This window comes from Novosphingobium hassiacum (assembly GCF_014196055.1).
GTDB classification, from domain to species: Bacteria; Pseudomonadota; Alphaproteobacteria; order Sphingomonadales; family Sphingomonadaceae; genus Novosphingobium; species Novosphingobium hassiacum.
Genome location: NZ_JACICY010000001.1, coordinates 683,216 through 737,757, shown reverse-complemented (window position 1 = coordinate 737,757; position 54,542 = coordinate 683,216). Strand labels below are relative to the sequence as shown.

Sequence of the window (54,542 nt, the reverse complement as noted above, 5' to 3'; positions counted from 1 at the left end):
CGCACGTTGGGTTTCGCCGATTTTCGCGGCAACAGGCAGTATATCTCCACGGGAAACTTCAGTGAAAATGCCAAGGCCTTCATCTTTCTGATGGACTACGCGCACCGCCGCCGGATCAAGCTTTGGGGCGCAGTGCGGGTCGTAGCCGCTGATCCGGCCTTGAGCGCGATGCTGTTGTCCGATGACTACCGCGCTCGCGCCGAGCAGGTTATGCTGTTTGACCTGATTGCCTGGGATGCCAACTGCCCCCAGCACATTCCCCAGATGATAGAAGCTGAAGACGTGCGCGCCGCGCTGGCCGAGCGTGACGCGCGCATTGCTGCACTAGAAGCGGAACTGGCCAACTACCGCCGTTGACGCTTTTCCAGCATTCCTCTGGGCGCAACAATCCATTCCCTTTTCTGACTATTCTCTCGCGTCGTGAACGAGCCCAGCCATGCTCGCCAGGCGGGCGATCCTTTCCGCCGGAGAGACGGGGATGATCATGCGAAGCGCGTCGACCAAATTCTGCATCGTGCTGGCGGTGAGTGCGGCGGCCCTGATTGCTAGCCAAGCATCGGTAAAGGCTATCGCTGGTGCCACGACTAACGGTTCCGCTGGTATGGCGGCAGAGCCCAATGCCGAGCCCCGTTACACGGACAACGGCGAGTTGATCCTTCCTGCCGACTATCGCGATTGGATATTCCTGACCTCCGGCGTCAACATGAACTACAGCGACGAGCTGCTGAACATGGGACATGAGATGGTCGATAACGTGTTCGTCAACCCTGCGTCCTGGAAGATGTTCAAGGCGGCCGGGCGGTGGCCTGATGGAACGATCTTCGTCAAGGAAGGCCGCGTAGGATCGAGCAAGGGTTCGATCAACAAGTCGGGCATTTTCCAAACTGAGCGCCGCTTCGATCTCGAAATCCACGTCCGGGACAGCAAGCGTTTCAAGGGTGGCTGGGGCTTCTTCGTCAATGTGGCCGACCGACCGGCGCGTGTGCTGCCGGCAAGCGCCAGCTGCTACACCTGCCATGAAAAGAATGGCGCGCTCGATACGACTTTCACGCAATTCTATCCGACGGCAAAGCCGATCGCCGAGAAGGCGGGCACCTTCGATCCCAGCAAATAGCTGGCCGCATCGAGCAAAGGAAGGGGCGTTCCATAAAATGGAATAATCCATTCACCAAGATCTGCATTCTGCTCATTCCTGGATGAGATCATAAGGCGATTGCGGGACGGCCTGACGCCATTGGCCCGCCAGAAATAGGAGAATTCCCATGTCACGCATTCCTACCCCAGCCTCGATCGAAGCCTCGCCAGAGGCGTCGCGTCCACTGCTCGAAGCCGTCAACAAGCAACTCGGTGTGGTGCCCAATCTGTTTCGCATCGTGGGCACGAGCCCTGCAGCCCTCGAAGGCTATCTGGGGTTGAACGGCGCGCTGGGCCGCGGCACATTGCCAGCCGCAACGCGCGAGCGGATCGCCCTGGCGGTCGCCCAGATCAACGGCTGTGGCTACTGCCTCGCCGCGCATAGCTACTTGGGCAAGAATCTCGCGAAGCTGGACGGCGTCGAAATCACCGCCAACCGCAAGGGAACATCGACCGATGCAAAAGCCGCAGTCGCCGTGCGCTTCGCCGCGAACATCGCCACAGCCCGAGGTGCCGTCAGCGCGGCGGAAGTCGATGCGGTTCGTGACGCGGGATATAGCGATGCCGAGATCGTCGAAATCATCGCCCATGTCGCGCTCAACACGCTGACGAACTACGTCAACGAAGTGTTGGGTACGGAAATCGACTTCCCGGTTGTGGAAGCACTCGCCGCCTAAACGCGGTTTGCGTGAAGAAGCCGCCGTCGGCACAATCGACAGCGGCTTTTTTACGTTGGTTCATTCCGAAACGACGGAGAATTTTCCGATGACGCGTCCACCCATTCCGCCATTCACTGATGAGACTGCAGTGCAGAAGGTTCGCCTTGCCGAAGACGGCTGGAACAGTCGCGATCCTGCCAAGGTGGCGCTTGCTTATACTGCCGACTGTACCTGGCGGAACCGCGCCGAGTTTGTCAGCGGCCGGGCAGAGATCGAAGCTCTGCTGACGCGAAAGTGGGCCAGAGAGCTAGACTACAGGCTGATCAAGGAAGTCTGGACGCATAGCGGAAATCGCATCGCCGTGCGTTTCGCTTATGAATATCACGACGACAGCGGACAGTGGTTTCGGGCTTATGGCAACGAGAACTGGGAGTTCGGTGCCGACGGCCTGATGCAGCGACGGATCGCCAGCATCAACGAGCATCCCATCGCCGCTGCCGATCGCAAGTTCCATTGGCCATTAGGCCGTCGGCCAGACGAGCACCCTGGGCTTAGCCATTTCAGGTTCTGATACGTGTGCTTGAGCCGCCATCGAAGCATCAGCTCAGGCATGCGGCTTGCCCGTGCGTATGTAAATGCTGACGAGCGGCATCTTTGCATTCCGTGATCCTAGAAGCGTGTTGTCAGATCGGTGATCCAAGCTGGTAATATCGTGATCGCCGCGCTCTCGATCTGTTTGTCGACGCTGGTCAGCACCAGCAATCCCGCTGCGGCCATGGAAAGGCCAAGCGCCAGGCGGCCATAGCGCCCGCCGGTCATCAACCCACCGCGTAGCCGCTGCAGCGCGGTGCGCGAGAGCATCCCTATGCCAAGCAGCGGCGCAGCAGCGCCAAGTCCGAACAGCAGCATCACACCGGCAACCGCACCGAGGCTTTCGCCGCGGCTGGCGAGCAGCGACGCCGCCCCCAGCGTCGGCCCGACACATGGGCTCCACACCGCGCCCAGAAGCGCACCAAGTGCGAACTGCCCGGCCAGACCATGCCGCTGCGCATGGGCACTGTTGCGCGATCCCCAGGCAACGATCGGCGCCAATACGACCTCGAGCATGACCTGCAGGCCCGGCGTCAGCAGAAAGACGCCCAGCACCAAAAGGATGACACCCAGGGCAGGCCTCAAGCTATCCTGATCCAGCCCGAGACTGAAGCCGATCGTTGCCAGAAACAGGCCCGTGCCTGCGAAAGCGATCGCTACGCCGAGGGCAAGGGCGGCCGGTCCCAGACGATGCCGCCCCGCCGCGCCTGCAAACACGATTGGCAGGATCGGGAGAACGCAGGGCGACAAAATCGTCAGGAGCCCCGCCAGAAAGGCGAGGGCAGCATCAAGCGAACTCACCGGCGGTGCAAGGCCGAAGTGGCGAGCGCGCGTATTTGCGTGGGTTCAGTCACGCCCGTGCTGCGGCCGGTCTCGGTCTTGCCAGAAAAGGCGATCAGGGTGCTCTGCTGGCGAATGCCGAGCATCTGCTTCTCGGCGCGTTGCGCGTCATAATCGAGCTTGAGGATGACGAGCTGCGCAAACGCTTTGTCCTTGGAAATGGCGCTGATCGTCGGGGCCTGACGCCGACACGTCGGGCACCAGTCTGCATGAGCGTCGACAAGGATCGGCTTGCCGGCTGCCTGCGCCTTTTGGAAGGCTGCAATGGTAAACGGCAGGATCTCGCCAGCGAACGCTGGGGCTGCGGCGACGAGGAGGGCGGGCACAGCCGCCAGGCTCAGGAAGGGGCGGAATAAGGACACAGGAATGAGGCTCCAGAATAAATGGATTCAGTGATTTTAGGATCACGCGCCGGGTTGGTTACGACCCGTTCCCGGCGCATAAGGGTCAGAACCGGCGGTTCTAGGCCTTCCAGTTTGCGGGAAATATGCGCTTGAGCGCCTCAACCTTGGGGCGATCGTTGATGACGATGTAGGGGTAGGTCGGATTTCGGGCCATGAAATCCTGATGATGGGCTTCGGCAGGATAGAAGGTGCGGCTGGCCTCGATGCGTGTCACGATCGGCTTCGAATAGACATGAGCGTAGGAAAGCTGGGCGATATAGGCGCGCGCAACCTTGTCCTGGGCTGCCGACATCGGAAACAGCGCGCTGCGATATTGCGTGCCACGGTCCGGGCCTTGACGGTTCAGCAGAGTCGGGTCTGCCACGACCGAGAAATAGATCCGCAGCAGGTCCGCATAGTTCACCTGCGCGGGGTCGAACACGACCTTTACGGATTCGGCGTGACCGGTGGTTCCGCTCGAAACCTCCTCATAGTCGGCCGTGCCGACCTTCCCGCCAGTGTAGCCCGAAGTCGCGCTCACTACGCCTTTGACATGCGAGAAGACGCCCTCGACGCCCCAGAAACACCCGCCTGCAAATATCGCCGTTTCCCGGTGCCCGGAGACAGGTGCCAGAACCGCGGGCGCGGGAGCCTTGATGGCCTGCTCGGCAGCGTCCACAGGGCTGTTGAAACTGACAGCGGCAACCACTGCAACAAGACCGGAAGCTAAAACACAGATGCGGTTCATGGGATAGGACTCCTTGGCCAGTCACCATCCTCATTCGTCGGCAAGTCGGACATGGTTACATCATGATCGGGTAATCCTGTAACCAACGGTCGCACGCGGCCGAAAGGATCGATATGATCCAGCAAAACCCTGCCTCCCGGAACCGCCGCTCCTTCCTGTCGCTTTGTGCCATGGGCGTCGTCGCCTGGCGCCTCGCTGCGATGGACCGACCCGCAGCCAGCGCAGCCACCCCAGTGCGCTTCACGCTGAGCGACGCCGAATGGCGCAAGCGGCTGTCTCCGCAGGCCTACGCGGTGTTGCGCCGGGCTGGCACCGAAGTGCCATGGTCCAGTCCGCTCAATAGCGAACATCGGCGCGGCCGCTTCCTGTGCGGCGGCTGCGCATTGCCGCTTTATGCCTCCGCAACCAAGTTCGACAGCGGCACGGGCTGGCCGAGCTTCTACGACCATCTGCCGCGCGCCATCACTACACTCGGCGATAGCTCTTTGGGATTTCAACGAACCGAAGTGCGCTGCGCGCGTTGCGACAGCCACCTCGGCCATGTCTTCAATGACGGACCGCGGCCCACTGGGCTGCGCTACTGCATGAACGGCGTGGCGATGCGCTTCAAGAGCGCCTGACAGGTCAAGATCCGCCTGTGTTCAAATCCGGCGAGCGGCGATCACAGGGCCTGCCCGCCCGACCTGAAGGATAAGGACGGACTCCAGCCCCGCGCGCGCTTTTGGCACGGTATAATGGGCAGCGCGCCCGTTCCATGCCCCCAGCGCCGTCAGTTCGCGCACGATATTCTTGTGCACGATGGTGCGGCCGCCATTTTCGCCTGCCTTGATCGGCACTGCAATTGCACGCGGATCATAGCGAACGAGCTACAGTGTGGCGGGCTTATCGCGCTTGCCCGCAGCGATATCGATTGTGGTGCCCGAGACGCGGATGGCGGGATCCGGATTGACGATGCGCAGCCGACCAATCGCCTGATCGACTTCTCCGCGCCGGCTGCCAAGCAGAGCCACCCGCCCGTTCACGATCATTTGAGGGGTGGCGACGTTGTTGCGTCCGCCAGCGCTCGCGTAATCCCTCTGGCGCTGTGTGAACGCTGGCTGCGCGAAGCTGTCTTTCCAGCCGAGGTAGTCCCAGTACGTTACCGCGAAATTGAGAGCGATGACGTCGCGACGCCCGGCCAGATCGTTCAGCACCATGTCTGCCGGAGGGCAGGACGAGCAGCCCTGACTTTGGAAAAGCTCGACTACGACGGGGTTTGGTTCGGCTGTAGGCGCTGCATATGCAGTTGCACTTGCCAGCAACACCAGCGGCAACAATTTGCGCATCGTCATTTCTCCGGCTGATTGATGGCAAGGATTAGACCCTGATCGATCCATTCGGCAAGCATGGCCCCGGCCTGGGCAATGCCGGCCTCGCTGCCCAGCTGTTCGATCAGGCTCATGCACAAAGCGGTGAAAGAACTTCCCGAACCGACCATTTCCAGCGCGACCTGTTCGATCGCCTCGATCGTGCGGAAACAGGGCGTGAAATCCTTGCGCCACACCAGCATCGTTCCGGGCGTCGGCAGCAAGGTGGCATCGGGCGGCGTAAGCTCGGCCTCCAGGGCCGACCAGATTGCCCCGGCATTGGTACGCGCAAGTCCGGTCTGGATCGATGGTATCAAAACAAGGACTGCCTGATCCCAGTCGACAGCAGTCAGAGCGTCGGCAGCGACCGGTACGCAATCCGCACATTCGAAGGCGCGGCTGAGAGCCCAGTCGAGCCATGCCAGTTCGGCAACTTCGGGATCGTCGGGGTAGAGGCTGGCAAGCGTCTGGTCGAACCCTTTGCCATAGACGCCCAGCGTCCAGCCCGATGGCGGCGTCTGCTCGATGTGGGTCCGCGCAGCGTTGATGAAGGCATCGTCCCCGATCCACAGCAGCGTTTTCTCGAACGTGTCCTTCAGGCACTCGACCAGCTGCACGCGGTAGGCGTTGTGATAGATGTCGAGGCCTGCACGTGCATCGCCATCGACCCAGACCTCCATCGCAACCGGCACATCGGTCAGCCAGTTGCGAAAGCTCCGTTGCAGGGTGGCGAGAGTCATGCGGCCTGCCTTTCGCCTTCGCAGGCGATCTCGCGGGCAATATCGAGTTCGTCCAGCAAGTCGGCCAGCGGCGGAATGTCATCGTCACGCTCGATCATCGTTGCAACCGACGGTATCCGGTGACGAGAGGCTGCGTAAAGCGCCCAAACCGGCGGTGGCACGGGTTTGTCATGCGTATCGATCAGGCGGTCGCGTCCCTGGCTGTGCCCGGCAAGATGAATCTGCCGCACCCTGTCGGCGGGGATACCATCGAGGTAGGCAATCGGATCGAAGCCGTGATTGACGGCGCTCACGAAGATATTGTTGACGTCGAGCAGCAAGGCGCAGCCAGTACGGTCGCAAAGTACGTCCAGAAACTGCCACTCCGTCATCGTCTCATCCAGGAACTGCAGGTAAGTGGACGGATTTTCGATCAACATCTGCCGCTGCAGAACATCCTGAGCCTGACTGATGTTGGCACAGACCAGATCGAGTGCTTCGTCGGTATAGGGCAGCGGCAGCAGATCATGCGAATTGAAGCCATCGATGCGGGTCCAGCACAAATGGTCGGACACGAAGAGAGGGTCGACATGATCGACCAAAGCCTTCAGCCGGGCCAGATAATCCAGATCCAACCCGTCCGATGATCCGACCGACATGGACACCCCGTGGAGCGCGACCGGCATCCTCTCGCGCATCTGGTCAAGGATATAGCGCGGGCGTCCGCCATCGATCATGAAGTTTTCGGAGATCACCTCGACGAAATCGACGGGCACATGTTCCGTGAGAAACTGCTGATAGTGAGGAGGCCGCAGGCCAAGGCCAAAGCCGTCGAAGGAAGCGCCGGGCTCGCGAGTCATCTTGCATGCTCCGAAGGGGTGAGGCCCGGCGTCAAGGATGCCGGGCCTCGGTGGCCACTCTCTCGGGAGGGTTGAGAGGCGAGAAAGTGGCCTAGGGAAAGAGAGTTACTGGGGTTCAGTCAGGCTGCCGCCGGCCTTGGCGCAGGCCTTGCTCGACATTTCCTTGAAGCCCTGGCCCTTGCAGCCGTTCTGGCCCTTGCAATCGTTCTTGGCCGTCTTGCAGTCCGACGTGCCCTTGCAGCTGTTCACGCCATAGCAGTGGACCGCCTTGGCACCGCCTGCGGCAAAGGCCGGGGCAGTGGCTCCGATGCCAGCTAGAGCAAGCAGAGCCGCGGTCGTGGCGATGCTGACGCCTGACTTCATGGTGATCATGGAATAGCCTTTCGAAGAATTAGATCTTTGCCGTGATGGCAAGAAGCACTTCGAAGGAATTTGCCGGTTGGTTACACGCGCATCACCAGCGCATGAAGCGTGGACCAACCAAGGCTCCCACCATTCCGGCCAGACCGATGCCCAAACTATACCAGCTCAAGACGAAGGTGGCCGAAGCTTCCGGGCAATGAAAGCCATAAAGCGTGGCAGAACAAGCGCCTGCAGCAAGTCCTGCCGTCGTGCCGGTCAGGCGCAATTGCGTCGGGGCGAATTGCCGAAATGCCCAGAGCAAACCTGCAAAAATCGGAAGTGAGTAAAGCAATACGCGCGGAACGCATTGCTTCCAGCTTTCCCCCAGCCACAGCGCGTGCCAGTCCTGTGATGGCGTAAGGGCCAGTTCGGCCACCGACACTGCGGCGAGCAGTCCTACGGGAATGATGAGGAGCCGCAGCCACTCGGATCGACTGGATTCGGGGCGGGACAAATGCCGGGCCGCCATGATGGCACACAGGCCAAGCGACAAGCTGTAGCTAAATTTCATCCAGAACGGAAAACCACGCATGGCCGTCTCAAGGTCGGGCCGGAAGCCGATCGTCAGGGCGATCCCGGCCAGAGCCGCGATGCCACCGGTCACGATGCCGATGGTCATTCGGCGCGCAACCAGGAATCTGGACACGGGGGGCACATCAGCTGCAAGAGCGCGGATCAGATCTTCGGTCTGCATCAGCTCGCTCCTCTCAACCGCGCCGCAAGCGCCTTCAACCCGCGATGCACCGAAACCTTCACGTCAGCCTCGCTAACGCCTTGCGATTGCGCGGCCTCCGCGATGCTGAGGCCTTCGACCTTGGTATCGCGGATTGCCTTTGCCTGTTTGGCCGAAATGCCGCCCAGCAGCCGGTCAATGTCGATCCGCGCGGCACAAGCCTCTTCGAACCCTTCCGAAATCAGGATGTCCTCGAGCCCGTCGATGGAAACCATTTGTCGGGCGCGGCGAAAGTGGTCGATCAATTTGTAGCGCGCCACCCCATAGGCCCACGCGACAAGCGGCAGATCGCGACGATATGTCGCGCGCCGGCTGTGAATGGCCATCAATGTTTCCTGCACAAGATCCTCGACATCATCGCTGGCACCGCGAAGGCGGCGTCCGAAAAAGGATCGCAGTATGGGAACGAGCGCACGGAGCAATGCGGCATGGGCATCGGCGTCGCCATCAAGGCCGCCAATCATCCATGACCTGAGCTGATCTTCACTCGCCCGCATATGCACTCCCGCAATGCCATTCGGGCCGCACGGGCGAATGGTTACAGCATATGCCAATCGCGGAAAAACTCTCCTGCACTGCGCCAGTGTAACGAATCGCCAGACTGCCGCGAAGAGGCATTCGTGACCCGGCCCGCTAGGCCTCCCAGGGTCACCGTGCGACGGGATCGTCCTGACGGTTCCGTCGCATGTGAGGCCTGCAGAATTTCTACGGAGACGAACAATGACATCCACCCCGGCTATTCTGGCTGCATCTCTCGCACTTGCCCTTGCGGCTGGCACTGCCCACGCAGCGCCCAAGGCCCCGATGGAGAAATGCTATGGCGTTTCTCAAGCTGGCAAGAACGACTGCAAGGCTGGCGCTGGCACAAGCTGCGCAGGCACGTCCAAGGTCGCTTATCAGGGCGATGCCTGGAAACTGGTCAAGGCAGGCACCTGCACGAAGATCAAGACTCCCAAGGGCTTCGGCTCGCTCACGCCCAAGGCCTGAGCTTACCCCATCCCCAAGGAGAAGAGCGATGACCCCTCTTGCGCGCCGTTATGGTGAAGTATCAGACTGGTTGATCCACCGCACCCCGGAAAGCCTGCTGCTGCTGATTGCGCGCGTGAGTATCGCTGCCATCTTCTTCCTTTCGGGTCGCACAAAGGTGGAAGGGGTGCTCACCATCACGCCTTCCACCTTTGAATTGTTCGACACAGAATATCAGCTGCCGCTCGTCCCATCGGATATCGCCGCATACGCAGCGACGTATAGCGAGCACTTGTTCCCGATCCTGCTTGTGCTCGGCCTGCTGACCCGCCCGGCGGCAGCGGCGTTGCTGGGGATGACTGCGGTGATCGAGATATTCGTCTATCCCGATGCATGGCCCACACACCTGACTTGGGCGGCGCTGTTGCTGTTTCTCATCGTCCGGGGCAGCGGAAAGTGGGCGCTCGATCGCATGCTGCGTCTCGATTGAGCCCTGTGCGGGCGAAGGTCTCGCAAAAAATTTCGGCTGGAACAGGAATAAACCGACGCTGCTTGCGGTCACCTCTTGCGATCACACCAGATGGATGGAGCAGCAAGTATGGACACCAAGGCCAGCGACCGGATCGATCGGCGCGGAATGCTGCAATGCATGGGCTGGGCTGGCACGGGCGCTCTCTACGTGATGGGCGGAGGCATTGCCTCATCGATCAGTCTGGACGCCGCGCTAGCGGCTCAGCGTCCCGATCCGGCCGCCGGACGCGTGACCCCGTTCAGCTTTCTCCAGATCAGCGACAGCCATGTCGGGTTCGACAAGCCAGCCAATCCGAACGCCCGCGGGACGTTTCAGGAAGCTGTCGCAAAGATCAAACTGCTGCCGCAAAAGCCTGCCTTCATCCTCCACACGGGTGACATCACGCACCTCTCGAAGGATGCCGAATTTGCGGATGCAGATGCCATCGTCAGCGAGGCCGGCATCCCCGCGTTTCACGTTCCAGGCGAACACGACATGCTCGATGAAGGTGGCGGCAAGGCCTTTCTCTCGCGCTATGGAAAAACCACGCTGGGAACGGGCTGGTACAGCTTCGATCACGATGGCGTTCATTTCATTGCCCTGGTCAACGTAGCCAATCTCCAGCCCGGCGGCATGGGCCATTTGGGCGAGGAACAGTTGATCTGGCTTGCCAGGGATCTGGCGGGACGATCGGCCAGCACACCGATCGTCGTTTTCGCCCATATTCCGCTGTGGACGGTTTACGCCGATTGGGGCTGGGGGACGGATGACAGCCTTCAGGCCTTGTCGCTGATGCGCCGCTTCGGCTCGGTGACAGTGCTCAACGGCCATATCCACCAGATCATCCAAAAGGTGGAAGGCAACATCAGCTTTCACAGCGCCCGCTCCACCGCCTATCCCCAGCCCGCACCGGGCGCGGCGCGATCGCCCGGCCCGCTCAAGGTCGCTGCAGAAACACTGCACAGCGTGCTCGGCATCCGGACGGCGACGGTCGTACCCGGCGCTGAGCCCATCGCCCTCATCGATGCCGCGCTCGGGTGATCGCACCCACATCAGGTCAAGAGGTACACCCACATGCCCCCTTTGAAACATCGCCACCAGCGCGCCACATGGCTTGCCATTACGATTGCCGTAAGTTCCGTCGTCGCATCCTCTCACCCGGCTCATGCTGCCGGACGAGGCCCAGCGGCAGCCGAAGCGCAGGTCGTTCAGATCAGGAACTTTGCGTTCGTCCCAGCCATCGTGACGGTCAGGCCCGGAACGACGGTCACGTGGACCAATGCCGATGAGGACCCGCACAGCGTGGTGGCCAATGCCAAGGCGTTCCGGTCCAGCGCGCTAGATACCGGCGACAGCTATTCGTTCACCTTCACCAAGGTCGGCGACTACGGGTATTTCTGCTCCCTTCATCCGCACATGACCGGCAGGATCATCGTCAAGGCGCGATGACCAGAGCGGAGCGGCCAAGGGCGAGCGCGAGCGCATGACGCGAAGCTTCCTGCGCCCCCATCTCGCCTTCAGCCGCGTCTGGCGCTCACAGGCACCGAAAAATGTCGGCACATCGGCCGTTCCGCACCATCAGGCCGAGCGTTTTCGGGAGGTCATGCTTCCGCACATGGATGCAGCCTATAACTTCGCCCGCTATCTTGCGCGCGACCCCAGTGGAGCCGAGGACATCGTGCAGGATGCCTTCCTGCGCGCGTTCCGTTCGTTCGACAGCTATCGCGGTGAATCGGCCAAGGCATGGCTTTTCGCAATCGTGCGCAACTGCTTCTACAACTGGATCAGCGCCAACCGGGACCGCGTTTCGACTTCCTCACAAGCCAGCGATGAAGCGCAGGCCATCGACGAGGATACCCCCGAAGTGATCCTGATGCGGCGCAATGCAGTGGATTCCGTTCGCGCCATGATCGAAAATCTGCCCGAACCATTTCGCGAAACAATAGTTCTGCGAGAACTTGAGGAGCTTTCGTACAAGGAAATAGCTAGCCTGACCGCCGTGCCGATCGGGACCGTCATGTCGCGTCTCGCCCGTGCGCGCCAGATGCTGGCCACCTTGCTCATTTCCGAAGACGCCCAAGGCAGGATGATCCGGCCATGAACACCTGTTCCGACCAATCGTTGCTGCTCCACGGCCTGATCGACGGGGAACTGGATGCTGCCAACAATCTTGCGGTTGAAGCCCACGTGAAAACCTGTGCTGCGTGCGCAGACGAATTGCAGCGTCTTGAAACGGTCCGCGCCAGCCTGTCCGCGGATGGCGTTTCCCACACCATGCCAGCGGCGGTGCGCAACCGGGTGGACGCCGCATTGCAAGCCGCAACCGCCCCTGTACGAGACAACGCCCGCCTGCGTCGATCATCGCACAGGCCTTGGCGATCACCGATCGCGAGCGGTGCTCTTGTGGCTCTGGCTGCAAGCCTTGTGCTGTTCGTGGCCACGCCGCAACTTACGACTGCGAGCTTACAGGACCAGCTTGTTGCCAATCATGTGCGCTCGCTCCTGGCAAACCACGTGACCGATATCGCAACCTCCAATCGCCACGTGGTGAAGCCGTGGTTCAACGGCCGCATAGAGTTCGCGCCGCCGGTGCCGGAGCTTGCAGCCCAAGCCTTTCCGCTCGTCGGTGGCCGTCTGGACTATGTCGATGGGCAGGTCGTGCCCGCAATCGTCTATCATCGCCGCCTGCACACGATCAATTTGTTCGTACGGCCTGCGCGCGGCATCCTGTCCTCTGCCGGGTTTGTCACGCGCCGCGAGGGTTTCAGCCTGGTGCGATGGGCGCAGGACGGTCTGGAATTCTGGGCCGTATCCGACATCGAACCTGACGAATTGCGGCAGTTCCAGCGCCTGTTCGCGCAGGACTCGTCGCCTTCGACCATACCCTGAGTGCCAATCAGGCCGGCAAGGCTTGGGCGATCGCTCCGGGATGCACTGCCAAGGCTGCCGGACAATCGATCATCCGATCGATTTCGTCGAGTTCCCGGGCGTGACGCCGTCCCCAATCGCACAACGCCAGCAGTACTGGCCCCAAACTGAGGCCAAGCGGCGTCGCATTGTATTCGACACGGGGCGGCACCTGGCGGAAAATCTCGCGATGGACGATGCCGTGCTCCTCCATCTCCCGCAATTGCTGGATCAGTACCTTCTGGCTGATCGCCGGCATGCGGCGATGGAGTTCCGACAAGCGCAGCGCGCCATCGAACAGATGATAAAGGATGATGGGCTTCCATCGCCCAGCGATGACCTTGAGCGCGCGTTCTGCTGGAAGCAGTGGCAAACGCTTCGTGAGATGGACCATGGTTACCTCCTGGTGTGTATGGCACGAAAGAGTGTGTAGTTTCCAAAGGGGCTATTCGGCCAAACACAGGTCTCGTTACACAGCCAAGCGAGATCCTTCATGAAAGCCATCGAATTGCGCCGTTTCGGCGACCCCGACGTCCTCGAATACGGCGATGTGGCGGACCCGGTACCCGGGCCCGGCGAAGTGCTCGTCAGGGTTCACGCGGCAGGAATCAATTTCTCCGACGTCCTGATGCGGCAGGATCGTTACGCCATGACCCCGCCGCTGCCATCCGTCCTTGGGTCGGAAGTCGCCGGAACGATCGCCGGGCTGGGAGCCGATGTCGATGGGCTCACGATCGGAACCCGTGTCGCCGCACCACTGTTCGCTGCGAATATATCGTTCGGTGGCTACGCCGAATATGTCGTGGTTCCGGCAGACTACATCGTTCCCTTGCCCGACGGACTGTCGTTTGAGGATGCGACGGCGCTCATGGTGCAAGGGCTGACGGCGGCCTATCTGCTCAGACAGGCGCCACCTCAAGGCAAGACAGTGCTTGTCACCGGTGCCGCAGGCGGTGTCGGCTCGATCCTTGTTCAACTCGCAAGGCAGGCGGGCGCGCGCTGCATTGTCGCGGCGGCGAGCACCGAGGCAAAGCTGGAGTTCGCACGCTCGCTCGGCGCGGATGTGGGCGTTGACTATACCGACCCAAACTGGACCGCAGCGCTTGGTGGCGCGGGGCCGGATATCATCTATGAATCGGTGGGCGGTGCGATCACGATGGATGGCCTCTCCGCGCTGGCGCCACTCGGACAGATGGTCATCTACGGAGCGCTCAACATTCAACAGTTTGCGCTGGGCGTTCCCGATCTTCTCGGCCTCATTTTTAAGAACCAGTCAATCACCGGCTTCGCGCTGGTCCCGTTGCTGACGCCCCCCAGCCTGAGGGCAGAATTGACCGTACTGTTCGAAGCCGCCGCGCGGGGAGACCTCAAGGTGACGATCGGCGGCGTCTATCCGCTGGCGGAAGCAGCGGAGGCGCATCGTGCGCTTGAAGGCCGGAGCACCATGGGCAAACTTATCTTGGTGCCGTGACGCGGTTTAGGCCGGGGCACCGGGTGCTCCGGCCTATGCTTCAAAGCAAAGTGATAATGCAGACCGACAAACGGTCATCACGCCGATTGTCCGGTAGACTTGCGTTCTCGGTATTGAGCGACCTTGTCGCGGTTGCCGCACAGGGACATCGTACACCAACGGCGGCGGTTGTTCTTGCCGACGTCATAGAACTGCATGACGCAAGCCGGGTTGTCGCAGTGGCGCAACCTGCGGTGGTCGAATTCGGCGAGGAAGCGGGCAAAGTCCCACGCGACCGCAGTGGCAACCGGCGGCCCGACAAGTTCGAGCCGTTCGTCGACGCCGAGGTTGGTAACGTGCAGGTGGACGCCTGAGCGGTCTATCAGACGATTGATGGTCACGATTAGGGTATCAGGCAGCGGCTTTGATGCCGCAAGGCAATCAAAGGCTTGAGCAAGCTGCTGCCGCAGCGCGTTTAGTGCCTTGGGTTGATCGATGGTCGCGCTCTCGCCAGGCGCGATGTTGGCTTGTCGCGCCCAGTGTTCAATGGCCTGTGCCGTTCCGATGAGGTCTTGGGCGACGCCGTTGATGACGGGCCTGGTGTTGAGGAAATCAATCCACAGGTGGCCGCCCAGGAAAGGCATACCTTCCCGAAACTCGCCAACGAACGGAGTCTGCGTCGTGGGTACCATGTGTCTCGCCCGGCCTCGCTGCAGATAAATAATGTAACCGTTAAAATGGCAGTTGACAGGTGATCTGTAAAGCGACACCGTTAATGCGACATTTTAACGGTTACACGGAGATTCGCAAATGACACATTCCTTCCGTTCCACAGCTGGCGGCTTGCTTGCCACATCCGCTGCAGGCCTGCTTGCGGCCACGCCTTTGCCCGCTGCCGCAGCCCCGGCGCATTCTACCGCCCACACCAGCATCGAGACGCTATATCGAACCGCAACAGTAGAGGGCCGGAAGGTGTTCTATCGCGAAGCAGGTGATCCGGCCGCGCCGACGATCGTGCTGCTGCATGGCTTCCCGACTTCATCGCATATGTACCGCGACCTTATCCCGGCGCTGGCCGACAAGTTTCACGTCATCGCGCCGGATTACATCGGCTTCGGCCAGTCGGACGCGCCGTCGCACACAGCGTTCACCTATAGCTTTGACAATCTGACCGGCCATGTGGACGGCCTGCTCGACCAATTGCACCTGACATCCTACATCCTCTACATGCAGGACTACGGCGGGCCGATCGGCTTCCGCCTGTTCGCAGCCCATCCGGATCGGGTGAAGGGCTTCGTGATCCAGAATACCAATGCCTATCTCGAAGGCGTGGGCGATCTGCCCAAGCAGATATTCCTGCCGCTCTGGAACAAGCGTGACGCAGCCACAGAGACGGCTGCGCGCAGCTTTCTGAAAGCAGAAACCACGCAGTTCCAGTATACGGTCGGCGCGAAAAACCCAGAAGCTATCAGTCCCGATAACTGGGTGCATGATCAGGCCTTGCTCGACCGCCCTGGCACCGACGCCTATCAGCTCGACCTGCTCGAAAACTACAAGACCAACGTCGCTCTCTACGACAGCTGGCATGCCGCGTTCCGCAAGTATCAGCCAAAGACGCTGATTGTCTGGGGCAAGGCGGACCCGTTCTTTATTCCGGCAGGGGCGGAAGCCTTCAAGACCGATCTGCCGAACGCAAATCTGGTCTGGCTCGACGCCGGGCACTTCGTTCTCGACGAGAACACGCCGCGCGTGGCCCAAGAGATCAAGGCAACCTTCGCTGCCAAATAGCACCGCCTGTCGGCGTTGATCCAGCATCGCCCCGCATTGGCGGGCGATAGGCCGCTGGCGGTTTCACCCCCAACCCCTCGTAACCGTCAGCGGCCAAATCCGTAATTGTTGAACAAGCCATCCGCCTTGTGTCTCAAGGTGGATGGCTATTGTGACTTGCTGTCACGGAAAGCATCCTCCCATGCACGACAATCCCGATTTAGCGGCGCGCACGCCGCGCACTGTCATCGTTACCGGTGCCAGCCGTGGCATTGGCCGTGCCACCGCATTGCGCCTTGCGTGGGAGTTCGATCATGTCACGGTCGCGGCGCGCAACGAGCTTGCTCTGGAGCAAAGCGCGTCGGACATACGCGCCGCCGGGGCGGCCGCCTTGCCGGTCGCGGCTGATCTGCGCACGAAAGGCGCGTCTGCTGAACTGGTTTCGCGCACGCTGGAAGCCACGGGACGGATTGACGCTGTCGTCAACATAGCCGGAGCCGTGCCCCAAGCTGGCCTGATGTCCATGACCGACGAGCAATGGGATGACGGGCTCGCGCTAAAGCTTCATGGCGCGCGTCGCCTCGCGCTCGCCGCTTGGCCGCATCTCGTCGCATCGCGCGGAGCGCTGTTGTTCATGTCCGGGGCAACGGCGCTGATGCCCAAGGCGTCGCTTGCTGGTGTGTCCACGATCAACGCCGCCATCCTCGCCTTGGCCAAGGCTTTTGCGGAACAGGGGCTGACCGATGGCGTGCAAGTCAATTCCATACAGCCAGGTTCCGTGATGACGGACCGCCGATTGACCATCATCGAGCGTTTCGCGCAGGAACGCGGGCTCCAGCTTGCCGAAGCGATGGACGTCTATGCGCAGGAATCCGGTATCGCGAGCTATGGCCGGCCGGAGGACATCGCAGAACTGGTTGCCTTCTTGCTCTCCCCGGGTGCGCGCTGGATGACCGGCAGCACGCTGCGCATGGATGGCGGCGAAACCCGGTCGATCTGAACCGAAACCACATTGATTTTAAGCATTTTTCCAGGAGCTTCTTGTGGGACATTCACCGTCGTCGATGATTTCCCGGCGCTATGTCGTCGGTGGCCTTGCCGCTGGAGCGATGCTTTCACCTGCAATGAGCCGTGCCGCCGCGAATGCGCAAGGTCCGGTTGAGGCGATTGCATTCGATGGCTTTCCCATCTTCGATCCGCGGTCGGTGGGAGCCATGGTGAAGTCGCTGGTGCCGGACCGGGGCGAAGCATTGGCACAGGCGTGGAGCACCAAGCTGTTTGGCTACACCTGGCTTTACACCTCGGCTGATCGTTATGCTCCGTTCGATGCCGTCGCCGACGAGGCGCTGCGCTTTTCGGCCGATGCGCTTGCCCTGACACTCAGCGCCGCAGTCCGCGAAAGGCTGGTGGGTGCTTATGCGCAGCTCGACGTCTGGCCGGATGTCAAACCTGCGCTGGAAAAGCTGAACGCGGCTGGAGTCCGTCTCGCGTTCCTGTCGAACCTCGGCGAGGATGCGCTGCGCGCCAATATGGCCCGGAACGGCATCGCCCCCGCTTTCGCTCATGTCCTGAGCACCGATCGGGTGCGGAAGTTCAAGCCTGCCCCGGCAGCCTATGCGATGGCGATGAAGGCCTTTGATCTGCCCAAGGAGCGGATCGGGTTTGCAGCCTTTGGGGGTTGGGATGCGGCAGGTGCTGCATGGTTCGGTTATCGGACAGCTTGGGTCAACCGTCTCGGTGTCCCGCGCGAGCCAATCCAACCCGGCCCCTCGATCGTCGCGCCCGGCATGGCAGCCGTTCTTGCATTGGCCGGCCTTACCTAAGCGGGCCGCCGCGATGTAACCAGATCCCGTTATTGACCGAATATCCTATCATGCGGCGCCGGTTGTTCCTGATCCTGGTTTTCTTGTTGGGTATTGCGGCCCCGACAAGCGCCGCACCCGGCAGCAACTGCATGATGCCAGGCCATTGTTGCACCGATCACTCGGTCGGTTGTTTGCTGCCTGCCCAGACCTGCCACGGAAGTTGCGGGACGGCATTGCCAGCTTCCACGGCCTTGCCCGTCGTCACAACGACGGTGGAGGTCTATCCGCCGACGACAGATCGCGCCTTGGCCACAGTGGTGATCGCTCCCGAAACGCCGACGCCGTGAAGCTGCCGCCGCGCCCAGACTTTCTATTCTTTGGAGAATTTCCCATGAAGCTTTTTGCAAAAATCATTGCTGTCAGCCTGTCCCTTTCCGCCGGAACCGCCTTTGCGGCAACCCCTGCGGCCTTCACGGCAGCCTGCTGCGCCCTGGGCGCATGCTGCGGGCTTCCCTGCTGCGGATGAGGCAATAATGACAAGGGAGGTGTCGGCATTTGCCGGCACCTTTCCCTGGTCGGCCGTACACCGTCCAAGATAGCCCGTTTGACAATGAGTGGACGCTCCGCCGAGCTATGCCGACGATCTCGTAGAGTTGCTGACAGCCTGCTCAATAAAGCGGGAATGGCGGGTTTCGAGGTGGCTCCATTTCCGCAACGAATCTACGAGGTCGGACCACCATTGCGCCATCATGACCCGCTCCTTCCGACCTGGGGGTAGGTACCCAAGCCCAGCTCCTTCTCGACGCCGCCGAAGCGATACTTCATCCCGTCAGAGCTTGCTCCCGAATGGCTGGACCAAAACAAACAAGCCCTGCATGTCGCACAGCTTGTATACCTTTTGGCGGGGCTTAGCGCTACGAATTGCTATATCTGTCAAAGGCATAATCGAGGCCTTCCCGTGACGTGGCCCCAGGTTGGGGCCACGAGCATTTTCCGGCCCGATATCTTCGCAGAGTGGCCCCCAACGTTGAGAGCTGTCCTGAAATTTCACACGATCCAATGGGCTGGACAAGGCCAAAAATACCGCAGATTTCAGCGGCCCTGAGACCGGGAGTTGGAGCGGGTAGCGGGAATCGAACCCGCCTAGCTAGCTTGGAAGGCTAGTGCATTACCACTATGCTATACCCGCGCTGACAAAGGACTGACGTGCTTCACGGGCCGTTTCGACCTGATCTGCAACGCCGCTCGATTGGTGCGCTGGCCGATTGCCATAACAATGGCGGGCTCGTCAATGTCGCGCTGGCAAATTGTGGCGAGCAATGTGTGCGCTGGGTCGTCGATCGGTGGGGTGGACAATGCTTCACAGACCGGGACGGTTGCGCGATGCATCATCCTGAGTGACGTGATTCGACACCGAGGGCTTGCGCGCGCTTGACATTCGCTTTCAAAGATATATCTTTGATATAGCAAAACTGATCATGAGAGCGAGTCCATTTCATGCCCGCAAGCCATGCCACCGTCGCCACGCCCAATGCTAGCCGCTACCTTCAGCAACTGTGCAAACACTGGGGGCACAAATTCGACGTGACCTTCGATCCCACTCAGGGGCGCATCGCGCTGCCGTTTGGCCCGGTTGAGCTAAAGGCGTCCGACAGCGAACTTGAAGTCATCTGCAACCTTGAGGGCGAGGGCGACATGGCACGGATGCAGCAGGTGGTCGCCGATCATGTCAACCGCTTCGCCCATCGCGAGGGTGAACTGACGTTCAAATGGGAGCCGCTGACGTAACTGCCTGAGGTCCCACTTGTCGCCCTTTCGATATTGTTATACTGCATAGCAAATTCGAAAGGATGCCCGACCTGTGAAAACGACGCCTGTTCACGCTAGCCTGCCTCATGCTGCCCTCGATCGGTTCCTGCGGCCCCAGTCGGTTGCGGTGGTCGGCGCGTCGGACAAGCCAGGTGCGTTGGGCGCGACGTTGCTGACCAACCTCGATCGCAACGGCTATTCGGGCGCGGTCTATCCGGTGAACCCGAAGCGCGACGAGATCATGGGCAAGCGCTGCTACTCTTCCGTCGATGCGCTACCCGAGGGCGTGGATGTGGCCGTGCTGGCGATCCCGCGAGCGGGCGTGCTCGATGCGGTCAAGGGGCTGGCTGCCCGCAAGTGCGGCGGCGTGGTGATTTTCGCGGCCGGATTTGCTGAAGGCGGCGAGGAGGGGCTTGCCGAGCAGCAGGAAATCGCGCGGATAGCCAATGAGGCGGGCATGGTCGTCGAAGGGCCGAACTGCCTGGGGCTGGTCAACTACGTCGACCGCATCCCACTGACCTTTGTCGAGACAAACGCGGTACCTCCGGGGAATCGGCGCGCGATCGGCATCGTCTCGCAATCAGGTGCGATGGCGGCGGTGCTCGGCACGATGCTGCTGGCGCGCGACTGCGGCGTTTCCTACTCGGTGTCGACCGGCAACGAAGCTGCGAGCGGGGTCGAGGACTATGTCGACTGGATGATCGACCAGCCCGATACACATGTGATCGCGATGCTCGTCGAGCAGTTCCGCAAGCCGCAGGCGTTCCTGAGCGCGGCGCGCCGGGCGAGGGCTGCGGGCAAGCCGATCGTCTTGCTGCATCCCGGCAAATCGAGCGCAGCGCGCGAATCGGCGGCCACGCATACCGGAGCGATGGCGGGCGATTACAAGCTGATGCGTGCGATGGTTGCGCGGGCGGGCGTGATCTTTGCCGAAACGCTGGAAGAGCTGGGCGATATTGCCGAGATCGCCGTGCGCTGTGCGGCGTTGCCTTCGGGCGCGACTGCCGTCTTGGGTGAATCGGGCGCGTTCAAGGCGCTGACGCTGGACTTGGCCGAGGAACTGGGTCTGCCCCTGGCCGATCTGCATGATGACGATTCGCCCATGCTGCGCGCCGCGCTACCTGCGTTCGTGCCGGTCTCGAATCCGCTCGACATTACCGCGCAGGGGCTCTCGGAACCGGCGATCTATACGCGCTGTGTCGAGGCGCTGCTTGCCGATGATCGCGTCGGTACGGTCGTCGCGGGGATTATCCAGGCCGAGGCGATCACTTGCACGATCAAGATCCCGCCGATCCTTGCGGCTGTCGAGGGCAAGGCTCTGACCAAGCCGGTGATCTTTGCTGGGCTCGATGAAGGTGCGCAGGTGCCGCCTGAGCGAGTGGCGGCGCTGCGGGCTGCGGGCATACCGTGGTTTCCATCGACGGAGCGCGCGTTGCGGGCGGTGACGCGCCTGACGCAGTGGTCGGCACTGGATCTGTCGGGCAACGATCTGGCTGCTACGCCTCTGACCGGGCTGGATCAGGTGTCCGGGGTCATTCCCGAATACAAATCGAAGGAATTGCTCGGACCAATCGGGCTGTCGTTCCCCAAGGGCGCGTTCGCCGCAAGCGCAGATGCGGCCGTCGCTGGGGCAGACAGTGTCGGCTATCCGGTGGCGATGAAGGCTCAAGCCGCCGCTCTGGGCCACAAGAGCGACGCGGGCGGGGTCATCCTGAACCTTGCCGACGGCGCGGCCGTGCGCGAGGCATGGGAGCGCATTCATGCCAATGTTGCGGCCTATTCGGCGGCGATTACGCTGGATGGCGTGCTGATCGAGGCGATGGGCAAGCGCGGCATGGAAATGATCGTCGGCGCGAAGAACGATCCCGAATGGGGTCCAGTGGTGCTGGCGGGCTTTGGCGGCGTCACTGCCGAGATCCTGCAGGACGTTCGCCTGCTGACGTCGGACCTGACGCAGGATGCGGTCGAAGCGGAACTGATGAAGCTGAAAAGCGCGGCCTTGTTGTCGGGCTATCGCGGGTCGCCCGCACTGGACGTACCGGCGCTGGCCGCGCTGATCGTCAAGCTGGGTCAGGTCCTGCGCGCCGAACCGTCGATCCGCGAGATCGACCTCAACCCGGTGATCCTGCATCCGCTGGGTGAGGGCGTTGTGGCGCTGGACGCGCTGATGCTGGTGGATTGAGGCGAGGTTGGCTGGATCCCTGCCTACGCGGGGATGACGAGGTTGGGGGCGGTCCGTTGGGGCCGCCCTTTTTCGTTCAGTGCCCCGAAAAGTCCATCAGCGCGTCTACCCTCAGGCCGGCGTGGCGCAGGCGGGTGGCGCCCTCGAGATCGGGGAGGTCGATTACGAACAGGGCGTGGGTTACTTGTGCGCCCGCCATGCGCAGGAGTTCCGCGGCAGCGAGCGCGGTGCCTCCGGTGGCGATCAGATCGTCGATGATGACGACGCGCTGGCCGTCTGGGATCGCGGTCGGGTCGATCTCGAGGCGGTCGGTGCCGTATTCGAGGGCGTAGTCGACGCCGATCGTGGGAACGGGCAGCTTGCCCGGCTTGCGGATGGGGACGAAGCCGAGGCCCATGCGGGCTGCGACGGCGGCACCGAAGATGAAGCCGCGCGCCTCCATGCCGGCCAGCGCTTGCGCTCCGGCGCTATTGGCCATTTCGGCTAGGTGATCGATTGTCGCCGAAAGCCCGGGGCCGTGCGCGATCAGGGTGGTGATGTCGCGGAACATGATGCCGGGGGCGGGGAAGTCCGGCACGGTGCGGACGAGGGCTTTGATCTGGTCGGGGGTCATCGGGCGTGATCATATCGCGGTGTTGGCGCGATGCCCACCCCCGACCCCTCCCGCAAGCGGGAGGGGGGAAGAAATTGACGACGATGGCTCCCCCCCTCCCGCTTGCGGGAGGGGTCGGGGGTGGGCTTGCGATGCGTCAACGAAAAAGGCCACCGTTTCCGGTGGCCTTTTGTCTTTGCGCGATGGCGAAGAACTCAGTGCTTGTCAGCCCAGACGTTCTTCTTGGCAAGGTAGGCAAGAACCGTGGCCATCAGCAGGAAGCCGAGGACGGCCCAGCCGGTCTGCTTGCGCTTGTCCAGCTTGGGTTCTGCGGTCCAGACGAGGAACGCCGAAACGTCCTTCGACATCTGATCGACCGAAGCCTTCGTACCGTCCGAATAGGTCACCTGACCATCGGTGGTGATTGGTGCCGGCATCGCGAGGTTGAGGTTCGCGAAGTACGGGTTGTAGTGCAGGCCGTCAGGCGTCTTGGAGTCCGGGAACTTCTTGAGAAGTTCGGCGGGCTGTTCCTGATAGCCGGTCAGCAGCGAGTAGACATAGGCACCGCCGTCGTGACGCGCCTTGGTCATCAGCGACAGGTCTGGCGGGACACCCTGGCCTGCGTAGTAGACGGTCGGGATACGATCGGAGGCGATGTTGTCACGCTCGCCACGATCGCCCGTTACCGGGTTGAACGTGGTTGCCTTCGTCGCCCACTGCTTGGCGATCGCCTTCACTTCGGCGTCGGAATAGCCGATTGCCTTGAGGTCGCGAAACGCGATCTGCTTGAGCGAATGGCAGGTCGCGCAGACTTCCTTGTAGACCTGGAAGCCACGCTGGAGCTGCTGCTTGTCGAAACGGCCGAATGCGCCGTTGCTGGCAAGATCCAGCTCCTTGGGGTGGAGGTGGAATTCATGCTCGGCCGTAACCGGAGCAGGTTCCGTGATCGCGGTGTAGGCGCCGTTGCCGAACGACCAGAGCAGCGCGACCGCGAAGAAGAGGCCGACCAGGGGGCCAAAAAGACGGACCATAGGGTTCTCTTTCTCTAACGCTTCGGCTGGCTCAGGCAGCAGCGGGGTTGGCGTTGAGCACGGCGCTCTCATCCTTGCCCAGCACCGCTTCGGTGATCGAGAACGGAAGTGGTTCCGGTTTTTCGATCGAGGAAACGAGCGGGAGAATGACGAGGAAGTGCAGGAAGTAGTACATCGACGCGAGCTGCGAGATCATCACGAAGGGTTCAGCTGCCGGGGCGCCGCCGCAGTAGCCGAGCACGAGGATGTCGATCACGAGCAGGTAGAAGAACTTGCGGAACAGCGGACGGTAGTGGCCCGAGCGCACCGGCGAGGTGTCCAGCCAGGGCAGGAAGAACCACACCAGGATTGCCGAGAACATCGCAAGGACGCCCATCAGCTTGGCCGGGATGAAGAAGAAGTCCGAGGTGAACGCGCGCAGGATCGCGTAGAACGGCCAGAAGTACCATTCAGGAACGATGTGAGCAGGCGTCGAAAGCGGGTTTGCCGGGATGTAGTTATCCGGGTGACCCAGCGCGTTCGGGCCGAAGAACAGCACGGCGCAATAGATCAGCAGGAACACGCCCAATCCGAAACCGTCCTTGGCCGTGTAGTACGGGTGGAACGGAACGGTATCGCTTTTGGTCTTCACTTCGACGCCGGTCGGGTTGGACGAGCCGGGGATGTGCAGCGCCCAGATGTGCAGGATGATGACACCGGCAATCACGAAGGGCAGCAGGAAGTGGAGCGAGAAGAAGCGGTTCAGCGCGGCATTATCGGGAGCGAAACCGCCGAGCAGCCATTCCTGGATGGGAACGCCGATGAGCGGGATTGCGCCGAACAGGCCGGTGATGACCTTGGCACCCCAGAACGACATCTGGCCCCAGGGCAGCACGTAGCCCATGAACGCCGTTGCCATCATCAGCAGGAAGATCACGACGCCGAGCAGCCAGATCATCTCGCGCGGGGCCTTGTACGACGAGTAGAAGAAGCCGCGGAAGATGTGCAGGTAGACGACGACGAAGAACGCCGAGGCGCCGTTGGCGTGCGCATAACGCAGCATCCAGCCCCAGTTGACGTCGCGCATGATGTGCTCGACCGAGTCGAACGCAACGCCGGCGTTTGCGGCGTAATGCATCGCGAGGACGACGCCTGTCACGATCTGGAGCACCAGGCAGAACCCGGCAAGGACGCCGAAATTCCACATGTAGTTGAGGTTGCGTGGGACCGGGTATCCGGCGCCGACCGCGTTATAGACAAAGCGCGGGAGCGGCAGCTTTTCGTCCAGCCACTGCGTCAGGCCATTGCCCGGCTTGTATTCGTTCGCCCAGGGAAAGCTCATGGGTTCTGTCCTCAGCCGATCTTCACGACAGTGTCGGAAGAAAATTCATAGGTTGGCACTTCGAGGTTCTTCGGTGCCGGGCCTTTGCGGATGCGCGCTGCGGTGTCGTAGGACGAACCGTGGCACGGGCAGAAGTAGCCGCCGAACTCGCCCTTCACTTCACCTTCGCCAGCGCCCAGCGGCACGCAGCCGAGGTGGGTGCAGACGCCCATGGTGATGAGCCAGTTGGTCTTGCCTTCCTTGGTGCGCTCTTCCAGCGTCTGCGGATCGCGCAAGGAGGATACGTCGACCTTTTCGGCCGCCGAAATCTCTGCCGGGGTCAGGTTGCGGATGAACACCGGCTGCTTGCGGAACACGGCCTTGATCGCCTGGCCCGGCGTGATTGCCGAGATGTCGATTTCGGTCGAGCTTTCCGCCAGCACGTCTGCCGAGGGTGCCATCTGACTCACCAGCGGAAGAATGACGGCAGCACCGCCAACTCCTGCAAAACTCACCGCCGCGATATTGATGAAATCGCGTCGGCGCACGCCCTCTCCGGTTGTTACCGAAGTGTCGATGCTCGCCTCATCAGCCATTGAAATTCCCTGCCTGCTGCCGCCACGCGCGCGGATCGCGCGCGGTCCAACTTGCCTCTTTCATACGGCCCGGACAAAGCCCTTGGGAAAAGCCGGGTCGTACGGGAGCCGCACATGCGCGAATGCGCAGCGCCAGCCCCCACTTGGCGCGCCTGATAGACGCAAAGCCCCGGCTTTGCCAACAGGCATTTTGGTCTATGAAAACCACCGGAATCCCGTCGCTTTGCGCAGGGGAAGTACCGTATGGTGCAAACAACGGGATTCGCTAGAATCCGGCGCCGTCGGGCCAATTGGGCCCGGCGATTCCCATGACTTTGAACAGCGCGCCCATCTGGCCCTCGCCGGTCAGGCGATCGCGCGCGGTGTGGATCGCAGCGGCGTGCGATGGGGCAAAAGCGGCGAGCGCGTCGGCGCGGGCCTCGATCCCCAGCGCGCGGAGCCAGCGGCCCTGCTCGACCGTGCCGAGCCAGCGCACCCCGCGCGATTGCGCGATCGGGGCGAGTACCGAGAAATCGACGTGCGCGGTGAGGTCTGCTTCGCCGGGGCTGGCGAAGACATCGACCTTGGCGTGATCGCGTACTGCCTGAAGCGAGGAGCCGAAGCGAGGCTCGGCATGGCCGTAGTCGATGAACAGCGCCGCGCCGCCTTGTGACGCAAGCCGCCCGGCGACTTCATAGAGGATCGCAGCCGAAGCCGGCGAGGTTTCGAGGATCATGCCCTCGCCTGCATCTCGCAGCGCGGGCGGGACGGCAGAGTCAAGCGGTTGTGTCCCGGCCACGGGCACCAGACGGTCCTGTTCGACCCCGACCATCCGCTCACGCCAGCCCTCTGTCGTACGGACAAGCTGACGGACGGGAAGGGCATCGAGGAATTCGTTGGCAACGATCAGCACAGGGCCGTCGGTCGGTAGCGTCGATAAGTCGTCATGCCACTGCGCAGTTGGGTGCAGTTCGAGTTGCAACGATTTGAGGGCCACGCTGGTCTCGACGAAGTGCACGCGCGGGGCGAGGCCGTAGCGCTTGGCTGCGCCCAGTGCGTCACGGGCAAGCGTGCCACGACCGGGGCCGAGTTCGACGTAATGGACAGGCTCGGTCCGTCCGGCGCGAATCCACATGTCGGCGAGCCACAGCCCGATCAGTTCGCCGAACATCTGGCTGATCTCGGGCGCGGTGATGAAATCGCCCGCGACGCCGAACGGATCGCGGCTGGCGTAATAGCGCGCGTTCGATTCGGCCATGTAGTGCGCGATGCTGATCGGACCGGTGTTGGTTATCAACCGCCTGAAGGTTTCGAGCAGCGGTGTCGTCACGCAGGCACGGCTCCTGCTGCTGCAGCGCCAAGCGGCTTGCGGATCAGCGCGCGGAGCAGGAAGAACAGGCCGACCGCCATCATCGGGATGGTCAGCCACTGACCCATCGAGAATCCGGTGCGCATCGCGAAGTCCATCAGTTGCGCGTCGGGCTCACGATAGAATTCGACCGTGAAGCGGGCGAGCGCATAGCCGAGCGTGAACGTGCCGACGAGCAGGCCGGGACGCCAGCGCGCCTTGGTCTGCCAGAACAGCACCAGCAGCACGATCATCAGGATAAGGCCTTCCAGCAGGGCCTCGTAAAGCTGGCTGGGGTGGCGCGCGATCGGGCCGCCGCCAGGAAACACCATCGCCCACGGCACGCCGGGGCCAGCTTCGCGGCCCCACAGTTCACCGTTCATGAAGTTGGCAAGGCGGCCGAACAGCAGGCCGAAGGGTACGCAGACCGAGATGTAGTCGCACACCCGCACGAAGTTCAGCTTGGCGCGCCATGAGACCCAGGCAATGGCCATGACCGTGCCCATGAGGCCGCCGTGGAAGCTCATTCCGCCTTCCCACAGCTTGAGCAGGTTGAGCGGGTTGGCGAAAAGTTCGGGCGCGTAGAAGATCGCGTAACCAAGGCGTCCACCAAGGATGATGCCGAGCGTTGCATAGAAGAACAGGTCGTCGGCATGGCGCTGCGCCATCGGTGAGCCGGGCTGGCGGACCATCTTCGACAGGTGCCAGTAGCCCAGGATGATCCCGCCGAGATAGGCGAGCGAATACCACTTGAGCGCAAAGAAGCCGAGGTCGAGCGCAATCGGGCCGATGCCCAGATTCTCCCAGCGAATCGGTGCCGCAGCCGCGCCCTGGACCGCCGTTGCGGCAGCGGACGTTACGGCAAGCACGGTCGCTGGTGACACTAGTGACAGCAAGTGGCGAACTCCCTACAAACTTCTGGATGGACCCGTTTCCGTGGCTCGAACGCGCCCCTTGAAGGCTTGCGTATTGGCACGGCGAGGGCCGCAGGCAAACCCGAAAAGGCGCACAGACGATGCGCTGCAGGGTCGGGAGTTTGAAAGGACGACATGAAGACCGAGCTGGACCTTGCGCTGGACCGCACGTTCGACGCCCTCACCGCCGAGGGGGGGATGTTTCATACGGTGCCGATCGAGCGGTTCGGCCGCCAATTGCCGATGATTGCCGCCGCGCCGCCGCATCTGCCTGCCTATTTCGCGTACTTCTGCGCGACGCAGGGCGACAAGCCGTTCATCGTTGATGGCGACATCCGCCTGAGCTTTGCCGATGTCTACAAGGCCGCGCGCCATGTCGCAGGTGGGCTGGTCGAAGGGCACGGCCTGCAAAAGGGTGAGCGCGTGGGGCTGGCTGCGCGCAATTCGGCGAACTGGATAATTGCCTATATGGGCGTGCTGATGGCGGGCGGCTGCGTCACGCTGCTCAACGGCTGGTGGCAGGGCGAGGAACTGGCGCATGGCGTCGATCTGGTCGGCTGCCGCTATGTGATCGCCGACAGCGGCCGCGCCGCGCGGTTCGACGGCCATGCCCATGGTGCCACGATCCTCCCGATCGCGCATGATTGCGGATACGAGCAGGGACTTGCCGCGCTGCTGGCCAAGGGCGGGGGGATGGAAACTGTCCTGCCGGAGATGACCGGCGACGATCTGGCGACGGTGCTGTTCACCTCGGGATCGACCGGCACCGCGAAGGGGGCCTATTCCGATCAGCGCGGCGTCGTGCAGGGGGCCATGAACTACGTCGCTCAGACCGTCGGCATGCTGGCGATCCTGACGGCCAGGGGCGAAGGGCCAGCCGAAGGTGTCCAGCCGACGACGCTCGTAAACCTGCCGTTGTTCCATGTGACCGGCGAGATTCCGGTGCTGCTTCAATCATTCGCGCTGGGGCGCAAGCTGGTGCTGATGGCCAAGTGGGACCCGGTCGAGGCGATGCGGCTGATCGAGGCCGAGAAGGTGACGTACTTCGTCGGCGTCCCGCTGATGAGCTTCGAAATCGCCACGCATCCCGATCGCGACAAGTACGACCTTTCGACCTGCGTTTCGTTTGCGGCAGGTGGCGCGCCGCGTCCGATCGAGCATGTCGACCGTATCCGCAAGGCGCTGCCCCACGCCTATCCGCTGCTGGGCTATGGCCTGACCGAGACCAACGCGGTGGGCTGCGGCAACGTCAACGAGAACTACATGGCCAAGCCCGGAAGCACGGGCACGGCATCGCGCCCGCTGGTCGATCTGGCGATCCTCGACGACGATGGCAAGGCCTTGCCGCAGGGGGAGGTGGGCGAAGTCTCGATCCGGTCGATCGCCAACTTCATCGGCTACTGGAACAACGAGAAGGCAACGCGCGAGGCGATCATGCCGGACGGCTACTTCCGCACCGGCGACCTGGGTTACCTCGATCCGGAGGGTTACCTGTTCATCGTGGACCGCAAGAAGGACATCATCATCCGCGGTGGCGAAAACATCAGCTGCATCGAGGTGGAAAGCGCGATCTATGCGCATCCCTGCGTTGCGGAGGCGAGCGTCTTCGGACTGCCAGACGAACGCTTTGGCGAGGTTCCGGCAGCGGTTTACCTCGCCAAGGAGGGCTGTTCGGCTACCGAAGCCGAACTGTATGAATTCCTCAAGCAGCACATCGCGCCGTTCAAGATCCCGGTGCGGTTTTGGGAAGTCCACGAACCGCTGCCCCGTCTCGGCACCGAGAAGGTCGACAAGCGGACCTTGCGCGAAGTTTACACGCGCGAGTGGCTTGCCACGCAGCCTGCCTGATCGAGTTGTTATTGGACCGTAAGGCTGGAGAGTCTAAGGGGAAGCCATGACGCTTCCCCGGATTGCCAATCAGCGTGCCATCGTCGACCGTCGCGCGCTTGCCGACGCGGTCGCGGCTGCCTTTGCCGAACAGGGCGACAAGTCGCGCCCGGCGGTGGTCGAACTGTTGCGTGCAGCGCTTGAGAACGGCCGGGCCGAACTGGCGCGGCGGCTTGAGGCCAAGCCTTCTGCGGGCACCGATTGCGCGCAGGGACAGGCATTCCTGATCGATCAGCTGGTGCGGGTGATCTACGACCATATTGTCGGCCGGGTCTACCGCGCGAGCAACCGTTCGACTGGTGAGCGCATCGCGGTTCTGGCGGTCGGCGGGTACGGGCGCGGCGAGATGGCGCCGCATTCCGACGTCGATATCGCCTTCGTCACGCCGACCAAGCCGACGTCGTGGTGCGAGCAGGTCATCGAGGCGATGCTCTACTACTTGTGGGATCTGGGGCTGAAGGTAGGGCAATCCAGCCGTTCGCTCGACGAGGTCGTGCGCATGGCGAAAAGCGACCTGACGATCCGCACTGCCTTGCTTGAAGGGCGCTATGTCTGGGGCGACCGTGCGTTATACGACGAAGCTTCGGGGCGGTTCTGGGCAGAAGTCGTCAACGGCACCGAGAAGCAGTTCGTTGCCGAGAAGCTGGAAGAGCGCAACTTGCGTCACAAGCGACTGGGTGACAGCCGCTATGTGGTCGAGCCTAACGTCAAGGAGGGCAAGGGCGGCCTGCGCGATCTGCACACGCTGTACTGGATCGGCAAGTACATCCACAAGGTACGCGACGCATCGGAACTCGTCGATGTCGGGTTGCTGACCGCAGAGGAATACCGCGCGTTTCGCCGCGCCGAGAACTTCTTCTGGTCGGTGCGCTGCCATCTGCATGCGATCACCAACCGGGCTGAGGACCGCCTGACCTTCGACCTCCAGCGCGAGGTGGCGACGCGGATGAACTTTGCCGACCGCCCGGGCAAGAGCGCGGTCGAGCGGTTCATGCAGTACTTCTTCCTGCAGGCAAAGCAGGTCGGATCGCTCACCGGGGTGTTCCTGGCGCAGTTGGACGGGCAGTTCGCCGAGCAGAAGCGCGGCTTCTTCGCATCGCTGCGCAACCGCAGCCGGAGCCGTCGGCGCAAGAAGGTGGGCCCTTTCGTGATCGACGGGGGCAAGCTGGGGGTGCCATCGGACGAGACCTTCCGCGAAGACCCCGTGCGGCTGGTCGAACTGTTTGCCTCCGCTGCTGCCGAGCAGGTCGAGATCCACCCCGAGACGATGCGCCTTGCGCGGCGCGATGCGGTGCTGATCGATGCGGGCGTGCGCAAGGACCCGCGCGCCAATGCGCTGTTCCTCGAGGTACTGACCAGCCGCAACGATCCTGAATCGGTGCTGCGCTGGATGAACGAGGCGGGCGTGTTCGGGCGTTTCGTGCCCGATTTTGGCCGGGTCATCGCCCAGATGCAGTTCGACATGTACCACCACTATACGGTGGACGAACACACCATCCGCGCCATCGGCTTGCTCGCGCTGATCGAGAAGGGCGAGGCCAAGCTGGATCACCCGCTGGCAAGCGAGGTCGTGTCCAAGATCGCCTCGCGGCGCGTGCTCTATGTCGCGACGCTGCTTCATGACATCGCCAAGGGGCGCAAGGGGGACCATTCGGTGCTCGGCGCCGAAGTGGCGATGAAGCTGTGTCCACGGCTGGGACTGTCGGCGGCGGAGACTGAACTGGTCGCATGGCTGGTGCGCTGGCACCTGTTGATGAGCGCGACGTCGTTCAAGCGCGACCTCGCCGACTACAAGACGATCGCCGATTTCGTGAACACCGTGCAGAGCCAGGAACGCCTGCGCCTGCTGCTGGTCCTGACCATCGTTGATATTCGCGCGGTGGGGCCGGGCGTGTGGAATTCGTGGAAGCGCCAGTTGCTGGGCGACCTGTTCACGGCGGCCGAGGAAATGCTACGCTTGGGCCACAAGCAGTTCGGCCGAGCAGAGCGGATTGCCGCGAAAAAGCAGGCGGTGGGCGTGATCCTAAAGGAACGCGACTCGCTGATCGGCACGGTCGGGCGGCAATTGAGCGATGCCTACTGGATCGCCGAGCCCGAGGATATCATCGCGCTGAACCTGCAACAGATGGACGGCGCGCTGGGCGAGCCGCTGTCGGTTGAGGCCACCTGGTACCCGGCGCGCGGCGCTACGCTGGTGACGGTGCTGGCGGCCGACCATCCGGGCCTGTTCTATCGCATAGCTGGCGGCATCCATCTGGCTGGCGGCAACATCATCGACGCGCGCATCCACACCGCGCGCAACGGCACGGCGGTCGACAACTTCCTGGTACAGGACCCGCTCGGACGGCCGCTCAACGAGGCGAGCCAGATCGCGCGGTTGAAGAATGCGATTGCCGACGCGCTGGCGAACCGGGTCAAGCTGCTGCCGCAACTGGCAGCGCGTCCGCTGGCCCGTCCGCGTGCCGATGCGTTCGACGTGCGCCCGATCGTGATCTTCGACAATAAGGCCTCGAACCGCTTCACCGTCATCGAGGTGGGTTCGCGTGACCGGCCTGCGCTGCTTAGCGGGCTGGCGCGTGCGCTGTTCGAGGCGCGGCTGGTGGTCCATTCGGCGCACATCGCGACCTATGGCGAGCGTGCTGTCGACACGTTCTACGTGACCGACGTGTTGGGCGAGAAAATCACCAGCGAATCGCGGATGAGAACGGTCGAGAACAGGCTGCTCGAGGCGGCGGCGGATCGCAAGGTCAAGGCGGCGGCCTGATCCAGAGGCATCTCGCAATCGGGCGTGGGCGTGCCTATCTTGCGCGGTGATGAGCGAAGCAGAATATCTTGGCGGCAGGTTGCTGCTGGCCATGCCCGGAATGGGCGATCCCCGGTTCGACCATGCGATTGTCGCGATGTGCGTGCATGACGAACATGGCGCGCTAGGCATCGGCGTGGGCAAAGTGCGCGACGGCGTGACCTTGCACGGCTTGCTCGAGGACATCGGGATCGACCCGGGTGTCGCGCCTGACGTGCCGGTGCTCGACGGTGGTCCGGTGGAAACCGCGCGCGGCTTCGTGCTGCATTCGCCCGACTGGGGCGGCGAGGGCAGCGTGACCGTCAACCCGCTATGTGAGTTGTCCGCCTCGCTCGATGTGCTGCGCGCGATTGCCGAAGGGCGGGGGCCGTCGAAATTCCTCGTCGCGCTGGGCTATGCCGGATGGGGCGCCGGGCAGATCGAGGGCGAGATGCGCGGGCACGGCTGGTACGCGGCCAAGGGGCATCCCGAAGTGCTGTTCGATACCCCGACCGGGCGGCGCTGGACGGCGGCGTGGAAGCGCGAGGGTATCGACCCCTCGCACCTCGTTGGCCAGACCGGTAGCGCTTAAGCCTCGGCTGCCTCGCTGTTGAGCTGGATGTAGTTTTCCAGCCCCATGCGCGCGATCATGTCGAACTGCTTTTCGATCACGTCGACGTGTTCTTCCTCGCTTTCGAGGATCTTGGCGAACAGATCGCGGCTGACGAAGTCGCGTACAGTCTCGCAATAGGCGATGGCGTCGCGGAGCAGGGGCAGCGCTTCCATTTCCAGCGCAAGATCGGCCTTGAGGATTTCCTCGACCGATTCGCCGACGCGCAGGCGACCAAGCGCCTGGAAGTTGGGCAGGCCATCGAGGAACAGGATGCGATCGGCCAGAAGATCGGCGTGCTTCATCTCATCGATCGATTCGTGGCGTTCGTACTCCGCCAGCTTCTTGACGCCCCAGTTGGCCAGCATCCGGTAGTGCAGCCAGTACTGGTTGATCGCGGTCAGCTCGTTGAGCAGCGCCTTGTTGAGGAACTCGATGACTTTGGCGTCGCCCTTCATGGCGCAGATCCTTGTATAGTGATTTCTCAGGAATCTACGCGGGCGCGGCAAGCAGGCCAAGCGCGAACGACTCGCACGGTGCAGCTTCAGGCAAAGGCGGTGGCGCGTTCCTCGGCGATAACTTCGTCGGCATCGTCGAGGCACTGGCGGCACTGCGGCTTGAAGCCCATGCGACCGTAAATGTCTTCTGCCTTGCCGGCATGGCAGCGCGCCGTGGCGCGGATGTCTTTTTCGCGAATGGCATTGCAGATGCAGATGAACATTACTGATCCCGTCGTTCGCTGTTGCCAACGATTCGCAGTATTAATGAGATGCATTCGCAATATCAAGCGGGAATGTGGCAATGCGAGGTTATTGCATCGTTATCGTTTCCTCCCTAGATTGGCCGCACATCGAGAGTTGGGGTGACGCTCCAACGCCAACCTGCCGATCCGGGCAAGGTGGCGCTCAAACCCGGAAACGGGCAAGAGGATGTGGCCGATCCGGCAACCAAACGGACACGGACACGATTGCGTCTTCCTCACTCAGGTTGAATGGAAAGACGCCGAATCGTGCCGATCAGGATTGCCGACAACCTCCCCGCCCGCCGTACGCTCGAAGCCGAGGCGGTGATCGTGATGAGCGAAACCGAAGCCGCACGTCAGGATATCCGGCCGATGCGGATTGCGCTGCTCAACCTGATGCCGGACAAGATCACCACCGAAACGCAGATCGCGCGGCTGCTGGGCGCAACGCCACTTCAGGTCGAACTGGAACTGGTGCGTATTTCGGATCACGTCAGCAAGAACACGTCGGCGGGCCACATCTCGTCGTTCTACCGCCCGTGGGAGGAAGTCCGCGACGAGAAGTACGACGGGTTGATCGTCACTGGCGCGCCGGTCGAGACGATTCCGTTCGAGGAGGTGGCGTACTGGGACGAACTGCGACGGATATTCGACTGGTCGCAGACCAACGTGCATCGCACGCTGACGGTGTGCTGGGGCGCGATGGCGGCGCTGCATCACTTCCACGGGATCGAGAAGCACGAGCTGCCGACCAAGGCCGCGGGCGTGTTTCGCCATCTCAACCGTGCCCCCGCCAGTCCGTGGATGCGCGGGCTGCCCGATGTGTTCGACGTGCCCGTGTCGCGCTGGAGCGAAGTGCGGCGCGAGGACCTGCCCGAAGGCCACGGCCTTGCGGTCCTGGCAGAAAGCCCGGAGACCGGGCTGTGCCTGATCGATGACCCTGCGCAGAACATGCTGCACATGTTCAACCACCTCGAATACGACACGCTGACGCTGGCAGGCGAGTATGCGCGCGATGAGGGCGGGTATCTGCCGCGCAACTATTTCCCGGGCGATGACCCGGCCGCTCTGCCGGTGAACAGCTGGCGCGGGCACGGCCATCTGCTGTTCGGAAACTGGATCAACGAAGTCTACCAGACGACCGCGTTCGACCTTGCGGACATCGGGAAATAGCGCACGCGCTTGCCTTTCGCCCACGCTTCGCTTAACGGCGCCCGTTCAACCGACACGGATTCGATGATCGGCCTGGCCACAAGGGCTGCCAAGGCGGATCGGACGCGTCGAAATCAGGAGACTGAAATGCCCAAGATGAAAACGAAGAGCGGCGTCAAAAAACGCTTCAAGCTCACCGCCACCGGTAAGGTGAAGCACGGTGTGGCCGGCAAGCGTCACCGCCTGATGAGTCACAACGCCAAGTACATCCGCCAGAACCGCGGCACTGACGTGATCTCCGATGCCGATGCGCGGACGATCAAGAAGTGGGCGCCCTACGGGCTGAACTGAGGAGCGCTGACTTATGAGCCGTATCAAACGTGGTGTGACCACCCGTGCAAAGCACAAGCGGATTTTGGATCAGGCGAAGGGCTATCGTGGCCGTCGCAAGAACACCATCCGCGTCGCCCGTCAGGCCGTCGAAAAGGCCGGACAGTATGCCTATCGCGATCGCAAGGTTAAGAAGCGCAGCTTCCGCGCCCTGTGGATCCAGCGCATCAACGCTGCCGTCCGCGAAGCAGGCCTGACCTACTCGCAGTTCATCCACGGCACCAAGCTGGCCGGGATCGAACTGGACCGTAAGACGATGGCCGATCTCGCCATGAACGAGAGCGCGATCTTCGCAACGGTCGTCACGCAGGCCAAGGCAGCGCTTCCCGCCGCCTGAACCTAGCGCGATTGCAATTGATTTAAGAGGGTGGGTTCGGTCGAACCTGCCCTCTTTTTCGTTGCGCAAAATGCGCGGGGCGTGCTCTAAACGGCGAAGATATCTGATCCAAAGATATAACAGGGGCGCACAGACTTGACCGGGGACTGCACTGTCCGGGTTCGATTTCATCGGCCGCCTGAGCGGCTGAGCCGCTATTTCACCACGTTCTATCTGACCGAAATCGACGTGCCCGACGGCAGACGGGTGACCGATCATCTTCATCCCGAGTGGGCGAACCTGCGAATTTGCAGCGGCGACCTGCCGACGTCGGAAGTGCCGGGTCAGCCAATTGCCGATGGTATCGGTACGATTGTGACCGGACCGACCAGTTCCACGCTGCGCTTCACCGTCGGCACCGCACGGATCTGGGGCGTTGGCCTGCTCCCGCTCGGCTGGGCGCGTTTCGTCGGGTGCCCGGCAAACAATTATGCCGACCGTGTACTCGATGCGGATGCCGAGCCGTTCCTCGCCGGATTCCGCAGGTTGGGCAAAGGCCTGTTTGGTCCCGTTTCCGATGAGGCGACCGAACTTCAGCGCGTTGTCGAGTTCTTCACCGAATTCCATGCACGTTCACCTGAAATCGACGAGGCGCGTATTCAGGCTTGCCACGCGGCGTTGATCGATGAGGATGTCGCGAGTGTCAGTGAAATGGCCGAGGTGGCGCGGCTGCCCTCGCACACGCTGGAGCGCATCTGTCGCAAGCACTTCGGATTTCCGCCACGTCTGCTGCTGCGCCGCCAGCGGTTCATGCGCAGCCTCGTGCAATACATGATGGACCCGTCGCTGCACTGGATCGGCGCGATCGATAGCCATTACCATGATCAGGCGCAGTTCGTGCGTGACTTCCATCGCTTCATGGGCATGAGCCCGAGCGATTATGCCGCCAGCCCCAAGCCGGTGATCGAGGCGGTGATGCGCGCGCGCCACGAATTCATGGGTAGCGCTGTTCAGGCACTGCACGCACCGCAAGCGGTCTAAGCGCGGCCTTTTATTCCGTCGCATTTGCCGCTAGCGGCGTGGGCCATGGAACAGCTCGATCAACAGCGCGACACCACGCTTGCCGCCATCGCCGATGCAGCCACGCCCGATGCGGTGGAGGCGATCCGTGTCGCCGCGCTCGGCAAGCAGGGATGGGTCAGCGCGCTGCTCAAATCGCTGGGCGGGATGACCCCGGAACAGCGGACCAGCGAAGGCCCGAAGATCCACGCCGCACGCGAAGCGGTGACGGCGGCTTTGACGGCGCGCAAGGCAGCGCTGGAAGGCGCTGCACTCGAGGCGCGGCTGGCGGCCGAGACGGTCGATCTGTCGCTGCCAGCGCCTGAAACGCCTCGTGGCTCGATCCACCCGGTCAGCCAGGTGATGGACGAACTGGCCGAAATCTTCGCCGACATGGGCTTTGCCGTGGCGAGCGGGCCGGAGATCGAGGACGACTGGCACAACTTCACCGCGCTCAACATGCCCGAGACGCATCCGGCGCGCGCCATGCACGATACGTTCTACTTCCCGGACAAGGACGGCGAAGGCCGCTCGATGCTGCTGCGCACGCACACCTCGCCGGTCCAGATCCGCACGATGTTGAAAGAAGGCGCGCCCTTGCGGATCATCGCACCGGGCCGCGTGTACCGTTCGGATTCGGACGCGACGCACACGCCGATGTTCCACCAGATCGAGGGTCTGGTGATCGACAAGGGCATTCACCTCGGGCACCTCAAATGGACGCTGGAGACCTTTCTCAAGGCGTTCTTCGAGCGCGAGGACATCGTTCTGCGGCTGCGCCCAAGCTATTTCCCATTTACCGAACCATCGGTCGAGGTGGACGTGGGCTATACGCTGATCAACGGCAAGCGTGTGGTCGGCGGAAGCGGAGATGCGGCGGACGGCGGCTGGATGGAAGTGCTGGGTTCCGGCATGGTCAACCGCAAGGTCATCGAATTCGGAGGACTTGATCCCGACGAATGGCAGGGCTTTGCCTTCGGCACCGGTGTCGATCGCCTCGCCATGCTCAAGTACGGCATGGACGACTTGCGCGCGTTCTTCGATGGCGATGCGCGGTGGCTGGGCCATTATGGCTTCGGCGCGCTCGACGTGCCGACCCTCTCCGGTGGCGTGGGAGTACGCTCGTGAAGTTCTCGCTTTCATGGCTACAGTCGGTTCTCGATACCAAGGCCGACGCGCGCACCATCGCTGAAAAATTGACCTCGCTCGGACTGGAGATCGAAGGTGTCGAGGATGCCTCGGCCGCGCTGACCAAGTTCCGCGTCGCCCGCGTGTTGACGGCTGAGAAGCACCCGCAAGCGGACAAGCTGCAGGTGCTGTCTGTCGATGTGGGTGAGGCAGCGCCGCTGCAGGTCGTTTGCGGTGCGCCCAATGCCCGCGCAGGCCTTGTCGGCGTGCTCGGCGTGGCGGGTGCGGTGGTTCCGGCCAACGGCATGGTGCTGCGCAACTCGGCCATCCGCGGGGTCGAATCCAATGGCATGATGTGTTCGACGCGTGAGCTGTGCCTTGGCGAGGATCACGACGGAATCATCGAGCTTCCCGCCGATGCGCCTGTTGGCACCAGCTTTGCCGACTACATCGGATCGGACCCGGTGTTCGACGTCGCGATAACGCCAAACCGCCCGGATTGCATGGGTGTCTATGGCATCGCGCGCGATCTGGCGGCGGCAGGCCTTGGCGTGCTGAAGCCGATTTCCGCTGAGCCGGTCGCAGGCAGCTTCGCTTGTCCGGTCGAAGTGCGCACCGATGACGCCGAAGGTTGCCCGGCGTTCTACGGTCGCGTCATTCGCGGAGTGAAGAATGGGACGAGCCCGAAGTGGCTGCAGGACTGCCTGAAATCTGCCGGCCAGCGTCCGATCTCGGCTTTGGTAGACATCACGAACTACGTGATGCTGGGCTATGGCCGTCCGGCGCATGCCTATGATCTGGCAAAGCTGTCGGGCGCAGTCGTGGCGCGCAAGGCCGTGGCGGGCGAGAAGGTCGTTGCGCTGAATGGTAAGGAATACGCGCTGGAGCCGTGGATGACGGTGATCGCCGACGATGCCGGCGTGCACGACATCGCCGGGATCATGGGCGGAGAGCATTCGGGTTGCGGTGACGAGACGACCGACGTCCTGCTGGAAGTCGCCTATTTCGATCCGGCGTCGATCGCGCGGACCGGGCAGGCACTGGCGCTTGCATCGGACGCGCGCGGGCGCTTCGAGCGTGGGGTTGACCCGGCGTTTCTCGACACCGGGATGGACCTGCTGACCGCGCTGATCCTCGAGATCTGCGGCGGCGAGGCTTCGGAAGTTGTGCGTGCGGGTGAGCCGCCAGTGGCGCGCAAAGCCGTTGCCTATGACCCGACGCTGGCCGAGCGGCTGGGCGGGATTGACGTGGCCGATGCCGAGCAGAAGCGCATTCTGGCCGCATTGGGCTTCGATGTGGCCGACGACTGGTCGGTCACGGTGCCGACCTGGCGTCCCGACGTGGATGGCGCGCCCGACATCGTCGAGGAAGTGATCCGCGTGCATGGGCTGGACGCCGTGCCCTCGACACCGCTGCCGCGCGCCGATGGCGTCGCCAAGCCGACCGCAACGCCCGCGCAGATGCTGGAGCGCCGCGTGCGCCGTGCGGCTGCGGCGCGGGGGCTGCACGAGGCGGTGACGTGGTCGTTCCTGCCCGAGGCCGAGGCCGCGCACTTCGCCGATGGTGAGGCGCTGTGGACGCTGGCCAATCCGATTTCCGAAGATTTGAAGACCATGCGCCCGTCGCTGCTGCCGGGGCTGCTGTCGGCGGTAAAGCGCAATCTCGATCGGGGAGCCGCTTCGGTGCGGTTGTTCGAGATCGGGCGGCGCTATCTACGCGGGGCCGACGGCGCGAGCGATGAGAAGCTCAGCCTTGCCGTCGTGCTGGCGGGTGACAAGGTCGCGCGCGGCTGGGCTGCAGGCAAGGCGCAAGCTTTCGATGCGTTCGATGCCAAGGCCGAGGCGCTGGCGCTGCTGGCCGAGGCAGGCGCGCCGGTCGACAATCTGCAGGTCATGGGCGAGGCCGGGCCGCAGTTCCATCCGGGGCAGTCGGCCACGCTGCGGCTGGGGCCGAAGACCGTGCTGGCGCGGTTCGGCGTGCTGCATCCCGCAACCGCCAAGGCGTTCGACATCGGTGGTCCGGTGGTGGTCGTCGAACTGTTCCTTGATCGGATACCGGCCAAGAAGGGCGCTGGCGCCTTTGCCAAGCCGCACTTCGCGCCGCCGCCGTTGCAGGCGGTCACGCGCGATTTTGCGTTCCTCGTTGCGGCCGATGTGGCGGCGGGTGACCTGCTGCGCTCGGTCAAGGGCGCGGACAAGGCGAACATCGTTGCCGCGCGGGTATTCGACGATTTCCGTGGGGCCGGTGTGCCTGATGGGCAGAAGTCGCTGGCCATCGAGGTGACCTTGCAGCCCGTAGATAAGTCCTACGACGAAGCGGCTTTGAAGGCGATTTCCGACAAGGTTGTTGCCGCGGCATCAAAGCAGGGCGCTACGTTGCGGGGATGACAACCACTCCTCGTCATTGCGAGGAGGCGAAGCCGACGAAGCAATCCAGTGTGGTACATGGCGCTCTGGATTGCTTCTCCCCGCTTTGCGGGGCTCGCAATGACGAAGGTAGTATAGCGTGAGCGATCTGATCGAGATCACCAGTGGCGAACTGACTGCGCGGATCAACCCGCTCGGGGCCGAGCTGTGGTCGCTGACCGACTCGCAGGGCCGCGAATATATGACAGACGCCGACCCGGCGTTCTGGACAGGCCACGCGCCGTTGTTGTTCCCGATCGTTGGATCGCTCAATGGTGATGTGCTGCGGCTGGATGGCGCGGAGTATTCGCTGCCGCGTCACGGGTTTGCCCGGCGCAGCATATTCGCGGTAGTCCATTCCGAGGAAAGCCTGGCCCGTTTCCGGTTGACCGACTCGCCAGAGACGCGCGCGGTCTATCCGTTCGGTTTCGTGCTCGAAGTGACTTTCCGGATCAACGGTCTGACGTTGTCCGTCGAGGTGAGCGTTACCAACCCGAATGCCGAATCGCTGCCGTTCAGCTTCGGCTACCACCCAGCCTTCGCTTGGCCTTTGCCTGGTGGGGCGGCCAAATCCGCGCACAAGTTGGTATTTGAATGCCCCGAACCGCAGGACATCCGCCGGGTAAGTGCTGGGGCGGGACTGCTGATGCCGGTGGGTGAGCAGACCCCGGTTGAGGCCAATGTCCTTCCTTTGAGCGAAGACCTGTTTCGCGCCGACGCGGTAATCTGGGACCACCTGTCCAGCCGCAAGCTTTCATACGGCGCGGACGGCGGAGCATGGCTCGACATTGCCTTTCCTGACACGCCGTCGCTCGGTCTGTGGCAAGTTCCGGCCGCACACTACATCTGCATCGAGCCTTGGGCAGGCCACGCCGACCCCGAGGGCTTCACCGGCGATTTCCGCGAAAAGCCCGGCGTGGTGCTGCTCGATCCGGGCGCGAGCCGCAGCTTCCGCATGGACGTAAGCGCTCGTCCCGTTTAGGGCGCACCCATGTCCAATCGCCGCACCTTCGCCATCATTTCCCATCCTGACGCCGGTAAGACGACGCTGACCGAGAAGCTGCTGCTGCAGGGTGGTGCGATCCACTTGGCGGGCGAGGTCAAGGCGCGCGGGCAAGCGCGGCGTGCCCGGTCGGACTGGATGAAGATCGAGCAGCAGCGCGGGATTTCCGTGACTTCTTCGGTGATGACCTTCCAGAAGGACGGCATCGTCTTCAACTTGCTCGATACACCGGGCCACGAGGACTTTTCCGAGGACACCTATCGCACGCTGACCGCGGTCGATTCGGCGATCATGGTGATCGACGCGGCCAAGGGGATCGAGCCGCAGACGCGCAAGCTGTTCGAGGTGTGCCGGTTGCGCTCGGTGCCGATCATCACTTTCGTCAACAAGGTCGACCGTGAAGGCCGCTCGGTGTTCGAGACGCTCGACGAAGTGGCCGATGCGCTGGCGCTCGATGTCGTGCCGATGTCGTGGCCGATCGGCATGGGCGGGATTTTCCAGGGTGTGATGAACTTGGCCACGGGCAAGGTCAGCCGCCCCGAAGGCGACAGCCGTGAATTCCTCGGCAAGGTTGACGATCTGTCCGACATGACTGTCCCTGACGAGGTTCTCGAAGAAATCGAACTGGCGGGCGTCGGTTATCCCGAATTCGACATCGAGGCCTATCGCAACGGGGACATGACGCCGGTCTATTTCGGTTCCGCGCTCAAGAATTTCGGCGTGATCGACCTGATCGAGGCGATTGCCGAGTTCGCGCCGCCGCCGCGTCCGCAATCGTCGAATCAGGGCACCATCGATCCGGCGCGCACCGACGTGACCGGGTTCATCTTCAAGGTGCAGGCCAACATGGACCCGCAGCACCGTGACCGCATCGCATTCATGCGCATGGTCTCGGGCACGTTCACGCGCGGCATGAAGTTGACGCCTTCGGGCAGCGGCAAGCCGATTGCGGTGCATTCGCCGATCCTGTTCTTTGCGCAGGATCGCGAGATCGCCGATACCGCCGAGGCGGGCGACATCATCGGCATTCCTAACCACGGCACCTTGCGCGTCGGCGATACGCTGTCAGAGCGTAACGACGTGCGCTTTACCGGATTGCCCAACTTCGCGCCGGAAATCCTGCGCCGGGTGCAGTTGAAGGATCCAACCAAGACCAAGCAGCTGCGCAAGGCGCTTGACGATCTCTCCGAAGAGGGGGTGATCCAGGTATTCTACCCGGAGATCGGTTCACAGTGGATCGTCGGCGTGGTCGGGCAGCTTCAGCTCGATGTGCTGATCTCGCGGCTCGAGGCGGAATACAAGGTCGCGGCGGGGCTTGAGGCATCGCCGTTCGATACCGCGCGATGGCTGAAGGGTTCGGCCGAGGCGTTGAAATCGTTCGCAGATTTCAACATGGCGAACCTTGCCAAGGATCGCGATGGCGACATGGTGTTCATGGCGCGATCCTCGTGGGACGTCAGCTATCAGCAGGAGCGCAATCCAGAGCTGGTCTTCTCGGCGACCAAGGAAAGGTAGCCCGCAAGGGGTTGAATCGCGCAGGGTTCCAGCGCAGTTAGCAACCCCATGCAACTTCTCGGTCCCACATCGAACACCTTCATCTCGCAGCGCCTGCGGCTCCACTATGTGGACTGGGGCAATGCGGACAAGCCGCCGCTGCTGCTGATCCACGGCGGCCGCGACCATTGCCGGTCGTGGGACTGGACCGCCGAGGCGCTGCGCGAGGACTGGCACATCATTGCCATGGATCATCGCGGGCACGGCGACAGCCAATGGACCTCGGACGGCAATTACCGGACGATGGATCTGGTCTACGACGTGGCGCAGCTGATCCATCAGCTCGACCTCGCCCCGGTTACAATCGTGTCGCATTCGTGGGGCGCAAATACCAGCTTGCGCTACGCCGGGTTGTTCCCCGAGAACGTGAGCAAGATCGTGGCGATCGAAGGACTGTTTCCAACGCCAGAAGCCGAAGCGCTGCTCAAGGATGTTCCCTTTGCGCGGAGGGTGCGCGAATTCATCGTAGAAAAGCGCAAGGCTGCGGGGCGTCTGCCGCGCCGCTACCCCTCGCTTGAAGATGCATATGCGCGTATGAAGGGGGAGAACCCCTACCTGACCGATATGCAGGCTCGGCACCTGACGACTCACGGTATCAATCGCAACGAGGATGGCTCGTTCAGCTGGAAGTTCGACCCGCATCTCAATGTGGATGGCGCACCGTATGACATCTCACTCGAGCAGCGCAACGACCTGTGGAAGGCAGTCACCTGTCCCACCCTTTTGATAAACGGCGCGAATTCGTGGGCGGGAAACCCTGACGCGAACGGCCTCGCCGCACATTTCCGCAACGCCCAGGTGGTGGAGTACGAGAACGCGGGTCATTGGCCACATCATGACCAGTTCGACAGCTTCATCGCCACCTTGAAAGACTTCCTCTGATGGCGCGGTTCACCGACTGCATCGAGCCCGAGCATGCGGAGATGATCGGACGTCAGTCCGTGTTTTTCGTGAGCACGGCGGCTGCGGATGGTCGGATCAACCTGTCGCCCAAGGGCTATGACTGCTTCAGGGTGCTTGGGCCAAACCGCGTGGCCTATCTCGATCTGGGCGGGTCGGGCAACGAGACGCATGCCCATCTTGTGGCGGATGGGCGCATCACTGTGATGATGTGCAATTTCGCGCAGCCCGCGCTGATCCTGCGACTGTATGGCACAGGCAAGCCGGTCATGCCATCCGACCCCGAATTTGCAGAACTTGCCGCGCACTTCGAAATCCTGCCCGGAACGCGGCAGATCTTCGACATTGCGGTCGACAGCGTGCAGACCAGCTGTGGCTGGGGCGTGCCGGTGATGAGCGTCGATCATGAGCGCCAGACTCTGGTCAAGTACCACGCGCAGGCCGACCCGGTGGCGTGGGAGGCAAAGATGGCGGCGCGCGATCGCAGTATCGACGGTCTGCCGGTGCGCCCGGCGACCCAATACATCGGCGGGGCCTGATTCCTTCGTGAAGCTCAAGGTTGCCAGCTACAATATCCATAAGGGCGTAGGACTGGATCGCGTTTGCGATCCCGATCGGATCCTGACGGTGCTGCGCGAGATCGACGCCGACGTGATCGCGCTGCAGGAGGCCGACCGCCGCTACGGCTTGCGTGAAGCGGTCATCCCGCGCGCGTCGATCGATGGCCACAGCCCGTGGCGGGTGGTCGAGCCGGGGCACTATGACCGCGCGCGCACTGCGGCGAGCATGGGCTGGCACGGTAATGCACTGCTGGTGCGGCGTGACATCGAGGTGATCGAGGCTTGCACCGTGCCATTGCCGACGATCGAGCCGCGCGGCGCGGTCTGCGTGACGCTGCGTCTCGGCGGCGCGCTTGTGCGGGTGCTGGGCATGCATCTCGACCTGTCAGGTCTGCGGCGCCGGGCGCAGGTCCAGGCGGTGTGCAGCCATATGGCGGGCCATGCCGATCAGGGTCATGCGGTGATGATGGGTGATCTCAACGAGTGGTCGCCCTCGGGCGGAGCGCTGTCAGCTTTCGTTGCGCCGCTGCGCGTGCTGACGCCGGGACGCAGCTTCCCGTCGCGCAGGCCGCTGGCGCAACTCGACCGGATCGTGGTGAGCGACGGCCTCGAGGTCGAGGCGGTCGGGGTGCATCACAGCACGCTCGCTGCCGTTGGTTCGGATCATCTGCCGGTCTGGGCAAATCTGCGACTGCCCGAATTGGGATCAGGGCGCCCTGCCTAAAAAACAGGCACATGCTCGCACATGCACAAGAATCGAGCGCGCATAACCGCTGACCCCGCACTTTCGTTCCCGTAAACACCCGAATTCGCAAACTACCGCGTCTGGCACGCCCCTTGCTTAGCTGATCTCGCCGGCGTCTCGTCCGGTGCGAAGGGTAGCAAAGGGGGGCATGAATGAAATTCATCATCGCCATCATCAAGCCGTTCAAGCTCGACGAAGTGCGTGAAGCACTGTCGGCGCTGGGCGTTGCCGGGATGACGGTGTCGGAGGTGAAGGGTTTTGGTCGGCAGAAAGGCCAGACCGAGATTTACCGCGGCGCTGAATATTCGACGAACATGCTTCCGAAGGTGAAGATCGAGATCGCTGCTAGCGACGATCTTGCGCCGCAGATCGTGGAAACGATCCAGCAGGCTGCCAGCACCGAAGCGATCGGCGACGGCAAGGTGTTCGTGCTCGACCTTTCGTCCGCGACCCGCATCCGTACCGGCGAAACCGGGGATACCGCGCTTTGAGCGCGCCTTCCATTTCCGACCTTAGGGGAACCAACATGATCCGTAAGATGATCGGTGGCTTGGCGGGAACGGGCGCTTCGCTCTTCGCCGCTACTGCCGCTTTTGCACAGGATGGGCCGATAAAGGCTCCAACCGCTGAACAGATGGCCGGTATGGTCGACAAGGGCGACACGACCTGGATGCTGATGAGCTCCGTCCTCGTCCTGTTGATGAGCATTCCGGCACTCGCACTTTTCTACGGCGGCCTTGTTCGCACCAAGAACATGCTCAGCGTGCTGATGCAGGTGTTCATGATCGTTTCGGTCGCCTCGCTCGTCTGGGTGAGCTGGGGCTATTCGATGGCCTTCACCAGCGGCGGTCCGTTCATCGGCGGCTTCTCGAAGATGTTTCTGATGGGCGTGGACGCCACGACTTACGCAGCAACCTTCTCGAACAACGTCTACATTCCCGAATATGCCTTCGTCATCTTCCAGATGACCTTCGCCTGCATCACGCCGGCGCTGATCGTGGGTGCATTTGCGGAACGCGTGAAATTTTCGGCGCTGATGGTGTTCACCGTCCTGTGGCTGACCTGCATCTATTTCCCGATGGCGCACATGGTTTGGTACTGGGCTGGCCCGGACTTCCTGGCCGACGCTCCGACCGATGCCGGTTACCTCTGGGGCATGGGCGCGCTGGACTTCGCCGGTGGCACCGTCGTTCACATCAATGCCGGTATCGCTGGCCTCGTGGGCTGCCTGATGATCGGCAAGCGCATCGGCTTCGGCAAGGAAGCTACCCCGCCGCACTCGCTGACCATGACCATGATCGGCGCTTCGCTGCTGTGGGTTGGCTGGTTCGGCTTCAACGCCGGTTCCAACCTTGAAGCCAACGGCGTGACCGCAGTTGCCTTTATCAACACCTTCGTCGCCACCGCTGCTGCCGCCGTCTCATGGGCGATCGTCGAGCAGATCCATCACGGCAAGCCTTCGATGCTGGGCGCTGCAACGGGTGCCGTCGCCGGTCTCGTCGCTATCACCCCTGCTTCGGGTCTTGGCGCGCCGATGACCTCGATCCTCTTGGGCCTCGTCGTTTCGCCGATCTGCTACTTCTTCGTCAGCACGGTGAAGAACAAGCTGAAGTACGACGATACGCTCGACGTGTTCGGCGTGCACTGCATCGGCGGCATCGTCGGCGCCATCGCCACGGGCATCGTCGCGGCTCCCTCACTCGGTGGCCAGGGCGTGTTCGACTACACCGTGTTCCCGGCCGGCTTCGATGCTGCCAGCTACGACATGGGCAAGCAGGTCTTCATCCAGATCAAGGCTGTCGTGATCACGCTGCTGTTCTCGGGCATCGGCTCGGCCATCCTGTTCTTCGTCATCGACAAGGTCATGGGCCTGCGTCCTTCCGAAGAATCAGAGCGCGAAGGCCTCGACATCTCCGAGCACGGAGAGCGCGCCTACAACATGTAATACCGAATTGGCGGGGTGGGGGAACCAGATCCTCTCCCTCTCATCCCTCACCCCGCCAAACCATGTTCCTCCTGCGAACAGACTGAAGGCCGGAAGCGCTAGCCCGCTTCCGGCCCTTTTTTTGTGCGGAACAGGAGGTCGTCTTGCCGCAAAGCACGGCAAAGCCTAAGGCGCGCGGCATGGAACGCGCACCGCAACCCAAGGACTGGATCCTCGGCATTCACGCCTATGTCCCCGGCAAGTCGACCGGGGCGGACGGCAAGGTGCTGACCAAGCTGTCGGCAAACGAAAATCCGCTCGGGACCAGCACAGCCGCGCTGGCGGCGCGCGCGCATGTGGGCGATCCGGCGCGCTATCCCGATCCCGACAGCGTGGAGTTGCGCCGCGCGATCGGAGAGGTTTACTGCATCGACCCACTGCGCATCGTGATGGGAACGGGCTCGGACGAGCTGCTCAACCTCGCCGCGCAAGCCTATGCCGGGCCGGGCGATGAAGTGCTCTACGTGCGCTACGGTTTCTCGGTCTACGACATCGCCGCGCGGCGCTGCGGCGCGGTTCCGGTGACCGCGCCCGATGCCGACTATGGCACCGATGTCGATGCGCTGCTGGCCTGCGTGACCGAGCGGACGCGGGTGGTGTTCCTCGCCAACCCCAACAATCCAACCGGTAGCTGGCTGCCGCGCGGCGAGATTGCGCGACTGCATGCGGGCTTGCGGTCCGATATCCTCCTGGTGCTCGATGGAGCCTACGCCGAATACCTCGATCCCCAACATGATGACGGCGCACTGGAACTGGCGGCCTCGGCTGCCAACGTGCTGGTGACTCGGACGTTCTCGAAGATCTACGGGTTGGCCGGAGAACGCATCGGCTGGGGTACGGGACATGCCGACATCGTCGACATGCTCAACCGCATTCGCGGACCGTTCAACGTGTCGTTGAGCGGACAGGCGGCGGGCCTTGCCGCGGTGCGCGATCAGGCGTTCGTGGAAAGCTCGCGCCGCCACAATGCGGCAGAGCGCGCGCGGTTCGTCGAAAAGCTGGAGGCGCTGGGCAATCACGGCGTGCGCCCCTTGCCGACCCAGGCGAATTTCGTGCTGATCCTGTTCGAGGGCAAGCTGAGCGCCGAAGCGGTCTACATGGGTCTGATGGATCACGGCTACATCACGCGCTGGCTGCCGGGGCAGGGCCTGCCGCAGGGCCTGCGCATCACGATCGGGACCGCTGAGCAGATGGACGAGATCGCCGCAGCCATCCGCGCGATGTGCGAGGCGGCCAAGTGAGCGCGCCGTTCAAACAGGTCACTGTGGTCGGTCTCGGCTTGCTCGGCGGGTCGATCGGGCTGGCGGTTCAGGCGGCGATGCCGGGTGTGCGCGTGGTCGGCTTCGATGCCGACGCAGAGGTGCGGACCAAGGCGCGCGAACTGGGGCTGGCGCATGAGGTGCCTGAAGTGGCGGCAGACGCTGCCCGCGGGTCCGATCTTGTCGTGCTGTGCGTGCCCGTGGGCGCGATGGGGCAGGCGGCTGCGGCGCTGGCCGACGGCCTGTCCGACGGCGTCGTGATCAGCGATGTCGGATCATCCAAGGCTTCGGTCGCACGGGCGCTGGCCGAGGCGCTCCCCGGTCACACCGTCATTCCGGCGCACCCCGTGGCGGGGACCGAGCGTAGCGGACCGGACGCGGGCTTTGCCAGCCTGTTCAGCAACCGCTGGTGCATCATCACCCCGCCTGCCGATGCGGACACCGCACAAGTCGCGAAACTGGTCGCATTTTGGGAAGCGCTGGGCGCGCGGGTCGACATGATGGATGCCGATCATCACGACAAGGTCCTCGCCGTCACCAGCCACCTGCCGCATCTGATCGCCTACACCATCGTCGGCACCGCCTCGGACCTCGAGCAGGTGACGCAGAGCGAAGTGATCAAGTATTCGGCGGGCGGCTTCCGTGACTTCACCCGCATCGCCGCATCCGACCCGACGATGTGGCGCGACGTGTTCCTGTCGAACCGCGACGCCGTGCTCGAAATGCTCCAGCGCTTCACCGAAGACCTGACCGAACTGCAGAAGGCGATCCGCAAGGGCGACGGCGACACGCTGTTCGACCACTTCGAACGCACCCGCGCGATCCGGCGCGGGATCATCGAGATGGGCCAGGACGATGCGCGCCCAGACTTCGGTCGTTCGGACCACGACGGGCAGCAATAAGCCTCAGCCGAGCAGGAACAGCAGCGCGATCACCCACATTACCATGGTTGAGAGCCAGCCGCCGATGGCGAGCGGGCGCGAGATCGTCAGGCGGCCCATGATGCGGGGATTGCGCGCGATCATCATCGTGACAACCATCAGCGGCGGAGCAAGCAGCCCGTTGACTACGGCGGCCCAGTACAGTGCGAGCATTGGGTCGAGGCCGATGAAGTTGAGCGCCACGCCGCACAAAGTGGCCACCGCGATCACGCCGTAGAACGCCTTGGCCTCGCGCGGTTTGCGGGCGAGGCCCTCGGTCCAGTGAAACGTCTCGCTCACCGCATAGGCAGCAGAGCCGGCGAGTACCGGCACTGCCAACATCCCCGTTCCGATGATGCCCAGCGCGAATAACGCAAACGCGAACTCCCCGGCAATGGGGCGCAGCGCGCTTGCCGCTTGCTGCGCAGACTCGACTTGCGTGATGCCGTTGACATGGAGCGTTGCGGCCGTCGCCAACACGATCGAGAGCGCGGTGATATTCGAAAAACCCATGCCGGTCAGCGTATCGTTGCGGATGCGGTGCAGTTCCGGCCCGGCATCGCGCGGTGTGATGCACAGCGGTTTGGTGTGGCGGCGGTGGCGTTCCTCGACTTCCTGTCCGGCCTGCCAGAAGAACAGGTAAGGACTGATCGTCGTCCCGAAGATCGCGACCAGTGCCATCGTATGATCGCGGTCCAGCGCAAATGTCGGCACGGCAAAGCCGCGCACTGCCGCGTGCCAGTCAACATCTGCCACCAGGACCACGGCAATGTAGGAGAACAGCGAAAGCGTGGTCCATTTGAGGATGCGGGCATAACGGTCGTAGCTGACGAGGACCTCGGCGAGCACACTTGCCACCCCGAACGCCAGCACGAACAGGTGCGCCGGCCCCGGCAGGAGCAGCGCCAGCGCCGCGCCCATCGCGCCCAGATCGGCACCCAGATTGATCACGTTCGCGACTACGAGCAGCGTGACAACCGTTCGCAGGAGCGCCGGGTGGTAATGGCGGCGCAGGTTGTGCGCAATGCCGCGCCCGGTGGTTGCGCCGATTCGTGCGCAGATCGCCTGGATCGAGACCAGCAGTGGTAGCGCCAGGATCATCGACCACGCCAGAGAATAGCCGAACTGCGCGCCTACCTGGCTATAGGTCCCGATGCCTGACGGATCATCGTCTGCCGCACCGGTGATCAGTCCTGGGCCGAGCACGTCGATCAGCGAGCGTTTTTCGTCGTTGTTTTCCAGAGGCACGTTGGCGTTGCGTCCGCTCATCCGTTCAAGTCGTTGATGGCGGCCTCGACGCGGGCCTCGATTTCTTCGCGCTGCAGGCCGGGCGGGATTTCCTCGCCGAAGCGGTAGCGGATCGTGCCTGCCTGTTTCCAGCGGCGATGGTACAGCGGCCCGCTGTCGACCGCGACCGGGATCACCGGCAGGCCGAGTAGCTTGTAGATCCCCGCAAACCCAGCCTGAAGCTGACGACGCTGCCCGTTTGGGATGCGCGTGCCTTCGGGGAAGATGACTAGCGGGCGACCCTCGGCAATACGGCGTCGGGCTTCGGTGAGCATCGTGCGCAGTGCTCTCGCCCCGCCTTCGCGGTCCACGCCGATCAGGCCGAAGCGCTCTCCCGCCTTGCCCCAGCCGGGAATGCGCAACAGCTCTGCCTTGGCGAACACCACGGGGTTTTCGAACAGCCACGGCATGTCGATCGCCTCGAAGAACGCTTCGTGCCGGACGGCGTAGAGCACGCCCGGGCGGAATACCGGATTTTCGAGTTCGACGCGGATGCCGAGCAGGGCGCGGCAGCACAGGCGATGCCAGTGGCTCCACTCACTGACGACCCAGCGGAACCGGCGCTCCGACACGTTCATCAGCGCCAGCGCGGCAAGCACGTAGGGCACGGACCCTGTATAGAACACCGCGTAGAACAGCAGACTGCGCAGGACGGAAATCATTACCAGCCGATCGCCCATGCCAGCAGCCGCGCCACCAGCTTGTTGTATTCGAGGAACAGGATACGGAAGCTTGGTTTCGATGGGACCGCATCGCGCACCATGATCGTGCGCGGGGGCAGTTCTTCGGCAAGGTCGAACGCTGCGCGGCGCATGTGCCAGTCGGTCGTGACCAGCCGAACCGAGCGCAGGTTGTTCTCCTTGACCCAGCGCGCGGCTTCGAGCGCGTTGGTGCGGGTATCAACCGCGTCGTAGCCGAGCATCACGCAGCATGACATCAGCCTGTCGGGCACCTTGTATTCCGCGGCAAATTCGCGCGGGCGCACTTCGCGATCGACGCCCGAGACGAGCAAGCGCTTCGAGCTGCCGCGTTCGATCACGCGCAACGCGTGGGGGATGCGGCCACCGCCCCCGGTCAGGGCGATGACGCCATCGGTGCGTACCGGCTCGATCACCGGGCGCGGCAGGAACATCGCGAACCAGATGAAGCCCAGCGACCAGGCGATGAACATGAGCGACAACAGCCGCCGGAAGATTCCGCGCTTGGTCACAGCATCCGCCTCAGCGCGCCGAGCACGGTCAGCCGCGCGGTCAGCACCGCCAGCAGAACGCCGCCAAGTGGAATGCAGCAGATGAACAGCCAGTCGGTCCAGCCAAGCCCGGCCGATGTCATCATGCCCGAGCCGAGTGAGGCGAACTGGTGCCCGAGCAGGCTGATCGCCACGACGCCGAGCAGCAACCCGCCGATCCCGCCGGCCGCAGCATCCACCGCCATCGACCGCTGGAAGATGCGCGCGATCTGCGTATCGGTCCCGCCGAGCATGTGCACGATCTCGATCGTCACCCGGTGGTTGCCCAGCGCATTGCGCGATGCCAGCAGCACGGTTGCGACCGTGGCGAACGCGAGCAGGCCGATCAGGCCTCCGGCGAGCCACTGCAGCCCGCCGATCGCCTTGAACACCGGAGCAAGCCAACTGGCCTGGGCGTCGATCCGTGCAGCTGGTGCAGGGACCTTGAGCCGCGCGCGCAGCGGCGCGAGGTGGACCTCATCGGTGCCATTGGCGAGCCGGATGTCGAGCAGGGCGGGGACGGGCAGGGCATTGACGTCGTCACCTACGGTCGTGCCAAGCCACGGCTCGACCAGCGCATCGAGTTCGGCCTGCGGGACGAGCCGGGCGGACACCACGCCCGGTGCATTCCTGAGCGCGGCAAGCGCTGCCTGGGCCTGACGATCGCGCTCCCTGGGGGCACCGTGGACGATCTGGACGGTGACGCCGCCCGATACGTCTGCACTGGCGACCCGCGCGGTATTGCGCAGCGCAAGGCCGCTGGCGGTGGCGACGACGGTCAGGCCGATCATGATCGCGATGACCCACGGCATCGGTCCGGACAGCTTGCCTTGGGGCAACAGGCGGGCCTCGGCGCTGTTGCGCTCACGCCAGTCGCCGCGCAGTGCGCCGACGATCGCCGGGACCACGCTCATGCGCCGAGAACTTCGGGGCGAGGGGGTGCCGACGCGCGGCGCGGCGGATAGCGCAACGCCCCGGTAGGATCGGACAGCCGGCCCTTGTCCAGCCGCATGATCAGCGATTCGGGCATCTTCTGGATCAGGTGGATATCGTGCGTCGCGACCACCACTGTCGTACCCAGACGGTTGAGCGCCTCGAACAGGCGCAGCAATTTGACCGCCATGTCGGGATCGACGTTACCGGTCGGCTCATCGGCCACGAGCATGTCGGGGCGGCCGATTACGGCACGGGCGATGGCGACGCGTTGCTGTTCGCCGCCCGATAGCGTGGCGGGGCGGGCGTGGCTGCGATCGCCAAGGCCGACCCAGTCGAGCATGTCGGTGACCGGGCGGATGATCTCGCGCTCGGGCACGCCGGCGACGCGCAGGGGCAGGGCCACGTTGTCGAACGCCGAAAGGTGCTGAACCAGACGGAAGTCCTGAAATACGACGCCCAAGCGGCGGCGGAAGCCGGGAAGGCGTTCACGCGGGAGCGTGATCGCATCGGTGCCGAACATGCGGATCAACCCGCGTGAGGGCCGCTGCGACAGGTACAGCAACTTGAGCAGGCTGGTCTTGCCGGCCCCGGATGCACCGGTGAGAAAGTAAAAACGGCCCGAATACAAAGTGAAGCTGACATCGGTCAGAACTTCCTTACCCGTGCCGTACCGTAGGCCGACGTTGTCGAACTGGACAATCTCCACGTCGTCTGTCTGGTTCATGATCTGGAGACTGTATCCGGTTGGCTGGCGCAAATCGTTACGCTGAAACGGCTATACGCGGCAATCCATGTGGAAAAAAGGGCACAGAAGCGTTTCTTCGTGTCCCAAGCTATTGTTCAGACACGCTCTGCCATGCTTAACCCATGTGATGATCATCGCGTGCCCCGCCTGTTCGACGCGCTATGTCGTTCCCGATAACGCCGTGGGCGTGGACGGCAGGACCGTCCGGTGTGCGCGTTGCCGTCATTCGTGGTTCCAGGCGGGGCCGCAATTGCCTCCGCGCGCCGAACCTGACGGGGAGGATGCCGCACTTGCGACCGTGCAGCCACCCGAAACCGTTGCACAGGCAGAGCCACAGGGCACCGCTCCGCCCGAGGAGCCGCCGACACCTCCGCCCTTGCCACGCTCCACCCGCCGCATTGCGGAAGTCGAGGACGAGAGCGCCTCACCCTTCGATCACCAGCCGCCGTTCCGCCCGCGCCGTAACCCGGCGAAGTTGTGGACCATGGCGGCAGTGGCCTTTGCCCTGTCGGTGACCGCACTAGGCGCGGCCATCTGGGTATTCGGCGTACCGCAATGGCTTCCGGGTGCCGGTCAGACGTTCGGAGCGGACCGTCCGGATCTCGAACTGTCGTTCCCGCCTGAAAAGCAGGACCGTCGCCAACTCCCCAACGGGACCGAGTACTTCGGCGCAAGCGGGACCGTCAGCAATGTCGGCAAGGATGTCCGCACGCTTCCCGCGATCCTGATCGTGCTGCGCGATTCGCGCGACAAGGTGGTCAAGACCTGGGAAGTGCCGCCGCCACAGGACGAGCTTGCCCCGGGTGAAAGCGTGACGATCAATGCTGCCGTGACCGATGTTCCCAAGACCGCCAAGGTTGCCGAGATCGGCTGGAAGCCGGACTGAGGCCGAACGGCATTGCGAGGCCAACATCGATCATGCGGACAAAACGCAAAAAGTCCGGTCATGCTTGTTGCGCCCCCGACACTCCTTTGCTAGTGGCGCGCTCCTACCCCCCACGGGGCGCTGTTCCCAAGGGACCTGCACCCCGTCTGATTATGCGGTCGTGGCGGAATTGGTAGACGCGCAACGTTGAGGTCGTTGTGGGCGAAAGCCCGTGGAAGTTCGAGTCTTCTCGACCGCACCAGACAGATCAGGATCACCCACTGGAAAGGGCCGCCCAAGGGGATTTGAGCCCCTTGGCGTGACGCTCAGCAGGCGGCGGCCCAGCCCTCATGTGTGCGGGCCAGCACGCAGCGGTTACGTCCTGAACGCTTGGCATCGTAAAGTGCGGCGTCGGCTTCTGCGATCCATTGGCTCGCGCTTTCCGTGCGACTGTGCAACGCGGAAACGCCGAAGCTGGCTGTGACATGCAAACCCGTGCCCACAGGCATCGCG

At 63.0% G+C, this 54,542-nt stretch carries 60 protein-coding genes, 2 tRNA genes, 1 pseudogene and 1 riboswitch (2 of these 64 running past the window's edge); of the genes and pseudogenes, 37 read left to right on the top strand and 26 right to left on the bottom strand.

The genetic code is table 11. From position 1 onward, the window contains the following. The 4 genes from GGQ88_RS03750 to GGQ88_RS03735 form a co-directional block, all read left to right on the top strand. Positions 1-357: the 3' portion of a pyridoxamine 5'-phosphate oxidase family protein gene (locus GGQ88_RS03750; RefSeq protein WP_343057074.1), read on the top strand. Its footprint begins 240 nt before the window's first position; only the last 357 of its 597 coding nucleotides appear in the window; its start codon lies off the left edge, out of view; it ends in the stop codon at positions 355-357. A gap of 121 nt (positions 358-478) precedes the next feature. Continuing rightward, positions 479-1,114 carry a cytochrome P460 family protein gene (locus GGQ88_RS03745; RefSeq protein ID WP_246385416.1) on the top strand — a complete coding sequence of 212 codons (636 nt, stop codon included), beginning with the start codon at positions 479-481 and terminating at the stop codon, positions 1,112-1,114. Positions 1,115-1,262: 148 nt separating this feature from the next. Continuing rightward, complete coding sequence (locus GGQ88_RS03740; RefSeq protein ID WP_183611737.1) at positions 1,263-1,811, top strand: carboxymuconolactone decarboxylase family protein; 549 nt, start codon at positions 1,263-1,265, stop codon at positions 1,809-1,811. Between the two features lie 88 nt (positions 1,812-1,899). Then, a complete protein-coding gene (locus GGQ88_RS03735) occupies positions 1,900-2,364 on the top strand; it encodes a nuclear transport factor 2 family protein (RefSeq protein ID WP_183611736.1) in 465 nt (154 codons plus the stop codon). 98 nt (positions 2,365-2,462) lie between these two features. Here GGQ88_RS03735 and GGQ88_RS03730 read toward each other — a convergent pair whose 3' ends face one another. From GGQ88_RS03730 to msrA, 3 genes are all read right to left on the bottom strand, one after another. After that, positions 2,463-3,185, bottom strand: coding sequence for a cytochrome c biogenesis protein CcdA (locus GGQ88_RS03730; RefSeq protein WP_183611735.1), 723 nt, complete (start codon positions 3,183-3,185; stop codon positions 2,463-2,465). Further along, entirely contained in the window at positions 3,182-3,586 is a 405-nt protein-coding gene (locus GGQ88_RS03725) for a thioredoxin domain-containing protein (protein WP_221214475.1), read from the bottom strand. Before GGQ88_RS03725 ends, GGQ88_RS03730 begins: the two co-directional genes overlap by 4 nt. 100 nt (positions 3,587-3,686) lie before the next feature. Then, positions 3,687-4,355, bottom strand: coding sequence for a peptide-methionine (S)-S-oxide reductase MsrA (gene msrA, locus GGQ88_RS03720; RefSeq protein ID WP_183611734.1), 669 nt, complete (start codon positions 4,353-4,355; stop codon positions 3,687-3,689). Between the two features lie 113 nt (positions 4,356-4,468). Between msrA and msrB the strand changes: the two genes are divergently transcribed. Next, positions 4,469-4,975, top strand: coding sequence for a peptide-methionine (R)-S-oxide reductase MsrB (msrB, locus tag GGQ88_RS03715; RefSeq protein WP_425490403.1), 507 nt, complete (start codon positions 4,469-4,471; stop codon positions 4,973-4,975). Between the two features lie 21 nt (positions 4,976-4,996). On the opposite strand, the pseudogene GGQ88_RS21200 reads toward msrB, so the two are convergent. The 6 genes and pseudogenes from GGQ88_RS21200 to GGQ88_RS03680 all read right to left on the bottom strand — a co-directional run bounded on the left by GGQ88_RS21200 (position 4,997) and on the right by GGQ88_RS03680 (position 8,912). After that, a pseudogene (locus tag GGQ88_RS21200) lies at positions 4,997-5,680 on the bottom strand (DUF1223 domain-containing protein). A 2-nt stretch (positions 5,681-5,682) separates the two neighbouring features. Further along, positions 5,683-6,441, bottom strand: a complete 759-nt coding sequence (locus tag GGQ88_RS03700; protein ID WP_183611731.1) for an HvfC/BufC N-terminal domain-containing protein — start codon at positions 6,439-6,441, stop codon at positions 5,683-5,685. Next, entirely contained in the window at positions 6,438-7,280 is an 843-nt protein-coding gene (gene bufB / locus GGQ88_RS03695) for an MNIO family bufferin maturase (protein ID WP_183611730.1), read from the bottom strand. The genes GGQ88_RS03700 and bufB overlap by 4 nt, the downstream gene beginning before the upstream one ends. A gap of 105 nt (positions 7,281-7,385) precedes the next feature. Further along, positions 7,386-7,652, bottom strand: a complete 267-nt coding sequence (gene bufA2 / locus GGQ88_RS03690; RefSeq protein ID WP_183611729.1) for a BufA2 family periplasmic bufferin-type metallophore — start codon at positions 7,650-7,652, stop codon at positions 7,386-7,388. Positions 7,653-7,734: 82 nt separating this feature from the next. Next, positions 7,735-8,376, bottom strand: a complete 642-nt coding sequence (locus GGQ88_RS03685) for a DUF1109 domain-containing protein (RefSeq protein WP_183611728.1) — start codon at positions 8,374-8,376, stop codon at positions 7,735-7,737. Beyond that, the gene (locus GGQ88_RS03680; RefSeq protein ID WP_183611727.1) at positions 8,376-8,912 is read right to left on the bottom strand and encodes a sigma-70 family RNA polymerase sigma factor; all 537 of its coding nucleotides are present in this window, start codon (positions 8,910-8,912) and stop codon (positions 8,376-8,378) included. Before GGQ88_RS03680 ends, GGQ88_RS03685 begins: the two co-directional genes overlap by 1 nt. 223 nt (positions 8,913-9,135) lie before the next feature. Between GGQ88_RS03680 and GGQ88_RS03675 the strand changes: the two genes are divergently transcribed. The 6 genes from GGQ88_RS03675 to GGQ88_RS03650 all read left to right on the top strand — a co-directional run bounded on the left by GGQ88_RS03675 (position 9,136) and on the right by GGQ88_RS03650 (position 12,781). Further along, positions 9,136-9,402, top strand: a complete 267-nt coding sequence (locus GGQ88_RS03675; protein WP_183611726.1) for a BufA1 family periplasmic bufferin-type metallophore — start codon at positions 9,136-9,138, stop codon at positions 9,400-9,402. Between the two features lie 28 nt (positions 9,403-9,430). Next, on the top strand, positions 9,431-9,871 hold the full coding sequence (locus GGQ88_RS03670; RefSeq protein WP_183611725.1) for a DoxX family protein: 441 nt from the start codon (positions 9,431-9,433) through the stop codon (positions 9,869-9,871). A 108-nt stretch (positions 9,872-9,979) separates the two neighbouring features. Continuing rightward, positions 9,980-10,933, top strand: a complete 954-nt coding sequence (locus GGQ88_RS03665; RefSeq protein ID WP_183611724.1) for a metallophosphoesterase family protein — start codon at positions 9,980-9,982, stop codon at positions 10,931-10,933. A gap of 33 nt (positions 10,934-10,966) precedes the next feature. Then, on the top strand, positions 10,967-11,341 hold the full coding sequence (locus GGQ88_RS03660; RefSeq protein WP_183611723.1) for a cupredoxin domain-containing protein: 375 nt from the start codon (positions 10,967-10,969) through the stop codon (positions 11,339-11,341). 34 nt (positions 11,342-11,375) lie between these two features. Next, on the top strand, positions 11,376-11,993 hold the full coding sequence (locus tag GGQ88_RS03655; protein ID WP_183611722.1) for a sigma-70 family RNA polymerase sigma factor: 618 nt from the start codon (positions 11,376-11,378) through the stop codon (positions 11,991-11,993). After that, positions 11,990-12,781: an anti-sigma factor family protein gene (locus GGQ88_RS03650; protein ID WP_183611721.1), complete on the top strand. Its 792-nt coding sequence runs from the start codon at positions 11,990-11,992 to the stop codon at positions 12,779-12,781. Before GGQ88_RS03655 ends, GGQ88_RS03650 begins: the two co-directional genes overlap by 4 nt. Positions 12,782-12,788: 7 nt before the next feature. Here the strand turns inward: GGQ88_RS03650 and GGQ88_RS03645 are convergent, their stop codons facing one another. Beyond that, positions 12,789-13,193: a winged helix-turn-helix transcriptional regulator gene (locus GGQ88_RS03645; protein WP_183611720.1), complete on the bottom strand. Its 405-nt coding sequence runs from the start codon at positions 13,191-13,193 to the stop codon at positions 12,789-12,791. Positions 13,194-13,292: 99 nt separating this feature from the next. Here GGQ88_RS03645 and GGQ88_RS03640 point away from each other — a divergent pair, with 99 nt between their 5' ends. Continuing rightward, positions 13,293-14,270, top strand: coding sequence for a quinone oxidoreductase family protein (locus GGQ88_RS03640; protein WP_183611719.1), 978 nt, complete (start codon positions 13,293-13,295; stop codon positions 14,268-14,270). A gap of 77 nt (positions 14,271-14,347) precedes the next feature. Here GGQ88_RS03640 and GGQ88_RS03635 read toward each other — a convergent pair whose 3' ends face one another. Further along, positions 14,348-14,941, bottom strand: coding sequence for a CGNR zinc finger domain-containing protein (locus GGQ88_RS03635; protein WP_183611718.1), 594 nt, complete (start codon positions 14,939-14,941; stop codon positions 14,348-14,350). Positions 14,942-15,059: 118 nt separating this feature from the next. Here GGQ88_RS03635 and GGQ88_RS03630 point away from each other — a divergent pair, with 118 nt between their 5' ends. The 3 genes from GGQ88_RS03630 to GGQ88_RS03620 all read left to right on the top strand — a co-directional run bounded on the left by GGQ88_RS03630 (position 15,060) and on the right by GGQ88_RS03620 (position 17,839). After that, complete coding sequence (locus GGQ88_RS03630; protein WP_183611717.1) at positions 15,060-16,037, top strand: alpha/beta fold hydrolase; 978 nt, start codon at positions 15,060-15,062, stop codon at positions 16,035-16,037. 181 nt (positions 16,038-16,218) lie between these two features. Further along, positions 16,219-17,016: an SDR family oxidoreductase gene (locus GGQ88_RS03625; RefSeq protein WP_183611716.1), complete on the top strand. Its 798-nt coding sequence runs from the start codon at positions 16,219-16,221 to the stop codon at positions 17,014-17,016. A 43-nt stretch (positions 17,017-17,059) separates the two neighbouring features. Continuing rightward, a complete protein-coding gene (locus GGQ88_RS03620) occupies positions 17,060-17,839 on the top strand; it encodes a haloacid dehalogenase type II (protein ID WP_343057073.1) in 780 nt (259 codons plus the stop codon). A 1,097-nt stretch (positions 17,840-18,936) separates the two neighbouring features. Here GGQ88_RS03620 and GGQ88_RS03615 read toward each other — a convergent pair. Continuing rightward, positions 18,937-19,010: transfer RNA gene (locus tag GGQ88_RS03615), tRNA-Gly, on the bottom strand. Positions 19,011-19,318: 308 nt separating this feature from the next. Between GGQ88_RS03615 and GGQ88_RS03610 the strand changes: the two genes are divergently transcribed. Both GGQ88_RS03610 and GGQ88_RS03605 read left to right on the top strand, forming a co-directional pair. Continuing rightward, positions 19,319-19,609 carry a DUF2218 domain-containing protein gene (locus GGQ88_RS03610; RefSeq protein WP_183611715.1) on the top strand — a complete coding sequence of 97 codons (291 nt, stop codon included), beginning with the start codon at positions 19,319-19,321 and terminating at the stop codon, positions 19,607-19,609. A 73-nt stretch (positions 19,610-19,682) separates the two neighbouring features. Next, positions 19,683-21,812 (top strand): acetate--CoA ligase family protein, encoded by a 2,130-nt coding sequence (locus GGQ88_RS03605; RefSeq protein ID WP_183611714.1) that lies wholly within the window; start codon positions 19,683-19,685, stop codon positions 21,810-21,812. A 76-nt stretch (positions 21,813-21,888) separates the two neighbouring features. Here GGQ88_RS03605 and GGQ88_RS03600 read toward each other — a convergent pair whose 3' ends face one another. The 6 genes from GGQ88_RS03600 to lgt form a co-directional block, all read right to left on the bottom strand. After that, on the bottom strand, positions 21,889-22,425 hold the full coding sequence (locus tag GGQ88_RS03600; protein WP_183611713.1) for an adenine phosphoribosyltransferase: 537 nt from the start codon (positions 22,423-22,425) through the stop codon (positions 21,889-21,891). 194 nt (positions 22,426-22,619) lie between these two features. Then, positions 22,620-23,435, bottom strand: a complete 816-nt coding sequence (locus GGQ88_RS03595; protein ID WP_183611712.1) for a cytochrome c1 — start codon at positions 23,433-23,435, stop codon at positions 22,620-22,622. Between the two features lie 31 nt (positions 23,436-23,466). Beyond that, entirely contained in the window at positions 23,467-24,756 is a 1,290-nt protein-coding gene (locus GGQ88_RS03590) for a cytochrome b (protein WP_183611711.1), read from the bottom strand. An 11-nt stretch (positions 24,757-24,767) separates the two neighbouring features. Continuing rightward, positions 24,768-25,331, bottom strand: coding sequence for a ubiquinol-cytochrome c reductase iron-sulfur subunit (gene petA / locus GGQ88_RS03585; protein ID WP_183611710.1), 564 nt, complete (start codon positions 25,329-25,331; stop codon positions 24,768-24,770). 265 nt (positions 25,332-25,596) lie between these two features. Next, positions 25,597-26,640, bottom strand: a complete 1,044-nt coding sequence (locus tag GGQ88_RS03580; protein WP_343057072.1) for a class I SAM-dependent methyltransferase — start codon at positions 26,638-26,640, stop codon at positions 25,597-25,599. Further along, positions 26,637-27,542 (bottom strand): prolipoprotein diacylglyceryl transferase, encoded by a 906-nt coding sequence (lgt, locus tag GGQ88_RS03575; protein ID WP_343057089.1) that lies wholly within the window; start codon positions 27,540-27,542, stop codon positions 26,637-26,639. Before lgt ends, GGQ88_RS03580 begins: the two co-directional genes overlap by 4 nt. Positions 27,543-27,707: 165 nt before the next feature. Between lgt and GGQ88_RS03570 the strand changes: the two genes are divergently transcribed. From GGQ88_RS03570 to GGQ88_RS03560, 3 genes are read left to right on the top strand one after another with little or no spacing between them, the layout of a single operon-like run. Beyond that, positions 27,708-29,420 (top strand): class I adenylate-forming enzyme family protein, encoded by a 1,713-nt coding sequence (locus GGQ88_RS03570; protein WP_183611708.1) that lies wholly within the window; start codon positions 27,708-27,710, stop codon positions 29,418-29,420. A 46-nt stretch (positions 29,421-29,466) separates the two neighbouring features. Further along, the gene (locus tag GGQ88_RS03565; RefSeq protein ID WP_183611707.1) at positions 29,467-32,223 is read left to right on the top strand and encodes a [protein-PII] uridylyltransferase; all 2,757 of its coding nucleotides are present in this window, start codon (positions 29,467-29,469) and stop codon (positions 32,221-32,223) included. A gap of 49 nt (positions 32,224-32,272) precedes the next feature. Then, positions 32,273-32,833 (top strand): YqgE/AlgH family protein, encoded by a 561-nt coding sequence (locus GGQ88_RS03560; RefSeq protein ID WP_183611706.1) that lies wholly within the window; start codon positions 32,273-32,275, stop codon positions 32,831-32,833. On the opposite strand, the gene bfr is transcribed toward GGQ88_RS03560, so the two are convergent. Both bfr and GGQ88_RS03550 read right to left on the bottom strand, forming a co-directional pair. Further along, positions 32,830-33,309 carry a bacterioferritin gene (bfr, locus tag GGQ88_RS03555; RefSeq protein ID WP_183611705.1) on the bottom strand — a complete coding sequence of 160 codons (480 nt, stop codon included), beginning with the start codon at positions 33,307-33,309 and terminating at the stop codon, positions 32,830-32,832. The two genes, GGQ88_RS03560 and bfr, sit on opposite strands and share 4 nt — an antisense overlap. 86 nt (positions 33,310-33,395) lie before the next feature. Further along, positions 33,396-33,572 carry a (2Fe-2S)-binding protein gene (locus tag GGQ88_RS03550; RefSeq protein WP_183611704.1) on the bottom strand — a complete coding sequence of 59 codons (177 nt, stop codon included), beginning with the start codon at positions 33,570-33,572 and terminating at the stop codon, positions 33,396-33,398. A gap of 121 nt (positions 33,573-33,693) precedes the next feature. Further along, positions 33,694-33,812, top strand: a riboswitch (SAM-I-IV-variant riboswitch). A 48-nt stretch (positions 33,813-33,860) separates the two neighbouring features. On the opposite strand from GGQ88_RS03550, the gene GGQ88_RS03545 reads away from it, so the two are divergent. From GGQ88_RS03545 to GGQ88_RS03475, 15 genes are all read left to right on the top strand, one after another. Further along, on the top strand, positions 33,861-34,766 hold the full coding sequence (locus GGQ88_RS03545; protein WP_183611956.1) for a homoserine O-acetyltransferase/O-succinyltransferase family protein: 906 nt from the start codon (positions 33,861-33,863) through the stop codon (positions 34,764-34,766). 126 nt (positions 34,767-34,892) lie between these two features. Continuing rightward, the gene (rpmI, locus tag GGQ88_RS03540) at positions 34,893-35,096 is read left to right on the top strand and encodes a 50S ribosomal protein L35 (RefSeq protein ID WP_054107898.1); all 204 of its coding nucleotides are present in this window, start codon (positions 34,893-34,895) and stop codon (positions 35,094-35,096) included. Positions 35,097-35,109: 13 nt separating this feature from the next. Beyond that, the gene (gene rplT / locus GGQ88_RS03535; RefSeq protein WP_183611703.1) at positions 35,110-35,472 is read left to right on the top strand and encodes a 50S ribosomal protein L20; all 363 of its coding nucleotides are present in this window, start codon (positions 35,110-35,112) and stop codon (positions 35,470-35,472) included. A gap of 135 nt (positions 35,473-35,607) precedes the next feature. After that, complete coding sequence (locus tag GGQ88_RS03530) at positions 35,608-36,492, top strand: helix-turn-helix domain-containing protein (RefSeq protein ID WP_183611702.1); 885 nt, start codon at positions 35,608-35,610, stop codon at positions 36,490-36,492. Positions 36,493-36,537: 45 nt separating this feature from the next. Beyond that, positions 36,538-37,638: a phenylalanine--tRNA ligase subunit alpha gene (gene pheS, locus GGQ88_RS03525; protein WP_183611701.1), complete on the top strand. Its 1,101-nt coding sequence runs from the start codon at positions 36,538-36,540 to the stop codon at positions 37,636-37,638. Next, a complete protein-coding gene (gene pheT, locus GGQ88_RS03520; protein WP_183611700.1) occupies positions 37,635-40,025 on the top strand; it encodes a phenylalanine--tRNA ligase subunit beta in 2,391 nt (796 codons plus the stop codon). Before pheS ends, pheT begins: the two co-directional genes overlap by 4 nt. A 118-nt stretch (positions 40,026-40,143) precedes the next feature. Then, positions 40,144-41,025 (top strand): aldose 1-epimerase family protein, encoded by an 882-nt coding sequence (locus GGQ88_RS03515; protein ID WP_343057071.1) that lies wholly within the window; start codon positions 40,144-40,146, stop codon positions 41,023-41,025. A 9-nt stretch (positions 41,026-41,034) separates the two neighbouring features. Continuing rightward, positions 41,035-42,561, top strand: coding sequence for a peptide chain release factor 3 (locus GGQ88_RS03510; protein ID WP_183611699.1), 1,527 nt, complete (start codon positions 41,035-41,037; stop codon positions 42,559-42,561). Positions 42,562-42,609: 48 nt separating this feature from the next. Then, positions 42,610-43,482 (top strand): alpha/beta fold hydrolase, encoded by an 873-nt coding sequence (locus GGQ88_RS03505; protein WP_183611698.1) that lies wholly within the window; start codon positions 42,610-42,612, stop codon positions 43,480-43,482. Continuing rightward, on the top strand, positions 43,482-44,039 hold the full coding sequence (locus GGQ88_RS03500; protein WP_183611697.1) for a pyridoxamine 5'-phosphate oxidase family protein: 558 nt from the start codon (positions 43,482-43,484) through the stop codon (positions 44,037-44,039). Before GGQ88_RS03505 ends, GGQ88_RS03500 begins: the two co-directional genes overlap by 1 nt. Before the next feature lie 7 nt (positions 44,040-44,046). Then, positions 44,047-44,784 (top strand): endonuclease/exonuclease/phosphatase family protein, encoded by a 738-nt coding sequence (locus GGQ88_RS03495; RefSeq protein ID WP_183611696.1) that lies wholly within the window; start codon positions 44,047-44,049, stop codon positions 44,782-44,784. A gap of 173 nt (positions 44,785-44,957) precedes the next feature. Continuing rightward, positions 44,958-45,296: a P-II family nitrogen regulator gene (locus tag GGQ88_RS03490; RefSeq protein WP_183611695.1), complete on the top strand. Its 339-nt coding sequence runs from the start codon at positions 44,958-44,960 to the stop codon at positions 45,294-45,296. Positions 45,297-45,331: 35 nt separating this feature from the next. After that, positions 45,332-46,750, top strand: coding sequence for an ammonium transporter (locus GGQ88_RS03485; protein ID WP_183611694.1), 1,419 nt, complete (start codon positions 45,332-45,334; stop codon positions 46,748-46,750). Between the two features lie 179 nt (positions 46,751-46,929). Further along, positions 46,930-48,030 (top strand): pyridoxal phosphate-dependent aminotransferase, encoded by a 1,101-nt coding sequence (locus GGQ88_RS03480; RefSeq protein ID WP_183611693.1) that lies wholly within the window; start codon positions 46,930-46,932, stop codon positions 48,028-48,030. Next, positions 48,027-48,950 (top strand): prephenate/arogenate dehydrogenase family protein, encoded by a 924-nt coding sequence (locus GGQ88_RS03475; protein ID WP_183611692.1) that lies wholly within the window; start codon positions 48,027-48,029, stop codon positions 48,948-48,950. Before GGQ88_RS03480 ends, GGQ88_RS03475 begins: the two co-directional genes overlap by 4 nt. A 3-nt stretch (positions 48,951-48,953) precedes the next feature. Here the strand turns inward: GGQ88_RS03475 and GGQ88_RS03470 are convergent, their stop codons facing one another. From GGQ88_RS03470 to ftsE, 5 genes are read right to left on the bottom strand one after another with little or no spacing between them, the layout of a single operon-like run. After that, entirely contained in the window at positions 48,954-50,237 is a 1,284-nt protein-coding gene (locus GGQ88_RS03470; RefSeq protein WP_183611691.1) for an NRAMP family divalent metal transporter, read from the bottom strand. Continuing rightward, positions 50,234-50,935 carry a lysophospholipid acyltransferase family protein gene (locus tag GGQ88_RS03465; protein ID WP_246385415.1) on the bottom strand — a complete coding sequence of 234 codons (702 nt, stop codon included), beginning with the start codon at positions 50,933-50,935 and terminating at the stop codon, positions 50,234-50,236. The genes GGQ88_RS03470 and GGQ88_RS03465 overlap by 4 nt, the downstream gene beginning before the upstream one ends. Then, positions 50,917-51,426, bottom strand: coding sequence for a YdcF family protein (locus GGQ88_RS03460; RefSeq protein ID WP_221214518.1), 510 nt, complete (start codon positions 51,424-51,426; stop codon positions 50,917-50,919). Before GGQ88_RS03460 ends, GGQ88_RS03465 begins: the two co-directional genes overlap by 19 nt. Positions 51,427-51,461: 35 nt before the next feature. Continuing rightward, positions 51,462-52,397, bottom strand: a complete 936-nt coding sequence (locus GGQ88_RS03455; RefSeq protein ID WP_183611690.1) for a cell division protein FtsX — start codon at positions 52,395-52,397, stop codon at positions 51,462-51,464. Beyond that, positions 52,394-53,143 carry a cell division ATP-binding protein FtsE gene (gene ftsE, locus GGQ88_RS03450; protein ID WP_183611689.1) on the bottom strand — a complete coding sequence of 250 codons (750 nt, stop codon included), beginning with the start codon at positions 53,141-53,143 and terminating at the stop codon, positions 52,394-52,396. Before ftsE ends, GGQ88_RS03455 begins: the two co-directional genes overlap by 4 nt. Before the next feature lie 148 nt (positions 53,144-53,291). On the opposite strand from ftsE, the gene GGQ88_RS03445 reads away from it, so the two are divergent. Both GGQ88_RS03445 and GGQ88_RS03440 read left to right on the top strand, forming a co-directional pair. Continuing rightward, entirely contained in the window at positions 53,292-54,050 is a 759-nt protein-coding gene (locus GGQ88_RS03445) for an MJ0042-type zinc finger domain-containing protein (protein ID WP_183611688.1), read from the top strand. 154 nt (positions 54,051-54,204) lie between these two features. Next, a tRNA-Leu gene (locus GGQ88_RS03440) sits at positions 54,205-54,291 on the top strand. A gap of 64 nt (positions 54,292-54,355) precedes the next feature. On the opposite strand, the gene GGQ88_RS03435 is transcribed toward GGQ88_RS03440, so the two are convergent. After that, a protein-coding gene (locus tag GGQ88_RS03435; RefSeq protein ID WP_183611687.1) for a diguanylate cyclase crosses the window boundary here: on the bottom strand, positions 54,356-54,542 show its final stretch. It continues 815 nt past the right edge of the window; 187 of the gene's 1,002 nt are visible here — the last part of the coding sequence; the start codon falls outside the window, past its right edge; its stop codon occupies positions 54,356-54,358.

What these genes read in the sequence shown, in the direction of transcription:
- bfr (WP_183611705.1), bottom strand. Translation starts at nt 33,309, where the DNA reads ATGAAGGGCGACGCCAAAGTCATCGAGTTCCTCAACAAGGCGCTGCTC.
- GGQ88_RS03645 (WP_183611720.1), bottom strand. Translation starts at nt 13,193, where the DNA reads ATGGTCCATCTCACGAAGCGTTTGCCACTGCTTCCAGCAGAACGCGCG.
- GGQ88_RS03445 (WP_183611688.1), top strand. Translation starts at nt 53,292, where the DNA reads ATGATCATCGCGTGCCCCGCCTGTTCGACGCGCTATGTCGTTCCCGAT.
- GGQ88_RS03665 (WP_183611724.1), top strand. Translation starts at nt 9,980, where the DNA reads ATGGACACCAAGGCCAGCGACCGGATCGATCGGCGCGGAATGCTGCAA.
- petA (WP_183611710.1), bottom strand. Translation starts at nt 25,331, where the DNA reads ATGGCTGATGAGGCGAGCATCGACACTTCGGTAACAACCGGAGAGGGC.
- GGQ88_RS03610 (WP_183611715.1), top strand. Translation starts at nt 19,319, where the DNA reads ATGCCCGCAAGCCATGCCACCGTCGCCACGCCCAATGCTAGCCGCTAC.
- GGQ88_RS03590 (WP_183611711.1), bottom strand. Translation starts at nt 24,756, where the DNA reads ATGAGCTTTCCCTGGGCGAACGAATACAAGCCGGGCAATGGCCTGACG.
- GGQ88_RS03470 (WP_183611691.1), bottom strand. Translation starts at nt 50,237, where the DNA reads ATGAGCGGACGCAACGCCAACGTGCCTCTGGAAAACAACGACGAAAAA.
- GGQ88_RS03640 (WP_183611719.1), top strand. Translation starts at nt 13,293, where the DNA reads ATGAAAGCCATCGAATTGCGCCGTTTCGGCGACCCCGACGTCCTCGAA.
- rplT (WP_183611703.1), top strand. Translation starts at nt 35,110, where the DNA reads ATGAGCCGTATCAAACGTGGTGTGACCACCCGTGCAAAGCACAAGCGG.
- GGQ88_RS03670 (WP_183611725.1), top strand. Translation starts at nt 9,431, where the DNA reads ATGACCCCTCTTGCGCGCCGTTATGGTGAAGTATCAGACTGGTTGATC.
- GGQ88_RS03500 (WP_183611697.1), top strand. Translation starts at nt 43,482, where the DNA reads ATGGCGCGGTTCACCGACTGCATCGAGCCCGAGCATGCGGAGATGATC.
- GGQ88_RS03625 (WP_183611716.1), top strand. Translation starts at nt 16,219, where the DNA reads ATGCACGACAATCCCGATTTAGCGGCGCGCACGCCGCGCACTGTCATC.
- msrB (WP_425490403.1), top strand. Translation starts at nt 4,469, where the DNA reads ATGATCCAGCAAAACCCTGCCTCCCGGAACCGCCGCTCCTTCCTGTCG.
- GGQ88_RS03560 (WP_183611706.1), top strand. Translation starts at nt 32,273, where the DNA reads ATGAGCGAAGCAGAATATCTTGGCGGCAGGTTGCTGCTGGCCATGCCC.
- GGQ88_RS03740 (WP_183611737.1), top strand. Translation starts at nt 1,263, where the DNA reads ATGTCACGCATTCCTACCCCAGCCTCGATCGAAGCCTCGCCAGAGGCG.
- GGQ88_RS03505 (WP_183611698.1), top strand. Translation starts at nt 42,610, where the DNA reads ATGCAACTTCTCGGTCCCACATCGAACACCTTCATCTCGCAGCGCCTG.
- pheS (WP_183611701.1), top strand. Translation starts at nt 36,538, where the DNA reads ATGGAACAGCTCGATCAACAGCGCGACACCACGCTTGCCGCCATCGCC.
- GGQ88_RS03655 (WP_183611722.1), top strand. Translation starts at nt 11,376, where the DNA reads ATGACGCGAAGCTTCCTGCGCCCCCATCTCGCCTTCAGCCGCGTCTGG.
- ftsE (WP_183611689.1), bottom strand. Translation starts at nt 53,143, where the DNA reads ATGAACCAGACAGACGACGTGGAGATTGTCCAGTTCGACAACGTCGGC.
- rpmI (WP_054107898.1), top strand. Translation starts at nt 34,893, where the DNA reads ATGCCCAAGATGAAAACGAAGAGCGGCGTCAAAAAACGCTTCAAGCTC.
- GGQ88_RS03680 (WP_183611727.1), bottom strand. Translation starts at nt 8,912, where the DNA reads ATGCGGGCGAGTGAAGATCAGCTCAGGTCATGGATGATTGGCGGCCTT.
- GGQ88_RS03565 (WP_183611707.1), top strand. Translation starts at nt 29,467, where the DNA reads ATGACGCTTCCCCGGATTGCCAATCAGCGTGCCATCGTCGACCGTCGC.
- GGQ88_RS03685 (WP_183611728.1), bottom strand. Translation starts at nt 8,376, where the DNA reads ATGCAGACCGAAGATCTGATCCGCGCTCTTGCAGCTGATGTGCCCCCC.
- GGQ88_RS03735 (WP_183611736.1), top strand. Translation starts at nt 1,900, where the DNA reads ATGACGCGTCCACCCATTCCGCCATTCACTGATGAGACTGCAGTGCAG.
- GGQ88_RS03675 (WP_183611726.1), top strand. Translation starts at nt 9,136, where the DNA reads ATGACATCCACCCCGGCTATTCTGGCTGCATCTCTCGCACTTGCCCTT.
- GGQ88_RS03480 (WP_183611693.1), top strand. Translation starts at nt 46,930, where the DNA reads ATGGAACGCGCACCGCAACCCAAGGACTGGATCCTCGGCATTCACGCC.
- GGQ88_RS03465 (WP_246385415.1), bottom strand. Translation starts at nt 50,935, where the DNA reads ATGGGCGATCGGCTGGTAATGATTTCCGTCCTGCGCAGTCTGCTGTTC.
- GGQ88_RS03660 (WP_183611723.1), top strand. Translation starts at nt 10,967, where the DNA reads ATGCCCCCTTTGAAACATCGCCACCAGCGCGCCACATGGCTTGCCATT.
- GGQ88_RS03650 (WP_183611721.1), top strand. Translation starts at nt 11,990, where the DNA reads ATGAACACCTGTTCCGACCAATCGTTGCTGCTCCACGGCCTGATCGAC.
- GGQ88_RS03455 (WP_183611690.1), bottom strand. Translation starts at nt 52,397, where the DNA reads ATGAGCGTGGTCCCGGCGATCGTCGGCGCACTGCGCGGCGACTGGCGT.
- GGQ88_RS03485 (WP_183611694.1), top strand. Translation starts at nt 45,332, where the DNA reads ATGATCCGTAAGATGATCGGTGGCTTGGCGGGAACGGGCGCTTCGCTC.
- GGQ88_RS03745 (WP_246385416.1), top strand. Translation starts at nt 479, where the DNA reads ATGATCATGCGAAGCGCGTCGACCAAATTCTGCATCGTGCTGGCGGTG.
- GGQ88_RS03700 (WP_183611731.1), bottom strand. Translation starts at nt 6,441, where the DNA reads ATGACTCTCGCCACCCTGCAACGGAGCTTTCGCAACTGGCTGACCGAT.
- GGQ88_RS03460 (WP_221214518.1), bottom strand. Translation starts at nt 51,426, where the DNA reads ATGTTCATCGCCTGGTCGCTGGGCTTCATCTGGTTCGCGATGTTCCTG.
- GGQ88_RS03570 (WP_183611708.1), top strand. Translation starts at nt 27,708, where the DNA reads ATGAAGACCGAGCTGGACCTTGCGCTGGACCGCACGTTCGACGCCCTC.
- GGQ88_RS03490 (WP_183611695.1), top strand. Translation starts at nt 44,958, where the DNA reads ATGAAATTCATCATCGCCATCATCAAGCCGTTCAAGCTCGACGAAGTG.
- GGQ88_RS03595 (WP_183611712.1), bottom strand. Translation starts at nt 23,435, where the DNA reads ATGGTCCGTCTTTTTGGCCCCCTGGTCGGCCTCTTCTTCGCGGTCGCG.
- msrA (WP_183611734.1), bottom strand. Translation starts at nt 4,355, where the DNA reads ATGAACCGCATCTGTGTTTTAGCTTCCGGTCTTGTTGCAGTGGTTGCC.
- GGQ88_RS03550 (WP_183611704.1), bottom strand. Translation starts at nt 33,572, where the DNA reads ATGTTCATCTGCATCTGCAATGCCATTCGCGAAAAAGACATCCGCGCC.
- GGQ88_RS03635 (WP_183611718.1), bottom strand. Translation starts at nt 14,941, where the DNA reads ATGGTACCCACGACGCAGACTCCGTTCGTTGGCGAGTTTCGGGAAGGT.
- GGQ88_RS03630 (WP_183611717.1), top strand. Translation starts at nt 15,060, where the DNA reads ATGACACATTCCTTCCGTTCCACAGCTGGCGGCTTGCTTGCCACATCC.
- GGQ88_RS03600 (WP_183611713.1), bottom strand. Translation starts at nt 22,425, where the DNA reads ATGACCCCCGACCAGATCAAAGCCCTCGTCCGCACCGTGCCGGACTTC.
- GGQ88_RS03510 (WP_183611699.1), top strand. Translation starts at nt 41,035, where the DNA reads ATGTCCAATCGCCGCACCTTCGCCATCATTTCCCATCCTGACGCCGGT.
- bufA2 (WP_183611729.1), bottom strand. Translation starts at nt 7,652, where the DNA reads ATGATCACCATGAAGTCAGGCGTCAGCATCGCCACGACCGCGGCTCTG.
- bufB (WP_183611730.1), bottom strand. Translation starts at nt 7,280, where the DNA reads ATGACTCGCGAGCCCGGCGCTTCCTTCGACGGCTTTGGCCTTGGCCTG.